This is a genomic window from Nonomuraea sp. NPDC052116, from assembly GCF_040680035.1.
GTDB lineage: Bacteria > Actinomycetota > Actinomycetes > Streptosporangiales > Streptosporangiaceae > Nonomuraea > Nonomuraea angiospora_A.
Map to the genome: position 1 here is coordinate 1 of NZ_JBFAWA010000053.1, position 57,671 is coordinate 57,671.

The window sequence follows — 57,671 nt, forward strand, 5'->3', positions numbered from 1 at the left end:
ACGCCCGTGCCCAACCGAAAACCGGCTTCGCCGCCACTTCGCCCATCCGAAGCTGGACCAGTTACCCGGCCAAGGTTGCGTGACGGGCCACTAGCCCTGCACACGCCGTGATCGACACCGCGCTGCGGGGGTGGGGGATTCGGCGTGGACGGTCGGCCATGCCTCCTGGCTCAAGGCCGCGATCGTGTTCTTCGACTGGGCCGGCTCCAAGAACATCCTGGCGATCGACCATGTCGACATCGTGGAGGCGATCCGCTCGAACGACACAGTAGTGACGATCGAGGGCAACACTGCCGACCAGGTCAAGCGCCGCGAACGCTTCCTGAGCGTGATCGCGGGCTTCGGCTATCCGGCCTACTCCAGCAAGCCCGGACCCAATCCTGAGATGTCCTGGATGGAGGAAATCGTGAAGACCTTGCCGGCGCTGAAGCGCGGCTCACGTGGCTACGACGTGAAGACGCTGTTCTATCTGCTGCATGCCCGCGGCATGGGCGTGAACGGCGGTATCGACGACACCGTGTTCGGTGCACCACTGGACGAGGTGCTGCGACGCTTTCGGAAGGAGGCCGGGCTGAAGGTGGACGGCGAATGCGGCCCGAGGATCTGGCCCGCGCTGCTGCGCGTGGACTGAACCCCGCGTGGCCACCTCCTGTACCAATCCCGATTCCCGTCGTATCCCGGGCCCGCGGAGGAGTAAGAGTCCAGTGAACGAATCACTGGACTGATCGAGGAGTGCGGCTGACGGTCAGGCGGGTCCCTCGCAGTCTGGTTCGGAGTCAGGCTTGGCTGGCGGTCGGAGGATTGTGCGCGGGGATGTCTGCCAGGTGAAGCCATGCCGGAGAAGGAGTTCGGCGTGGCGGTTGTCGCTCCGATGCATGGCGATGACCATGAAGACGGCGATCCCTACCGGCATCCCGGCCAGGAGGAGATCCGGGTAGGCATCAAGATCTAGGTCAAACAGGAAGCCGATTGCAGCGCACACGATCGCAGCGCTGACGGCCTGCCGCACGACAGCGACTGACAAGGCAAGCAGGTTCTTCCACTTGGCCTCGCGGATCACGGCTTCAAGCTGCTGTTCATAGGTCTTCTCTACGGTCACAGCGGCGGATTCTGTCGCAGTGGGAGAGGGCGGCACCAGATGCTGCCGCTAACTGATTCATAACTGAGCGGCGGCCCGAGCGGCCGTCCGCCTCAGTCCCCCCGGGACGGACTGCCCGATGGGGCATGGCCCATCGCACGTAACCGATCCCTTCGAGGATCATCCTCATGCGCCCATCCCCCGTCGAACGTGTCGCCCGCGCCGGATGCGTCGACCGGGATGACCAGATGGGCCTTGACGTGGGTGACCTCGCCGCCGTCGGCCACCAGAGCCTCTAGCATCGGCGGCCGCGGACCTCTGGATCTCACGGCAGTGACGCGAGCATTCGCTCTCCCGCCGATCGCAGATGGGCGGTCATCGCGGCCGCCGCAGCCGGGCTGTCGCCCGCCACGACTGCTCGTACGATGGCTTCGTGCTCGTCCCGGGTGAGCTCGGCGGCGCCTTCCCGGGCGTAGAAGATCCGGAAAGCGCGCGAACGGACGAACAGCCGCTCCAGCGTCTCGGCCACGACCAGGTTCCCGGACATCTCGGCGAGTTTGCCGTGCAGTAGTTCGTCGGCCTTGGCCAGCATGGTGAGGTCGCCGCCGGGAACGTCGACCTGTCGGCGCAGGAACGCCCCGTCCTCCGCGCGGAACTCCCGGGCGGCACGGGCGGCCGTGGGAGGTTCGAGCAGCAGCCTGCACTCGTACAGGTCGGAGATCGTCTTGTGGTCGGGCAGGTCGGCGGCGACGAAGCCGCGGTAGGGGTGCTTGCTGACCAGGCCGTCGGCCTCCAGGCGGCCCAGGGCCTGGCGGATCGGCGTGTTGGAGATCTTCAGCTGGGCCGCCAGGGCGTCGATCTTGACCCGGCTGCCATGTGGGATATGGCCACTGAGCAGCATTTCTCGCAACACGTCGTACACGTCGTCGGCCAGCACTTGCCGCCGGGGGAGCGCCGGTGACGGCGCGGGTGAGTCGGTCATCCAAGCCTCCTGACGTTCACAACATAGCGACAAATGGGGGTTGACGCCGCCGTAACATGCATGCAACATCTGACTTCAGACATCGTACACGATTTTGTCGAGGCAGCTGTGATCAGATTTCGCATCCCCCTAACGGCGTGCCTCGCAGGCGCCCTGCTCGCCGCCTGTTCGTCCAACACGCCCGCAGCCGTCAGCGGTGCCATCACCGAGGATCGTGACGCGACATTGCTGGTGTGGAGTGACCCCACCCGGCTGGCCGGATTCGAACAGTTCAAGAAGACGCACCCGAACCTGAAGATGAAGGTCGAGACCTACGACGGGCAGAGCCTGCTGACGAAGATCCAGCTGTTCAACCGCACCGGCAAGGGCTGGCCGGATGTCATCTTCGCCGGGCAGCCCAACGTGGTCTCCCAGTTCGCCGGGAAGCTCGACTATGCCCAGCCCCTCGACTCGCTGGTGCAGGAGCAGATCCGGAAGGACTTCGGCACGGCCAACGCGCCCTGCGAGGTGGGGGGCAAGCTGTACTGCCTGCGCAACGACCTGGCCCAGACCGTGCTGTGGTACAACAAGCCGCTCATGGAGCGCTTCGGCTACCAGCTACCCAAGACCTGGAACGACTACCGGGCGCTGGGCGAGCGGGTGGCCAAGGAGCACCCCGGCTACGTCATCGGCAGCGCGGGCAGCTTCTTCACCTATTACGACTACTTCTGGTCCAGCGGCTGCCCGATCCAGCAGGTGACCGGGCCGGACAAGGTGCACATCGACCTGAAGGACCCCAAGTGCACCCGGGTCGCGGACGTGCTCGACCCGCTGGTCAAGAACGGCTCGGTCACCAAGGCGGGGCTCTTCGACCCGGAGATGGCCAAGCTGGGCAAGGAGGGCAAAGTCCTCATGCTGCCCGGGGCCTCCTGGCTCGGCGACTACCTGTTCAAGCCCAAGGACCTGTTCGCCACCCCCAACGGGCAGATCGCCGCGGCGCCGTACCCGTCCTGGGACGGCGAGACGACCAACTGGTCCGGCAGCGCGGGTGGCGGCGTCTACCTGGTCTCGCGCCACTCCAAGAACATGAAGGGGGCCGCCGAGATCATCCAGTGGATGACCACCGACGCCGACTACCAGAAGGGCGCGCCGACCTACCCTGCCTACGGCCCCTCGGCCGACGCATGGGCCAAGCGGCTGGCCGGTGACCCGTTCTACGCGTCCGACCCGTTCCCGGTGATGCGGGAGCAGGCGGCCAAGGTCAACCCGGTGCAGCAGCCCACCCGCTACGACGTCGAGGGCGCGTTCACCCAGACGGTGGTCCCCGCGATCCGCTCCGGCGGCAGTGTCCGGGCCGGCCTGGACGCGTTGCAGGCCGAGCTGGTGAATTTGGCGAAGGCACAGGGCTATGACGTCGGGTAAGTTGTTCGGCTGGCTGTGCGTGACCCCGTACCTGGTGCTGCTCGCGGTCTTCGGGATCGGCCCCGTGATGTACGCCCTCTACGAGTCCCTGAGCGACCCGCGGGCCTACGGCAACGCGATCGCCGACTTCCGCTTCCTGCCCGCGCTGGGCAACGTGTCGCTGTTCATGGCGCTGTACCTGCCGGCAATGGTGATCGGCGTGCTGCTGCTGGCGCTGTTCGTCCAGGACCAGCGTCCCCTGTACGGCACGGCGCTGCGCCTGGTCTACATGCTGCCGGGTGCGGTCACCGGCTCGGCCAGCGTGCTCCTCTGGTACGTCATGCTCCAGCCCGCGCTCAGCCCCTTCGCCCCGCTGCTGCACGGCCTGGGCATGCGGACCGGCAACGACGTGCTGAAACCGTCGTACCTGGTGATGATCTTCGCGTTGATGGCCTTCGCCACCGGCTTCGGTCAGTGGGTGGTCATCATGTACGGCGCCCTGCAGGGAGTGCCGCGCGAGGTGCTGGAGGCCGCCAAGGTGGACGGCTGCACCTGGTGGCAGACGGCCCTGCGGATCAAGCTGCCGCTCATCTCCAAGTATGTGGTCTACATGGTCATCCTGGCCTTCACCGCCGGACTGCAGATCTTCATCGAGCCGCAACTGCTGTACGGCGTGGCCTTCACCGGCTCCAAGTCGTGGTCGCTGAACCAGCTCGGCCTGCTGTTCGCCTTCGACAACGGCGACTTCGCCGCGGCCGCCGCGCTGTGCCTGATGCTCCTGGCCGTCTGCACCGTGGCCGCCTGCTTCCTGGTGTTCAAGGCCAAGTTCTTCGAGACGGAGGTCGACCGATGACCGAGCGGCTCGGCGGGCCGTGGGTGTGGCGGACGTCCGTGTCCGTCGTGCTCGGCCTGGTGGCCCTGGCCTGCGCACTGCCGCTGGTGTGGCTGGTGCTGGCGCCGACCAAGTCCGACGCCCAGATCACCGGCGGGCATCCGCTGTCCTTCGGCTCGCTCGACGGCTACCTGACCGCCTGGCGGAACCTGACCACCTTCAACGACGGCGTCATCTATCAGTGGATCGTCAACTCGGCGGTCTACACCGGCGGCGCGGTGCTGCTGTCGGTGACCACGTCCCTGCTGGCCGGGTACGCGCTGGCGGCGACGAGGATCGCCGGCCGGCGGGTCATCCTCATCGCCACGCTGCTGGCGATGATCGTGCCACCCGCCGCGCTCGTGCTCCCGCTCTTCCTCGAGGTGAACGCGGTCCAGCTCACCGGCACCGCCTGGTCGGTGATCCTGCCCGCCAGCCTCTACCCGTTCGGGGTCTACCTCGCCTTCATCTACTTCTCCACCCTGCTGCCGCGCGAGGTGCTGGAGGCCGCCAGGATCGACGGCTGCTCGGAGGCCGCCCTGTTCGCCAGGGTCGCGCTGCCGCTGGGCAAGCCGCTGATCGCGCTGCTGACCTTCTTCGCCTTCATCGGCAACTGGAACAACTACTTCCTCCCGTTCGTGATGCTCGGCGACGACGAGACCTTCAACCTCCCGGTCGGGCTCGGCGTGCTGATCTCCGGCTCACCGGCACTCAACCCGGCACTGGGAGGCAGCGATCTCCCCATCCACCGACCAGAAGCCGCGATAACGGGCGTGCTCACCGTGGTGCCCGTGGCGCTCGTCTTCCTGTTCGCCCAGCGCCACCTCGTGCGCGGACTGCTCGACGGCGCCGTCAAGAACTGAACCGCAACGGAGTGAATGTGAAGATCACCGCTGTCGACGTCGTCCTGTGCGCGCAGCCCGCCGTCACACCCGCCTTCCGCTGGCGCGACGGCCTGCCGGCGTCCGAGCCCGCGCACACCGGCGGCTGGCTCGTGCTGTCCACCGACGACGGGCACACCGGCTACGCCTACAGCCAACGCGGCGCCATCCTGGCCGACATCGCCGACCGGCGGCTGCGCTCCGAACTGCTCGGCGCCGACCCGCTGCAGCGTGAGTGGTTGTGGCACCGCGTCTGGGAGCTGGACCGCATCGAGGAGATGCCGCTCTACATCCACGGCCTGGTCGACGTGGCGCTGTGGGACATCGCGGGGAAGGCCGCCGGGCTGCCGGTGCACCAACTGCTCGGCGGGTACCGCACCGCCATCCCCGCGTACGCCTCCACCTCGACCTTCGCCACCGTCAGCGAGTACCTCGACGTCGCCGACCAGTGCCTGGAACTGGGCTACCCGGCCATCAAGCTGCACGCCTGGGGGAACGTCGACCGCGACATCGCCCTGTGCGCGGCACTGCGCGAGCACGTCGGCGACTCGGTGCCGCTGATGTACGACGGATCCGCAGGGTTCGACCTGCTCGACGCGATCAAGCTGGGCAGAGTCCTGTCCGAGGCCGGATACCTCTGGTACGAGGAGCCGATGCGCGAGTTCAGCGCGACCGCCTACCAGCGCCTAGCCGAGAAAGTGAACGTACCTCTGATCGTCGCCGAGACCAGCGACGGCGCCCACATGAACACCGCCGACTTCATCGCCAACGGCTCCGCCACCGCGGTGCGCACCAGCGCGGGCCTGCGCGGCGGCATCACCGGGGCGATGCGGATCGCCCACCTGGCCGACGCCTACCGGATGCGCGCCGAGGTCCACGGCGGCGGCATCGTGCACACCCACCTGTGCATGGCCATCCCCAACACCACCTACTACGAGTCGTTCGTCCCCGCCAACCCCGTGACCAGGGAAGAGGCGGTCGACGCCAACGGGCTCGTCCACGCGGGAACCGCGCCCGGCATCGGATACGAGGCCGAATGGGAGCGCACTGCCGTACCGGCCGGGCTGGAGCCCTACACCTCCTGAATTCCCCCCAACAAAGGAGAACACCAACATGAGCGACAAACGGAGCACCGGCCTGAGCAGGCGTGCCGTTCTGGCGACCGCCGCGACGCTACCCCTGATCGCGGCGACGCCCGCCGCGGCGGCCGCCAAGGGCTGGACGTGGAAGCTGCTCACCGAGGGCACGGACGTGTGGCAGCGCAACTCCTGGAAAGGCAGGGAGCAGTTCGACTTCCGGCTCGGCGGTGGCGGCTGCATCCCGCAGATGCGGCACTGCCCGACCGGCTACCGGCCACTGCTCTCACCCACCTACGAGGGCGAGGAGACCGACCGGGTCATGCAGGCCGTCCTGTGGGGCCTGAACGTCGAAGCCGCGACCAACGTCCTCGACCGGCGCTGGAACGTCAACCAGGCGGGCACCCGCCCCGGCGCCTACCAGCGCACGGTCCGCGTCGAGCGGACCACCCCGACCGCGACCGACGTGTGGACCATCGCCGACCGGCAGTGGTATGCAGAACTCGTCGCCGACTTCGCGGGATCGGACGCCGTCCCGCAGCTCACCCGCTACACCAGACTGTCCAACGGCACGCTGGAGATCCGCCGCGTCATCCGGCTGCCCAAGGTCGTCAACGCCGGAACGACAGTCGCGAACGTCGAGTTCTACCTGGAGAACTGGCTGCCGTTCCTGCGCTCCGCCGACGCCTTCACCGCCCTGGCGCTGCGACTCGACGCCAACGGCGACCCGAGCGAGTGGTACCGGGCGGGCCAGAACATCCCCTACTACCCGTGGACGCCGACCAGCACCACCAGCGGCTACGCCATGGTCTACCAGGAAGGCACGCACCGGACCACCCCCAACGTGGCCGTGGTCTTCTCCAAGAACCCGGGCACGAAGCACGCCACCTCGGCCGTGTTCGAGAATGTGCGCAACTCGATGGACTGGGACACCGGCATCGGCATCCTGCCCGGCGCCCACATCATCGGCGGGGAAGCCGACAGCATCCTGGACTACACGATCCGCATCGTGCCCAACGGCGGCACCAGCGCCGGCCTGGTCACCGACCTCAACGCACAGGTCGCCGCGATCCGGCCACCCGCTCTGTACGGCCTGTCGTACGCGCTGTCCGGCGAACTGGGCAGCATCGCGGGGCGGCTGCGCGGTTACCTGACCTCCGCCGATGGAACGCGAACCAACCACCTCGCCCCGCTCCTGGTCTGAGTCCGGCGATCCCGGGCGCCGAGCAGGGATCGTGGGTATCGGCACCAACCGGCTCCGGCTCGTCCTCCTCTCCAACCGACGGTGCCGTCGGTTCCGACGTAGGTGACCGAGACCAGGCCGGCACTGTCGATGATCGCGGTGGCGGCCTGAGCGATCAGGGCGTCGATCAACCGGTCGTTGTGCACGTAGCGGGCCAGGACGGCCTTCTTCTTGCCCGAGGCGCGGGTGATCGGGCTGGTACCGGCGTAGTTCTTGCGGGCCTTGGCCGAGGCGTAGCGGTGCTGATCCTGGGCGGCAAAGGAAGAAAGCCGCACGACCTGCACGGATGGCATTATCGGCAGGCACGGCTGCGCTGCCCCCAGCTACTTCGCCAGGCGGAGTCTCGTGCGTGGAGTGATCGTCCAGTCGGGCTGTCAGGATGGTGCTCTGCTCGGGTGCTCGCCGTTCAAGTCATACAGGAGGGCGGGGATCAGGCGTTCCTCCATCACCGTCCAGCCTCGGCTCGCCATGAGTTGTGCGAGCTCCACGTCCCATGGGCTCGGCGCGGCCGTCCCGCTCAGCGGGGTGGACTCGCTCTCGGCCAGTCCCGCGGCGTAGTCGGCCGCCGACATGCGCCACGGAGCTGCCCGGTGGCGGGAGATCGCGCGTTCCATGATCCGCAGGCCGGTCCAATCGAAGTCGGCTCGCCACCGCAGCTCGCCCTTGGCCGTCTCCAGGAGGCGGTGGCAGGCCGCCGAAGGTATCCCTTCGGTGCAGATGAGCGGCGCGGATCGGGCGCCGAGTTCGGTGGCCGCCGCGCGGAGCACGGCCGGGTTCTCGCAGATGAAGATCGGGTCGTTGTCGAGGGCGACCGGGAAGGTAGTGAGCTGGTGCAACGTCAGCCGGTATGGAACGCCATACCTGGCCGCCTCCGCCAGCCAGCCTGCGACCGGGCCCTGGCCGAGTACGGGGAGGTTGAGCACCAGGACCTGGCTGGCCAGGTCGTCCACGATCACCCCGGCCGACTCCCACAGCGTGCGCTGCCCCACCCGGTCGCCTGGAACAGACGGCAGGCCGGCGCGGAGCGCCAGGGCCCGCAGCACCAGCAAGGTCAGCGGTGAGCCGGCGGACAGGGCCTTGGTGTCGCCGGTGGCACGCTCGGCCAGCACGGGGAGCGGCATGGCCTGGGCGGGCAACTGGTCGAGAACCTGGGCCGCCGTGGTGACCAGCCGCCCTTCGCCGCGCCTGATGAGCCTGGTCGCCGTGCCGTCGACGGCGATGGCCTCCAGCCAGGCGGCGTGCCAGGCGTCGCCGGAGTGCCTGCCGTGCGAGGCGCCGGCGAGGAGCCGATCGCGTTCCTCATCGAGCGCCCGGCGCTCCCCGGCCCGGTCCCGTAACGGACCACCCAGCTCGGCCAGCACATCACGCAGGCCGTGGGTGTACCGGTTGGTGAGGAAGACGTCCAGGTCGGTCAGGGGCACGGTGAGACGCTTGACGTCCTCCGGCCGGTAGCGGCCGGTCAGCCCGATGATCACCCGGCGCTCCTCCTCGGAGGGCGCGCCGATGCTGACCGAGCCCGACAGAGCGCCGTCCCGCTCCAGCTTGCGTCTGGCGGCGGCAAGCAGACGGGCCCAGCCCTCCGAACGCAGCTCATCCAGGGAGTTCAAGCGGGATGACCTCCTCCGGGGTCAGAGTCACCTTGCGGGTGTCCGGTGAGCCGAGGGCGGCGGTCAGATCGCCGGTGTCATCGGCCAGCAGCTGCCCGCCGTCCCATACCAGCAGCAGAGGGCTGACGGTGTGGTCGATGGGAGAGTGCGCCAGGTCGTAATGGGCCGCGGCGGAGACCGAGGCGTGGGTGGCCCACAGGTCGTAGCCGGTCATGAACAGGTCGAGGTCGAACTGCGCCGCCAGCGACATCAACTCGCCGCGCCCGGTGTCGTCCACCCCGGCGAACGCCTCGTCCAGCGCCAGCAGCCGGGGCGCGTCGGGCCGGGCCGAGTTGAGCATGGCATGTGCGGCGGCGAACAGCGGCAGGTGCAGGGAGACCGACTGCTCACCGCCCGACAGGCGGCTGTGCCTGGACCTGGTCAGCCGCTCTTCCGTACCGTCCGATCGTACGAGCTGGAAGGCGAACTGCCGCCACCTGCGGTAATCGAGCACGTCGGCCAGCAACTCACGGTAGGGCCTGTCGCGGTGGCGCGCCCGCGCGTTCTTGATCTGGGCGGCGAAGTGGCCACGCATCCTTGTCAGGTCGTCAGGGCGCAGCCGGGCCGCGTCACCGTCGAGCAGGCCGCAGATCGCGCGCTGCTCGTCGTCCAGCGCGTCGGCCAGCAGCCACCCCACCCCGACGGTGGTGCCCGAGGACATCCGGCGTGAGCGCATCTCGGTGTTCATCCTGCGGATCAGGTCGCGGGCGTCCACGGTGCGGTCGTGGATCTGCTGGGCCAGCCTGGTCAGCAGGGCGTCCTCCAGGATGCGCTGCTCGGAGTCGCTGAGCAACTGCTGCTGGTCGTTCCTGCTGGCGCTGATCTTCGTGGCGAACGCGCCGACCGGCAGCAGGCCTTCCTCATCGGTGACGCGTACGACGATCACGCCGTCGGCGCCGTCCCACTCGGGCCGGTAGTTCTGGTCGGCGGCGGTCAGCTGTGCCTGCAGGTCCTCCAGGGCCTTGGTCAGCCGGGTGGTGGACTGCTTGAGCGAGATCTCGGTCGGGGTCAGGTCACGGGTGACGGCGAGGATGGCCTCGTGCACCTCGCGAACGCCGGCGGGCAGCTCCTCGGCCTGCCAGTCGGCCTCCTGGGCGGGCCAGGCCAGGCCGGGCGGGCACTTGAGCACGTCGAGCAGCTCGCGGCGGGCGTAGGGGGCCAGCTCGCGCGCGGTCTCGCGCTCTTCGCGCCGCGCCACCGCCAGCGCCTCGGCGGACGTCTCCACTCGGGTGCGCGCGCTCACCTCGGCGGTCAGCGCGTCCCGCTCGGCGGACCTGGCGGACTGCGTCTCCCGCTCGGCGTCGGCGATGTTCCGCTCGGTCCGCTCGACCTCCGCCAGCATCTGCCGGGCCTCCGCGCCGACCGTTGCCTGCAACGCCTCCAGCTTGGCGGCCTCCTCGGTATGCCGCCGGCGCGCGGTCTGCTCGGTCTTGGCGGCGTTCGCCTCGTCTTCGGCGGCCTCCATCAGCCGGTCGGCCGCCGCCTGCACGGTGGAGAGCTGGCGGGCCGCCTCCCGCCGCCGCCCGGCCAGGGTCCCGGCGGCGCGTTCGAATCGTTGTACGGCCCCCGCCACCTCGTCGACGGTGTCCGGCGCCAGAGCGCGTTCGGCACCGGTGCGGCGCAGCGTCCGCTCGGCAGCGCCATGCGCGGCGACAGCCTCGTCGAAGCCCCGCTGGGCCTCGTCCGCGCCTTCCCTGGCGCCGCGTAGCCGTCCGGCCGCCTGTTCGCGGGCACGCAGGGCCGTCACGATGGGACCGGTCCTGGGCAACGCGGATCTGGCCTCCGCCACGGCCTCCAGCCTCGCCTCGGCCGCCGCGTCCTGCCGGCCGAGGCTCGCGAGAGCGTCGTCGAGAGCGGCGAGCCGGGTGTCGCACTCGGCCAGCCGGGCAGCGCGGCGCCGGGCCCTGGCCGTGGCGCCGATGTACTCGGCGTGCACCTTGTGATGGGCGCCGACCTGGATGCCCTGGAAGAAGCGGCCACCGGGCGTGATGACAGGGCGGAATAGTGGGTCGTCGACTACCGGCTCGGCGGAGAACACTCCGCCCTGCTCACCGTTGACCACCAAGTGGTCGTCGTCTTGGAGTTCGACGGCGCGCAGGATCGCGGTGACCCGGTCTGCTGAGACGGGGCTGTCTTCCTCCGGCTCCAGTACGCGGAGCAGGTTGGGTCCGGTGAATGGATACGTCTCGAAAAGGTAGGCGTCGGAGTCGCCCACGCGCACCGGCTCAGGCGCCGGCGTGATCCAGGCGTCCAGCAAGCCGGCGGCCTCCATCGCCGCCTCGATCCCGGCCGCGTCCCGCTCATCGACGCCGTCTCTGAATCTGACGAGCCGCCACAGCGGCGCTCCCGCCCTGCCATCGCGCGGGGCGGCACGTGCCGGGTGGGGCGCGGGCGCGTCGTCATGTTCGGCGGCGATGCGCTGCCGCTCCTCCCGCATACTCTGGCGTTCCCGCTCGGTCTGCCGCCGAGTTTCGCGCAGCCGGGCCCGCTCGTCCCGCAGGTCCTGCACGGCCGGCGCCGTCAGCTCGGCGAAGACCGCTTCCAGGGTGGGCGCGTCGGGCTCACCCACCTGGTCGAGGGCCTCGGTCAGTGCGGTGGCGTCGGCCGCCACGACGCCGTGGCGTTCGGCCCACGCCGACAGCTCCTCGCGCGCCGTGCTCCTGGTCCGCGCTACCTCGGCTTCGGCGTCTGAGGCGGCCTCCTCGGCCTGAGCGAGGGCCGTCTGTGCCCGCTCCAGCGCGGCACGGGCCAGGTCGCGGGCCTGTTCGGCCTTGCTCAGGGCGGTCAGTGCGGCCCGGACCGCGCGCACGTCGTCGGCGCGGGCCGCGGCGCCGGCGCCGACCCGATCGGTGAAGCCGTCCTCATCGGTGTCGCCGGGGCTCCACGGGATGCCGGCGGCGTGCGCCTCGTCGGCCAGCTCACCCGCCGTCCTGGAGACGGCCGATTCCAGCTCGGCGAGGTTGCGCCGCGCGGTTTCCAGTTCCGCCGCGGCCCTGCTCTTGGCCGCGGTGCGCCGCTCCAGCTCGGCCCGCGCGCCAGCGGCGGCGTCCGCGCAGGTGCGCACCAGCCGTTCGAGGTCGGCGAGCTGTTGCAGCGCCTCGTACGCGGCGCTCGACTTGAGCTGGTCCAGCCTGGCGCGCAACCCTGCCAGAGTGTTCTCGGCGGTGGCCGTCCGGGCCTCCGCCCGCGACCGCTCCTGCTCGGCGACGGTCAGTTTCTCCCTCGCTGTCCGGCGGGACTCGACGGCGGCGGCCACTTCGCCGCGGCGGCGGGTCAGCGCGCCGGCCGCCCAGCGGGCGTGGGTCCGCAGGTAGGTGCTGTAGCTGGAGAGGAACGCGGCCGTGGCCTCGTCCGCGGCGACCAACCCCTCCAGGGTGCGCTGCACCGACTCCATGTCGTCGAAGGAACGGGCCGCTTCGGCGATCAGTTCGTCGTCGATCGGGCGCAGGCCGTCGGTCAGCGTGTCGGACAGCTTGGCCGGGTCGAGGTTCTTGGCCAGCTGCGGCCTGCGCAGGGTGAGGATCAGCGTGATGAGCTGTTCGTAGCGCTCCCTGCCCAGCCCGAACAGCCGCCGGTCGATGGCCGCCCGGTAGTCGGAGGCCGAGCCGATCAGCGCCTGCTCGCCCAGCTCCGCCGCGAGCTGCTTGCGGGTCATCGGCCGGTCGTCGGGCGTGAGCAGGGAGAAGTCCTCGCCGACGCGGCCGTCGCAGACGAAATGCCAGCGTACGGGGGTGTCGCGGTGTCGCTGGGCGTGCAGCCCGACGCCGGCCGTGACCGACCGGCCGGTGCCGGGATCGCGGAACTCCATCCAGACGTAGCCGAGCGCGGAGTCCTGCCCGCGGAAGAGCAGGTTGGACTTCATCGTCCGGTCTTCGGAGGCGAACGGGTTGAGCCGCTTGGGATCGATCCGCCCGTCGAGCACGAACGGGAACAAGACCTCCAGCGCCTTGGTCTTGCCCGACCCGTTGGGCCCGCGCAGGATCAGCCAGCCGCCCGCGAAGGCGAACTCCTCATCCCGGTAGTCCCACAGGTTGATGATCCCTGCCCGAGAGGGGACGAACCTGGTCACTTCACATCCTCGAAGAGAGTGGATTGTTCGGGGCGCTGTTTCACCTCCGCGGTGACGCCGCGGTATCGGGCCAGCAGCGGCAACGCCAGCACGCCGCCCTCGACGACCGCCACCAGGCGCAGCTTGGCCAGCAGCGCGACTGCCTCGCCGAGCAGCCGGTCGGGATCGGCCCGCCAGGCGGCGCCGAAGGCGACGCCGAAGTGGCCGACGAGCTCGCGCATGGCGCGCCGCAGCCAGGTATCGGGCAGGAAGGGATAGACGGCCTCGCCCGTCGGCGCCGTCCCGGTCCTGTCCTGCCCGGCCAGCACGGTCAGCACGTTGCCGCGCGGCAGTGCTGCGTCGATGCGCGCGGCCGCCTCGGCCAGGCGTTCCGCGGCGGTGGGCGCAGGCAGCGGCGTGGGAGGATTGCGCCGGTTGCCGGGCCCGCAGTAGGTGGCGATACGCGCGGCCAGGAGCAGCGCCGCCTGGGGGATCGTCCCGCCGCCTGGGAAGCGGACGTCCGACAGGCGTCCCGAGGTGTCGATGACGGCGACGCCCTCCGCCCGGCGTTCCACGGTCAGCCCGGTCAGCCGCTCCAGGTCCTCGGCCAGGTTGGGCGAGCGGAGCTGGCCGTGCAACGACTCGTCGACCTCCGCGTAGTAGACGACCGGCTGTTCGAGAACCAGGCGGCGCGCCTTGCGCGCCGCCGCCCTGCGCGTCGTGGCCTGTCCCTGCGCCAGGCCCTGGCCGGTGTCGAGCAACGCGGTGACCGAGCCGACGTGCTGCAGGACCCTGCTGGGGCGGTAGACGGCGCCGACGATCTCCCTGTCGATGTCGTAGAGCGCCTCGGCCCTGTCGGGGTCGTTGACCCAGGCGGACGCCGAGCCGTCGGCCAGGGCGAGCGCGCCACGCCGCTCCAGCCAGGCCACCGCGTCCACGAACGCGTCGCGGTCGGGCTTGCGCTCGGTGTCCATGCCCAGCCCGTCGATCCTGGCTGCGTCGGCCGCGACCGCGTCGGCCAGCTCGCTCAGCGCGATCTGCGTGCCCGAGCGGCCAAGAGCGGCCAGCGTCAGCATCAGGTACGCGTACCGTCTGCGGTTGAAAGGCCGGTCGGTCCTGGTCAGCGCGGGAGTGGTGGCGTCGAGCCGGTCGTGCACGCGCAGCAGCCTGGCGGTGTCCGCGGTGGTGAGCAGCCGGTAGCCGAGCACCTCGGGCAGATCCGCGCGCAGCTGCGTCGTCCACCGCCTGACCAGTGGGAGCGCGCCCCTGTCCGGGTAGGTGGGAGTGATCAGCGGGTGGCGCAGCAGCAGTCGCACGGCCCGTTGGTAGTCGGCCAGCTCCAGCGGCGACACGTCGGCGGCGACCCTCATATCGAGGACACCTCCAGGCGCAGGCCGTCGAGGTGGAGGCGGCCCCGGATGGTCGCTACCGTGGTCGAGCCCTCGCACGGGCGCAGGGTGAGCCGCACGCCGTGCGCCGACCCGCTGGCGGTGACACTCCTGCTCGCCGGGACGCGGGCCGACAGCGCCAGATCGAGCAGGCCCAGCAAGGCCTGCGTCTCCGGCTCGTCCAGCACCCGGTCGTACACGCCGTCGCCGGCCAGCGCGCCGGCGGCGGAGCGGCGCTGCGCCTGAGCCTTGAGCTGCTCGGCCCGCAGCCGCTGGCGCTGGGCGTGGTTGCGCTCGATGCGGCCCACCCCGTGCAGGCCCGGCGTCCGGCCTGACTGCACGAGCGTGCGCGCCACCCGAACCGGCTCGGCGTCCCACCACGACAGCCTGCTGGGGATCAGCTCCGGCTCGTCGTACGGCACCGCCACGTGACGAGGCGAACCCAGATCGAAGGTGACCTGGAACAGCGCGTGCGCGTCGTCGTCGCTCGGGCAGGAGACGAACCACTGGGCCAGATGGCGCAACTGGCTCTCCCTGCTCACTCCGCCCCGTCTGGCCTCGGTCACCCGGCGCAGCAGTGCCAGAACCCCGGCGATGGCGGTGATGGTCGCGCCCTGCAACCGCTCGGCCTCGCTCGCGGTGCCGTCGGCGAACCAGTGGGTCAGGCCCGACCAGCGCTGCCGCCAGTCCTCCTCCCGCTCGGCCGGTGTGCGGAACAGCCGCTCGTCCGCCCCGGCCGCGAGAGCGATCAGCCGCTCGACGCCGGTCGCGGCGACCTTCTGGACGGCGGCGGCCAGCAGCGGCTGGTAGCGGGCCAGTTCGGCGGTGAACTCGCGCATGTGGGTCAGCAGCCCGTCCTTGTGCGCCAGGAACACCTCGGGGCTGGTGTCATTGGTGCGGGCCAGGTCACCGAGCATGAGGTAGAAACGGGCGGCCCGCATCGCCATGTCGGACAGTACCCCGTCCAGGCGGCCCAGCTTTCGGTAGATCTCGTCGCCGTCGCCGGTGCGGTTGGCCTCGGCCAGGGCCTTCAGGTCGGCCAGGATGTCGGGGAAGACCAGCCTGGACAGCTGCGCATCCTCCAATCCCGCGCCCAGCACGTCCTCCACCGCGTGGTAGGCCCGGTATCCCGCCTGGGTGAACTGGTAGACGTAGTGACGGTTGCGGTATTCGGCCAGGTTGGCCGCGCGGGTGCCGTCATAGCTGCGGTCGAGCAGCCGCCAGTCGGCCAGCGAGTCGAGCAGCGGCTGCACGTCCTCGATCGCGGGGCAGGACGGATGCTCCTCGCGCAGGGCCTGGAGCAGCTCGCGGGCCTGCGAGGCGTGCAGCAGCACCTGATAGTTGGCGCGGCCGCGGTCGAAGGCGCGCAGCACCCACAGGTATTCGTGCCGCTTCTCTGCTGCCGCGAAATGGAACAGCCGCATCCGGTCGTCGAGCGTGAACGCGTCGATCCCGAACGCCGCACCCTGGCCGGTGTTCTCGTCCATCACGTCTAGCATGCCGTACGTCACCGATGGTTCTCTCCGGAAAGTCCGGAAAGGCGGCGCAGGACGGCCAGGGCGGCGGCCCGGCTGAGCTGGTCGTGATGCGACTCGTTGCGACGGGTGCGCAGACAGCCGTAGCAGGAGGTCTCCTCGCCGCAGTCGCACGAGCCGACCCGGCGCACGGCCGCGTCCACGACGGCGTCCAGCCGGTCGGCGACGCGCAGCACGCTGCCGGCCCCACCCGGCACGGTGTCGAACAGCACGAGCGTGCCGCCGGTCATCGTGCCGTCGATGTCGTCCCTGTTGATCTCCAGCCCGTCGGCGGCGCCCTCCAGCAGCGCGTACAGCACGGACCGGGACAGGTTCGGCACGTCGAAACGCAGCTCCAGGATGTCGGTCTCGTAGCCGTGCGCCAGCGAGCGCCAGCGCAACGGGCCTTCGCACGAGTTGCGCCGCAGCGGGTGGGTGTGCGTCTTCGGCGTCCTGCCCAGGTTGGACGCGCCCCAGCCGCACCAGTCGCAGATGAGGAAGCCACTGCTGGCGGGCCCCTCCGAGATCGCCACCAGCCTGCCTCGCGAGCCCGACCGGCACCAGGCCACCGCCTCCGAGGAGGACCGCCAGCGGCGCTCGGCCAGCTCGATCCCGAGCGAGACCACGTGCGTGGCGCCGCCCCAGACGGTCTTCGGCGGGGCCACGGCGGGTTTGGCCGTGCGGTGGTCGGCGACGAAGCCGAACTCCGGCACGTAGTACTGCCTCAGCGGTCCCTGGACGGCTGCGCCGCAGGCCGGGCAGGCGGCCTCGAGCGACTCGTCGCCCTCCCTGTAGTGGTGGCAGGCGCGGCAGACGGTGTAGTGGCGGCTGATCAGCTCACGTCCGGGCAGGCGGTAGAGGCCCGCGGAACGCCATAGCACGCCGCCCGCGACCACCTCTGCGCCTGGCGCGTACTCGTAGATCGCGGTCGACAGGTCGCGCGACAATTCGAGACGCGCACCGACCTGGCTGTCGCAGTGCGCGGTACGTAGCTCGACGGTGTCCACAGGGAAGCCGTATTTGGGCAGCACGTTGCGGTTGGCCAGATGGCCGATCAGGGACCGTCTGGTCAGCGTGTTGACCGTGCGCTCGAAACGGGCGGCCAGATCGCTGCGGCGTTGCTCGAAAGCGGCCGTCCTGCGCTCCTCGAACGTCGCCACGTCCTGAGCGAGCTCCAGTCGTACCTTTTCCAGGTGGTCGCAGAGCACCTGAGCCCAGGCACCGGACCCCACACCGAGCTCAGCCTGGGCCTGCGGCGGCAGCACCGCCCGCAGCGAGGCCGTGACCTGCGGCGGGACCGGGGAGAGGAAGCGCCGCACCCGCTCGGTACCATCGCCCAGGAAGAAGTCGCCGGCCGTTTTCCACACCGTGCCGGACGCCTCCTTCGCCTGGCGGAAGAAGGCGGCCAGCGCCACCGAGTGCACGTGCCTGCGATCGATCCGCGCGTTGCCCAGCGGCACGTACGGCGCGCGCACCCGGCCCGCGATCATGGTCTCCGGCTCGGCGTAGCGGGACAGATCGTGGGAGCGGCGCTGGGCGTAGGTGACCACCAGAGCGGCGGAGTCGGCACGCCGCCCCGCCCGCCCGGCCCGCTGGATGTAGTTGGCGGTGGTGGGCGGCATGTTGCGCAGCAACACGGCGCACAGCTCGCCGACGTCCACGCCGAGCTCGAACGTGGTCGAGCAGGACAGCACGTTCACCTCGCCCCTGACGAAGCGTTGCTGGATGTCGGCCGCCTCAAGGCTCGTCCACTGCGCCGTATGCTCTCTGGCAAGCAACGGAACGGGCGATATTTCCTGATAAAGCCGCCGATAGTGATCGTCTTCCTCGCGTATGGCCGGCTGCAGCCGCCCTGTACACCCCATGGTCGGGCACACCCCGCGCACCGAAGCGGTGGCCACCCGGCGGCACAGCTCACACCTCAGCAGCGGCGCGTCGGCGGAAAGCGCCAGCCAGGTGTGATCGACCTGGTACACCTGCCCTACCCGGGGCAGCGCCATGGCGGTCAGCCAGCCGTCGGGCAGGGCGGTCAGGAACCGCCAGCACCCGTCCAGCACCGCCCTGGCGTCGGCGTCCGGCCCCAGAACCCTGGCCAGGTAGTCCAGCCGGCGGTTGGACCCCCGCGTGGGCAGCCAGCTGAGCACCTTCAGCTTGGCCTCGGAGCCGTCCCTCCGCACGTGAATGGGCCCGCGCCGGGGATCGAAGATCTCGTCGCGCGGATCCACCTCCTCCGGCATGCTGAGCGTCCCCTGATGCCGGAGCGTGGTGACCAGCTCGCCGAGCAACTGCCAGCACTCCTCGGCCGACAGCCCCAGCTCCAGCAGCGGCGCTGGAGGCCGCCACGCCGGGTCGACGTCAAGGTGTACGCCTAACAGGCCGACGCCCTCCAGCGAGTGCCGGTCATCCAGCGCGACCAGCTCGCGCATCAACCACCGGGCCACCTCCCGCCGGCGTTGCTGCCGCGAGTCGCGCCGCTGGAAGACCCCGGCCTCGGCGGCGGTCCTGACCGTCTCCTCGATCAGGTCGTCGACCGTCGCCGTCGCATCCCTGGCCGTGGCCCTGCGCAGCCCCTCCAGCATCAGCCCGCGCCGCTGGACGGTGGCATGACTGGACTCCAGGTACGGGGCGAAGAACGCGGCGGCCTGCCGGGAGTCACTGAACGCCAGCAGCTTCCTGCCCCCGCCAGGACGCCCTGCCTGCGCCTCGTCGGCCGGCAGCGCCTGGTAGAGCGTGGTCGCCAGCACGGCGGCGGCGGCCTCGTTGCCGCTCTCGAACTGCCGGATCATCCCCGCGCCCCGTGCGCCGCAGGCGGCGCAGCCGGACGGGACGATCGCCTTGGTCCGCAGGCGGAGCACCGGGCGGCGGGCGGTCACGCTGCATTCGCACCGGCCGAGCGCGCCGCACCGCCCGCACAGCAGCGCCCGCTCGGCCGTCGCCTCGGGAACGTCGCCCAGCACCACGTCGTCCTCGTCGCTCGCCTGGTCGGGATCGCCCAGCAGCAGCCACACCCGCGACTGCGCCGCGGTCACCCGGGGTGAGAACACCTCCTCGCCACCTGCTCCCGACACGGCGCCGACCAGGTGCACCGCGCCGCATCGCTTGCAGGCGCCGAACTCGAACATCGCCCCGGGACACTCCTGGCACCGCTCCCGGCGGCCAAGAGACACGTGCGGGCCGAGCAGGCATACGAAGGCGCCCTCGGTAGCGCGTACGAACAGGTGATAGCGGGCTGACAGCACTGGCCGGTCGTCGTCGCGTAGGCGTGCGCCCAGATCGACCAGCGCGGCCAGCGCCCGCTCGTCTCCCTCGAAGAGCATCGCGGCCAGCTCGGAGAACGCGCGTGGGCCCGCCGACAGCAGCCCGCGCAGCCTGGCCATCGTGTGCTCGCGCGCCAGCGCGGCCCCGGCGGAGGCGAACTCGCCGCCCGCGCGGGCCAGCAGCTCCTTCTCCGGATCCGCGCAGGAGGTCAGCTCGGCGTAGTCGGGCCAAGGTCCCCAGAACGGGCCTTCCGGCACGGCGACCCGGCTGGCCGTGACCAGGTCCTGGCGAGCCGGATCACCCTCCACCCACTCGAACGTCGCGTCGAACAGTTTGCTCGCGAACTCCATCACCGCCTGCGGCCGGTCGCCCACGGTGGCGCTGGTGGCCATGTACCGCAGCGGTCGCCCGTGCGCTACCCGCTCGCGCAGCCGTCGCAGCAGCATGCCAAGTTCCTCGGCCTTGGCCCCGTCGTAGACATGCACCTCGTCCAGCGCCACGAACCGCCAGGTCTCGCCCTCGAACAGCTCCAGGTCCGTCGGGCGCAGGAGAAGGTACTCCAGCATCGCGTAATTGGTGATCAGCAGGTGCGGCGGGGTGCGGCGCATCTCCTCGCGACTGAGCAGTTCGCCGGGCAACCGCCCGGCCCCGGGATGGAGCTCCTCGAACAGGGCCAGGCCCTGTGCCTCTCGTTCGGGCGTGTCTCCGGTGTAGCGGCCGAAGGTGAGGTACGGCGCCGCCGCCAGCAACTCGCGTAGCCGTTTGAGCTGGTCGTTGGCCAGCGCGTTCATCGGATAGAGCAACAGTGCCCGCACGCCGGGCCCCAGCGTCCCCGCCGTTCGCTCGGCGGCCAGGTCGTTCAGTATCGGCAGCAGGAAGCTCTCGGTCTTGCCCGACCCGGTGCCCGTCGCCACGACCAGGTTGCGCCCGGCCGCGCTCTTGCGCAGCGCCTGCTCCTGATGGGCGTAGAGCGGCCGGTCCAGGGGCAGCGCCGGACCGGCGAGCCGGGCGAAGGCCGGATCGAGCACGCCTTCCGCCAGCAGATCGCGCAGCGTCGCGCCGCTGTGGTACGGCGGCGCCGCCTCCAGCAGCGGACCCTTGCTGAGCAGCGGGCTGGTGGCGATCTGCGCTGCCAGCGCGGCGGCGATCGCCGGGTCACGCACCGGCAGCAGCGAGGCCAGGTAGCGCCGGTATGCGCCAGTGATGAGTGCGCTGGTGGCAAGGGGGTCCACAGGGCTCCGTCTCTTTTTCAGCGAAAGGGTCGCTCGCCGGCCAGCACGCCGTCCGGCCAGCGCGTTCCGGTCCAGGGATCTGGCAGGGCCAGCCGTACCAGCACTCGATCCGCCTCGGCCAGTGGTGGCGGCAGGGCCAGCACTCCCTGCTCAGGCACGGGCAGCACCTCCGTTCGGTCTCCAGCCCGGACCTCGGCGACCAGGCCGTCCAGCCAGACCAGCTCCCGCAGGACGAGCCGGTCCCCGAGGTGCTCGACGGCCGAGGCGGTGCCCGCCGGGCGGACGAAGGCGACCGGCACGTCAGGTGGATACACCAGGTCGGCTCCGGCATGGGCGGCGATGGTGTCGAGCAGGCGGCGCGGGCTGAACAGCCCTCGCGCGGAAGGTGGCAACTCCTGGACGGCCTGGCCGCCCGCCCGCACCTCCAGCGGCCGAGGCGACAGGCCGTCGATTCGCAACCAGTCCATCGTGCCCAACTCCTCGACCGCCAGCCGCAACGGGCGGGCCCGCGGCGCGTGCCGGTCGGTACTCACCCGCATGTGCGGCGGGCTAAGGGTCAGCCGTGCGCCGCGGTGCTCGAAAACTCGTTCGGTCTCCTCGGCCGTGAAGACCGGCAGCCGGTCCTCGCCCACATGTACCGTCGCCCGCTGGAGCCCGTCCGCGGTGAGCAGCCGCAACTCCGGTTCGTGCGAGACACTCAGTCCCGAGGCCACGAAGACGGTCCTGCGCGCACCCTTGCCGATGGGGCCGCGCACCACCACCGTCACCGCGCCCACGCCCTGCCAGACCTGAGGGATCGTGACGGGCTCGCTGGGCGTGCGGCTCTCGCGCAGCACGGACCTGCCGGCTTGCCGTACCTCCACCGACCAGGTGAAACCGTCTCCAGGCAGCCAGACTGACACGCTTGCGGTCACAGGCATGCCGCTCGGGGCGATGACGCCCGGGAGCGGCGGTCCCGTAAGCACCTGGGCGCGGTCTTTGCCGCGGATCTGGCGTCGGCTGCTGCCGACGAGGCCGACCCAGGTGGCCTGGCCTGGCGAGAGCTGTGCCAGCCGCCAGCCGGGCCAACAGGCGGACTCGGCGACCACTCGCGGCGGGGGGTCGCCGGTGAGTTCGCGATCGGCAGGAAAGACGGCCCAGAAGCCGTCCGAGGGTAGGGCGCGCTCGGTGGGCAGCCGGTGGCCGTCCTCCTTGAAGATCAGCAAGGGATCCGCCGGATCGATCAGGCGGACCGCGTGGCCGTTCACCGAGAGGGATTGGTCCGGGGCCGTGATGGGGACGTGGCCGTCGGGGTCGACCTGCGCGTGCTTCCCGTCGACCAGGACGTCCGCCGAGCCGGGCGGGCGCAGCCGAACGCCCCCGCCGAACGGTTCGAGGGTGACCTCCGGGCGCTCGGCGACGGGTATGGGGTCGATGACACCCGCGCGGACTAGGGCGATGGTCTGGTCGACGATCCTGCGAGGCAGGCCGAGATCGTCGGTCTCCTGGTCGGGAGCGCGTAGGCGCTCCAACAAGTCGAGGCACCGCTCGGCCAGCTCGCCCGCGAGGTCGTCGCCGTGCTCGACCAGCCGGCGCATCGGCTCGTCCAACTCCTCGGCGCGGCCCTCCAGCAGGTAGCGCAGGAACCCCTCCAGGCAGGAGTCCGGCACGCCCGCGTGCAGCAAAATCGGGCCGAGATGCCGGTTCGGGGCGTCCTGCCCGGGCAGGCCCAGGCGGTCGAGCGCCGCGGCAAACGCCTCGCCGTACTGCTGGGCGTCCGCCGCGCGGCCCCGGCGTCCTGTCGCCGCCCACCAGGCCGGCCAGAACGAGCCTGAGCGGTAGCCCTCCGCCGCTACGGCGGACAGGGCGATGACCACGCAGGCGGGCCAGCGCTCGGCCAGCTCCAGGTGGCCGCCACGGCGTAACCCACGATGCACCTCGCCCAGCGCGGCGGCGGCCGCGCGCACCATGGTGGGCTCCGCGTCCGCCTCCGCGGCCAGCGACACGCGGCGCAGCCGGTGGGCCCACGTGCGTTCGAGGAGATCCAGGAGGGAAACGGCGTGACGGGTGAGCATGGGGTGTTTCTCTGGAGAATCGGACGGGGCCAAGGACACAGGCAACAACGAGCTGTGCGTACTCCCTACGGTCTCATAAGGGCAGGTATGACCGTGGAGGGATTCGTGACGGTCTACGGGGGCGGCAAGCCGAACGGAGGCAGGCCGCGACCCCTGTGGCGCTGAGGCATCGCAATTTCGATCACATGGCGCAGATCCTGATCACCGCACCTCGCAGGTAGCCTGCTGCTCGTCATGATGGGTTCGCGGGACGTCCCCGTGCTCCGTACGTGCTCGTACGCCCCGTCACGCGTCGTCAGGGCCCGGCACCGCCTGACACGCAAAACGCGCTGAGATGGCACGAACCATCACGCAACGGCACGGGGTGGCACTAAAGGATCTTGCTTCTAATCCGATGGTCGCAGTGCTCGCAACTCCGATGTCTGCGCTTTTGAGACGAGTCGAGACGAAGCTTGATCTAGTCTTTACGTTCGATCGCGTTTGCGGCCAACGCTTGATTTATCGAAAGCAGCGCGTTGCCAATGATTTGCTGAACATGTACAGAATGCCTTGTCTCGAACTTCGGTAGGGCTCGCGCACGAGTTCTGGGGACTTCGACTGCCTAATCCGACGGTCGCAGGTTCGAATCCTGCAGGGCGCGCTTTGATCATGGTTTGACCTGCGATTATGCGGGATCCGATGCGTTCTAGAATTTTCGTCTAGCGCTTGCGTGCTCCATGCGTGCTCGCGCGCACCAAACCCGCACACACCATGATCAACATCATCGCTCTGGGACTACCTCGGCAAAGGAAACGGCCCCGTCCCGCCGTGCAAGCGCGGCGATCACGAGGCCGGTCTCCTGATGTAGCGGGTTAGGCCCGTAGCGGGATCACCTCTCCGGGCTCCTCCTGGTACTCCTCCTCGGCGAGGAGCAGGGCTGCGGTCTTCTCCGCGGCCGCCATCGCCACCTCGGGGAAGACCGAGGTGTAGGTGTCGGCGGTGAAGGAGTTGGAGGTGTGCCCCAGGGTCTCCTGCACGACCTTCATCTCTACCCCGGCGGCCGGCATCAGTGAGGCGGCGCCGTGGCGGAGATCGTGGAGGCAGGTGGGTGGCAAGATCCGCCGCGGCAAGCCTCGCTGGGAGCAGAATCCCGACACCGGAAATATCGGCAGGCCGTCGACCGGTGGCACGTCGGCTTCACCGACCTGACCGGCGGCCAGGGGCTGCTGGGCCAGGTTGAAGGCCGCGTCTCGACCGTGGTGGCCGCCTGGCTGACGGCCCAGCCCGCCACCTGGCGTGGCGCCATCACTCATGTGGCCATCGACATGTGTGCCATATTCCGCTCGGCGCTCCGTGCTGCGCTGCCGCACGCGAGGATCGTCGTCGATCATTTCCACGTGGTGCAGCCGGCCGATGCCAAGCTCGCCGAGCTGCGCAGGCGGCTGACCTGGAAGATGCGCGGGCGCCGGGGCCGCAAGGGCGATCCCGAATACGATCATCGCAGGCTATTGCGCTCGGCCGCCGAAGAGCTCACCGATCAGCAGCGCACCGTCCTGGAACGGGACCTGACCAGGATCGGCACCTACCGGCGGCACATCCTGGCCGGCTGGCACGCCAAGGAGAAACTGCGCGATCTGCTCGCCCTGGCCCGCACCCACCCTGCCCGCTCGCAGATCAGCCACCGCCTGCACGCCTTCTACGCCTGGTGCGCCGACCACGCCTACCTGCCCGAGTTCGTGACGCTCGCCGCGACCGTCGAGGCCTGGCAGAGCGAGATCGAGGCGTTCCTTCCCGCCGGAATCACCAACGCCAAGAGCGAGGGGGACCAGCCGAGTCATCAAGCTCGAAGTCCGCTGCGCGTACGGCTTTCGCAACCCCGTCAACCACGACGCACCTCCCAATAGCTTCAGGTCACCATGTGAATCGAGTATTCGAGCCCCACAACATAGCGGGCAGGCCACGGCGCCACTCACACAACCCAGCCAGCTGGAGAATCGAGGTTAATCGAGGTCATCGGCCGGCACGAGGTACGTGGTGTGAGTGGCTTCCAGCCAGTCCCTGTCAATCTGGTGGCCGACCATTCGGCCGATCGCGGTCAGCGCTGAGGTGAAACTCTCTCGAGGCTCGGTAGCGGGTTCGCCGGGGTCGTCATCGTCGATGTTGAATCGCAGGCTAGATATGTACGGGTCGAGAGCGTTCGGATCGCTCCCGGACCGGTCGCTTGTGTCGAGAATGTCGAGCACCGTGACCAGCTCGCCGTCTCTCGCGTATTTGAGCACGGTCTCACCGTGGAAATCCCAGCTTACGGCCAGAGTCCGCCGCCCGCATCGCGACAAAGTGAGCAGCGCTTCGTCCTCCGTGGAACGGTAGTCGCTAATGATCAGCGTCCAGTTGCCGATCAGACCGGCCAGCAGGCCCGCCGCTTCGCTGCCACTCCCGTCGGAGCCCGAGCCCCACCCGGAGAAGCTGTCCGGCGCACCGGAAGCCGGATCGCCATTCAGTATGACGACTGCTTCTTCGACCGGGATGTCTTCCACCCACACGGCGTAGAACTGCTGCATCGAGACATCGCTGGGATCGTACGAGCGGAGCAGTTGATACAGGTCGTCTGTCGACACGAATTCAGCCTCCTGACAGAGGGGTCGCCCGCCCGGCCACTCCGGGCCGGGCGGGCGATCGCGTTACGGTGCGGGTGTGCCCTTGACGCTCACCCAGAACCGGTCACCATTGGGTCGCTTGGGCGCGTCCGGCAGGAGGACTCGGTAGCGTGCGTAGAACACTCCCAAGTACCAGCCATCACTTCTGTTGTTCTTCAACGGGACGCCTCGGACGGAGAAGTTTTGGTCGCCCCATCCTGGACCCTCCTTGACGGAGTTGAAGGGGAACTCGTCGCAGTCACCGACCACCTTCGCATCCTTGCACGCCTTCCTGCGTGCCGAGACCTGGACCGATCCCCACGTACGTCCCTTGGGGTCGCCAGGGCGCAGTTCGCTCTCGTTGATTCGCGTCAGCGGGGCGCGGGTGCCGGTCGTCGTTCCGTTCCAGTTTCCAGGAATCACCTTCTGCCCTGGATCCTTTTCGGGTTTGGTGGCGTCGGGGGTGTTGAACGCGGCCCAGATGTGCGCTGCCACCGGCCCTCGTTTGGCGTGGTTCACGTCCGTTTGGTAAATGCGGCTCACGTCAGGGAAGATGCAAGCACCCGTGTAGCGGACCCGCTTTTCCTCCGGCCAGTTGCCTGGGGAGCCTGGGCCCAGTGGCTCGTCGTCACAGCGAACGGTCGCCGGGGTCCAGGTTCCGTTCTCTGAATCTTGGTCGATCTTGCCCCAGAGCGGCCAGTTGTCCCGCTCGGTGTCAGGGGAAAGACGGTCGAACGTCACCCAGGGGAAGAAGCTGCACCTGCGTATCGCTCCTGCGGAACTCTCGGACTTGAAGCGGTAGTACCGAATCGTCGACGGGTTCCAGTCCTTGACGAGAGTTTGCCGATCGCCGTTGACCGTCTTGGTACAGTTCGATGCCTCGCCATCGGATTTCACCGTCGTGGTCAGCTGTATGACTGAGTTTCCCCAGGCAGCCCAGTCGTAATCGATGGTGTCGAACTGGACCCACATGGATATTTCCTTGGGCGTCAAAGGCCCCGTGACGCCGTCACTGCCCGCATTCCGGATGCTGGTGCCGTCTCTCGTACCGAGATAGGTGTTGGCCACGACCGTCGATCGGATCACCAGATCTTCCAGGTCCTCCCCATCGTCCATCTTCGCTCGCTTCTTGTGGGGGAGGGGGTTACCGGCGCTGTCGAAATCGGGAACCCACATGCTGACGCCGAACCATCTGACCGCGCAGCCGCTGAAGACGGTCGCATCGGTCCAGATGCCATGTTTGTGCCACGGTACCTGTGCGGGCGCCTCCGTTCTGCAGGAGTTGAGAGTGAAGTGCCGATAGTTGACTTCGTACGGATCCGGCTCGTCCAGAACGGCAGGCGTGCTTGCCGTCGCCGACGGCGTGGTCGCCGGGGTGACTGACGGCGTGGCCGGATCCGCGGAGAGGGAGCCGACCTCGTCCGCGCTGAGTGCCCGCTTGTAGGCGCGTGCCTCATCCAGGTCGCCCAGCATGCTGGTCCCCAGGGTCAGGTCCTGCTCGGCATGCCATCCGGCGAAGCTCAACGTCTGGGTTCCAATAAGCTGCCCATCGAGGTACAGCGAGGCCGTATTGGCGGTGGCGTCATAGACGCCCGCCAGATGGAACCAGGTACCCACGGGCGGTTCGACGTCGGACCGCACTCCCTCGGAGGTGGCAGTCGTACTGTCGGCGCTGGTAAGCGTGAACTCCAAGCCATGCTCGGCGGTGTTCCCCAGACGGAAGGGGGCCTGGTGAGTGCCTCGCTGCTCGGCGGCGCGGTAGTCGCCGTCCTTGTCAGCCCAGCGGAGCCACGCGGTGACGGTGAAGCTCTCGTCCGTGCGGATCACCGGCCCGGCCGTCTGCGCCAAGGGCTCCTCTCCTGGCTGGGTGACGTCGACGGTGACCTGCTGCCAGTCCGACCAGGCTGAGGCCGCTTGCCCGGTGACTGCGCGCACGCGCCAGCGCAGCTTCCATCCATCGTTCAGTTCTCCCGCGGGGACGGCGATGTTCGCCTGGGTGCCGGAGGCGACGTTGTCCGCGCTGCCGGTCCAGATCTGGCCGGTGCCCTGGCTTTGGGGTGCGGCCGGGTCGTGCTCGATCTGGGCCTCGGCACGCAGTACCTGGCCGGTGGGGTGGGTGAGGGTGGCCTGCAGCGTAGGGGTGAGCGTGGTGCTCACCGTCACCCCGTCTACCACCTTCGACGGGGTGATGGTCAGGCCGGTGACGGTGGGTTTGGGCAGGCTGACGGTGAAGGACTGCCAGTCCGACCAGGCGGAGGTGGCGGTGGCGGAGACCGCGCGGGCCCGCCAGCGTACCTTCCACCCGTCGGTCAGCGTGTCCGCCGGCACCGTAATGCTCGCCTGGGTGCCAGCCGGAACATTGTCGGCGCTGCCGGTCCAGATCTGGCCGGTGCCCTGACCGCTGGGCGCGGCTGGGTCGTGCTCGATCTCGGCCTCGGCGTGCAGCGGTTTGCCGGCCGGGTCGCTGACCTGGGTGAGCAGCGAGGGGGTGCGGGTGGGGGTGATGGTGGTGCCGTCCACCTGCTCGGACGGGGTGACCTGCAGTGCGCCGACGGCCGGTTCGGAGACCGGGTCGGGCACGTCGACGGTCAGGTTCTGCCAGTCCGACCACGGTGAGCCGACGGTCGTGGCGGTGTTGATCGCCCGGGCCCGCCAGCGCACCTTCCACCCGTCGGTCAGCTTGTCCGTAGGGACGGTCACGGAGGCTTGGGTACCGGAGGCGACGTTGTCCACGGCGCCAGCCCAGATCTGGCCGGTGCCCTGCCCGGTGGCGGCCGGGTCGTGCTCGACCTCGAACTCGGCCCGTACCGGCTGGGCGGCCGGGTCGGTGACCGTGGTGCGCAGGGCCGGGGTCAGGCTCGTGGCGACGGTGACGCCGTTCACCACCTGGGAGGGGGTGACCTGGAAGGCGCCGACCGTCGGGTTGGGCACGTCGACCGTGGCCGTCTGCCAGTCCGACCACGCCGAGGTGGTGGCGGCGGTGGCGTTGGCCGCGCGGGCCCGCCAGCGGATCTTCCAGCTGTCGGTCAGCTTGCCCGCGGGGATGCCCACCGTGGCTTGGCCGCCGGAGGCGACCACCGCGGAGGCTCCGGTCCAGATCTGGCCGGTGCCCTGCCCGGTCGCGGCCGGGTCATGCTCGACCTCGAACTGGCCGGTGAGGCTGCCCTGAGCGCTATCGGCGACGGTCGCTGCCAGTTGCGGAGTGAGCGAGCTGGTCACGGTGACACCGTTCACGGTCTGCGCCGGTGTGATGGCCGGTGCGGAGACGGTCGGCGCGGAGACGGGGCCGCTGGTGGTGATGGTCAGCTTGGGCGGCAGGTTGAATTCGGTGTCTTCGGAGGAGGTGAACACCCGGTAGTTGTCGATGTTCGCCTCGCCGGGCGACTTGAGCACCAGACCGTGGTTGGCGGCGCCGGCGGCCCAGTCCTGGGCGATGCCGGTGACGTTCCAGTCCATGCTGTCCGGGTATGTGGGGCAGTCGGAGTTGACGCCCTTGAAGTTGGTAGAGGCGTCCTCGGTGGTGTGGGTGGGCTTGCCGGCCCAGTACAGGTTGTCCGGGTCCCAAGCGCTGGTCAGCCGGGCGACCTGGATGCCGTTGGCGAGCGCGGCGCCGCAGTTGTGGCTGTGGACGGTGTTCATCGACAGCGTGGCGTCGGTCACCGTGCTGCCCTGCAGGCCCGTGGTGTCGAACTGCAGGTGCGTTCGGCTCTTTATCCCGCCGGTCATGGTGCCGGCCATGAGGTTCCCGCTGTCCGGCCAGGCAGGCGAGTCGACGGTGTCGTTGGTGCCGACTTCCACGTCGGCGCCGAGCGGCAGCGTGATCGCAGAAGCCACGCGCACCGGGTAGGTGGTGCCGGCGTCCGCCAGGAACGCCTGGTCCGGCTTGACCACCAGCTCCGTACGGCCGTCCTTGGTGATGAGGTCCGTGTCGGCCTTACCACGCTTGGCCAGGAGGCTCTTGCCGCTTCCGTCCGACATGGCCGGTCGCGCCGCGGCGGCGACCAGCTTCTTGTCCTTGCCCTTCAGCAGCAGCCGGCCGCCCTTCCCCTCGGTCAGGGTCAGGCCCTCGTCGTCTACGCCGATCCGCAGCTCCAGCGGCTTCGAGGGCCGCTGGCGCAGCACCACCTCATGCCGGAACCCGGCTGGCAACGCTGTCACCACCAGGTCGGCACCCACGCCCGCGGCGTCGGTGTAGGTGGCGACACTGCCCTTGACCGTCGGCTTGGGCAGAGGCGTCGGCCAGCGCAGCGCGTACGACTTAGCGTCGGCGGACATCTTCACGAACGGATCCGTGCCACCTGCGGAGAGCTCCAGGAGAGCACCCTCGGCGAGGGCCTTAGGTCGCAGCTTGCCACCCTGCTCGGTCAGGGTGGTGTCGATCGGCACCCATCCGTCGCCCTGCCTGGCCCGCACCGGACCGGCCGTGACCTCGGTCTTGAACGTCTTCCCGTCCAGCTGCGCGTACGTGATGCTGGTCGCCGTCGTCTCATCGGCTACCGTAACTGGCCGGCCCGTTTGAAGGGCCGTTCGCGAGGCGACCGTGCGCGCCGGACTGAGTGCCGCGTTCGAGACCGCGTTGCCGTGCTTTCCGGCAACCCACGAAGCCGTGTCGCTGAGCGTGGCCGGATGTCTGTCGAAAGAATCAGCAGCGGTCTTCCCCGTGCCCTCATCGAACGACCAGTGAGCACTGCCCACATCCCGCGTCTGGAAAGACCATTGGAAGGCGGTCATGGGATTTGCGGAGGCGTCGATCGCTTCCGAGATTTCCGCGATGTAGATAGTGCCAGCCTTCAGTTGCTGCGCCGGCGTGAACGTGAACACCTTGTTGGAGGAGTCGTTGGACACCGTCCCGTCGATGACCGTCCCGGACGTGTCCTTCAACGAGAACGTCGGCTCCCATACGGGCTCGGCGAATGTGGCCTTGACGAGGGTGTCCACCGGCACGTTCCGGGCATCAGCGGCGGGATCGGTGCTCGTCACCGTGGGGGAGACTGTGTCGGCCGGACTGCCTTCCTCGATGGTCCCGCCATTCCATGACTCCTCGCCTGATTCACCGGTGAAAGGCTCCAGCTCGGCCGGCGTGATTTCGGCCGTGTGGTTGGGGAGAGCAGCGAGAGCCTGCTCGTCGGCGGCGCTCATTGGGGGGAGGTCCGGAATTTCTCCCGGCGTGTCGACCCGCATTGCCAGGGCCTCTTCGTATGTGGGCGGCGTTGTCCTTCTCGGCCCCTCATAGGAGTAGACGATCACCTCCGGAGGAGGCGCCGGTATGTATTCGACTATGAGGGTGGGTGGGTGTCGGTAGCCCGGGTAGTCCGCGCCGCTGTAGTCGCTGGAGTAGTACTGGCGCCAGTTGATCGTGGCGGTCTCGCTGACGGCCTGGAGCACCACCCCGTGGTTGGGCTCGTCCCGCTCGATCCAGTCGCGGGCCATGTTGGTGATCCGGTGCACCAGCTGCTCTTCCTTGGTGCACCAGGTGGGAGAGGGGGGAACGGCGTCGTAGTTGTAGCCGGCCTTGTTGCCGCTTTCGCCCTCCACGTTGGCGAGCGTGGGCTGGCGGGACCAGCTCAAGGTGGAGGTGTCCCAGGAGGAGGTGATGCGGCGCGCTCCGATGCCAGACCCGCCCATCGGATCGCCGCAATTCACGTTGTTGGGGCCGCCGGACTTGTAGTTCCATACCCACAGGTCCGCATCCACCACGGTGGCGCCCTCGAGTACGGGGTCCTCGGTGTTGAACTTGAGGTATACGCGGGCGATGTCGGCGGTGGTGGAGGTGGTGCCGGCGCGCAGATACCCGGCCGCGGCGTTGTTGCCGCCCGCGTTCTTGCTGACCCAGGCGTCGGTGGGTTTTCCGCCGCCGAACCAGTCGTCGGCGGCGGCGATCGTCACCGGGTAGGTCACCGCCGGGTCGGCCAGGAACTTCTCGTCCGGGGTGAACACCAGCTCCGGCGTGCTGCCGGAGGTCTCCACGCGGGCCTCGACCGGGGCGGACCTGCCTTCGTCGGGGGAGGCCTCGACCTTGGCGTCCATCGCGGTCAGCACGACCGGCGCCGCCGCGGCCTTGCCCTTGGCGTCCTTGAGCTGTGGTAGCCCGTCAGAGGTCGTGCCGAATGTGGTGCCCTTGGGCAGGGTGAGCGGCAGCCGTACGGTCACCGGGCCGGTCGGCTTGTGCCGGAAGACCACCTGGGAGATGAACCCGTCGGCTTGGGCGTGGACCACCAGGTCGGCTCCCGGCGCGATGGCGTCAGGGTAGGTGACTGTGCTGCCGGAGACCTTCGGCTCCGGCAGCGCCCGGGTCACGCCCAGCCCGGTCGTGCCACGCTCGCCGTCCGCGGACACCAGGTGCTTGGCGTCGCGCCCGCCGAAGGTCAGCGGGCTCTTAACCCGCGCGGCCTGGAGCTTGCCGTCGCGGGTGACGATGCGGGTGTCGATGGGCTCCCAGGCGCCGCTGGCCGGGTTCTTCAGCTGGACGGGCCGGGTGTACAGCTCGGCCCGCATGTTCTTGCCGTCGGGGTTGGCCCAGACCTTCATGGTCTCGGTGAACCGGGCGGGAACCTCGACGGACTGACCGGACTTGGCCGCCTTTTCCCAGGCGGTCTTGAGGGTTGGATCCGAGGTCGCGCCTGGTGGTTTCGTCGATGAGGAGGTCGGGGTGGGGGATGGCGCGGGGCTCTGGGCGATCGCGGGTGCACTCATGAGCGAGAGCGGCAGCGTTAGAGCCGCAATCAGGGCAGCGCGATGGCGCGCCCGGCTGGATAAGCCGGACGCTGATTGGCGTGTGTTCACTCACAACCTTTCGAACATATGTATCAAATCGACTGATCGTTACATAAGGCGCAACGAAAGTAAAGATCGTTTCCAGTAACGGGAAGGATGCCGTCCGCTAGGTGAGGCCGTCGCCCGTCTGGCGCGGTACTAGGACATGTCTGTGCCTGTCGAAAACTCCATCCATACAGTTCAAGCCGCCTGTCAGTACTCGTGGAGGTCGGGCATCGGGATACCGGTGAGGACGGTCTGGATGCCAGCATCGGTGAGGATCTCGTCCATCCGCATGAGGGGGAACTTCCCGTCCCGGTCTCGGACTTCTAATCCGACGGTCGCAGGTTCGAATCCTGCAGGGCGCGCTTCTCCACCTGCGAAAACTCCAGCCGCGCCCGTGCGGCTGGCGCGGCATGGGGCAAATATGAGGCAAAGCTGAGTCAGCCGCCGAGCGTCCGCTCTAGCGCGGACGCGGCTCTGAGTACCAGCCGGGCCGTTTCCCGGGCGGCTTGGTGAGCCACCTCGGGCAGCACCGAGACGTAGGTGTCGGCGGTCAGCACGATGCTGGCGTGCCCCAGCATCGCCTGCACCACCTTCAGGTCGGTGCGTGCGGCCAGCGCCAGCGTGGCGGCGCCATGGCGTAGATCGTGCAGCCGGATGGGCGGTTGTCCGGAGGCGGCTACCAGCCGGCGGAACCGGCCGGTGAGGTAGTCCGGCCGCAGCGGCGCACCGTCCGCGGTGGTGAACACGTAGCCCGAGTCCCGCCAGCGTGTGCCCGCCCTCGCGCTCAGTTCCTCTTGCCGCTCGCGGTGCCGTCTCAGCACCCGCACGGTCTCCGCGTCCAGGGCGACCACCCGGCAGCTGGCGGCGCTCTTCGGCGGGCCGACCACGACCTGGCCGTCGGCGTGCACCCGCTGCTTCGCCACCGTCAGCTCCGCGGCTTGTAGGTCGACGTCGGTCCAGCGTAGCCCGGCCAACTCGCCGCGGCGCAGTCCGCGCAGCGCGGCGAGCCACCAGGCGGCGTACAGGCGGTCCTGCGCGACGTCGGCCAGGAAGGCCGCGAGCTGTTGTTCGGTCCAGACTGCCACCGCCGGACGTTCTCCCGCTTGCTGCCACCGGGCCGTCCGCCCGACGGTCCAGACCACCGGATGCGGTCGCCGAGGACGAGGCAGCTCGGCGCCGTTGGCCGGGTTGAGGGGGATCAGCCGGGTACGCACCGCCGCGTTCAGCGCGGTGCGCAAGGTGGCGTGGATCCGCACCACGGTAGCCGGCGACAGTCGGCGGCCGGTCGCCGAGGGACGGGACGCCAGCGTCGCGAGCAGTCCGTTGACGTCGCGCGAGGTGAGCTGGTGGAGCAGGATCCGTCCCAACTGCGGGATGAGATAGAGGCGGATGTGTGCGGCGTAGCCTTGCCGGGTCGACGGACGCAGGGCGTCCTTGGTGGCCAGCCAGCGTGCCAGCCACTGTCCCAGCGTGCATCCGGCCCCCGCGCCGTCGCGGTCGGCGGCGGCCAGAGCGCGGCCCGCCTCCTGTGCTTCCTCGGGGTCGGCGTATCCACCCTGGCGGACGCGCTGCCGCTGCCCGTCCAGGCCGCGTACCTGCACCGCGAAATACCAGCTGCCGTGATCGTCATCCACCGGCAGACGCGGACACGCCACCCCTCGCTGACGTCCCGTTTCCGCATCCACACAGCCGCATCGCCTGCTGACCTGCACACGAGTCTTTGCCATCTGTCCCACCTCCACCACCACGGTGTGCCACGACAGACGCGCCAGCCAGGGCTCGCACGCGATCAGGGAGCCTCAGGTCAAGTGTCCGGAGAACGGGGGAAGCTCAAGCCGAGAAGGAATCGATCAGTCGGCGTGAACGTGGGCTTGGTCACCTGCCGCTGCTGTACGGTCAACTGGCGCCGTAACACCAGGATTTCGATCTCCTTGTCACGATCGGTTCGGGGAGCAATTTCAGGCGCGAGGAGGTGGTCGTCGCCGTGAGGTAGGCCAAGCGGAATAACACGATTGACCATCGTGCCGCTCGAAGTGCGCGACAGGAGAGCAAGAGAGCGCATCGCCTCCATGACCTGCACGGATGAATACTCGGCGCCCGAACCCTCATCGCCACCACCCCAAAGGCGACTGAAGAGCCACCTCATACCGACCCACCACCAAGATCTTCAGGACACTCCTAAATCCTGTCGAGCACGTCCGGGCGAGTCGACAGCAGCTCGTACCCAACCGCTTCCTGCGGAAGCCGGATGCCACTGACCAGCACGTTGCTGGCTCGTCCGGCGAGCGGGCCGAGCCACGCCGACACGCGCGCAGCGGAATCCGCTGGTACGGGTACGGCAGGCCGTTCGTGGCCTGCCTCGAAGAGCAGTTCGTAGAGCGGAAGCGCCGGCACAACCGCGGGGAGGCTGGCGAGGACGGCGCTGGCGCTTGCCGCTGCGGGGATCTGCAGTCCTTGCAGATCCACGTCGCCGAAGTAGACGATCCGGTCAGGTCTCGGGGACAGCAGCGGTACCGACAACACCGCCGACGGGAACTGGTTACCGGTACCGTAACCCACATGCCGTCCCGCACCTGCGGCAGCGTGGCGCCGCGTGGCCTCCAGAAGCGAGGTGTAGGTGTGGTGGTTTTCCGCGATCAGCAGTGCCGTACCACGAGTGTCGGGGCGCCCCGGAACCCATTGCGAGACGAACGGAATGGGCACCGGGTGACAACGCAGCAGTTCGAGCGTCAGCGCCCCTGAGACGAACAGCCGGTTCGTCACAAGGCCGTCAAGCCGTTTCTCATCGCCGAACAGCTCCAAGGAGCGTTCTCTCATCGGCACGCTCGGCCGTGTCGCGCCTCCGTCGCGAAGAAAGGCGGCCACCATCTCGAGCACGCTGAGCTCGTCGTCCCTGGTCGCGATTCGTCCGGCGGATTCAAGCGCGGGCGGCCACACCCGTACGGTCCTCGCCTCGCGCACGACCCGTTCGCGAGGAGGGCGGCGTACCCAGAGCGGCATGGGAGGCGTGTCTCGTGCGTCGAAATGTCGGGAGGTGCTCGGGAATATCACCGACTCGGCGACGGCCAGCTCGTTCAGCGCGTCGCGGATCTCTGCACGCGCGGTCGGCGCCGTCGCCAGGCGTCGATCGAACGCGACCGCCGCGTTGTACAGCGTCTCGATCTCGATCTTCTGTCGCGGCGATGCCGCGACCTGTTCTGCGAGATGTCGGGCCAGGGAGCTCAGCTTCACGACTCAGCGCCGTCTCTCGTCTCATCACGTGTCAGGCGGACGCCGGTGATGCCCTCCACCGCGGAGCCGAAGCGTTCCTCCAGGACGACGTACCTCCGCGTACGGAGCGCTCCTGGCGCGTTGCGCATTCGCAGCACGTTTGGGAACTGGCCGACGGCGCCGAGGTCTTCCACCCCGGTGGTGTAGACGAGTTGCACGCCGTGAGCGGTCGCCACCTCGCGCTGCAACCGCAGGAGCGCCACGTGGCTCGCGGTGCCCAGCGGATTGTCCAGCACAAGGGTGCCGCCGAGCGCTGCCCTGCCCCTGCCCCGGTTGACGGCGCGCAGCCGGGCGAGTGTGCAGTAGAGCGCGACGCACACGGTCAGCTTCTCGCCGCCGGAGAACTTGCCGAGGCGGGTCACGTCCACCGGTTCGACCGCCAGATCGCTGTTGGGTTTGAGTACCTTGACGGTGAACCCGCGCGGTGCCACAGCTTCGTGGACACATCGCTTGAGGAGGGAGAAACCCTCGGGTTTCGACTTCTCGACCACGATCCGGTCGACGACCGCGTCAATTCGCGCGTGCAGGTCCTCCTCGCTGCTGGGGCGGGCGAACCGGATGCGGAGGAAGTGCTGATCGGCCCATCCGCCCAGGGTTCCGGGCAGTTTCGAGTGCCGATGTGCGGACTCCAGGTTCGCGAGCACGTCTTGAACCAGTGCGGCGATCTCCACCACGACGAGCCGCTGGTCGCGTCCGATGTCGGCGAGCTGGCCGTCTATGGTGGTGCGACGCACCCGCATCTCTTCGGCGCGGGCGCCGGCACGCTCGCCGAGCACGGCGGGATCGTCACTGGTGAATCGATCTCTGATCGCATCGGGGATTCCGGAGAACCTGCCCTCCGACGCCAGCCTGCGCACAGCGTCGATGGCTCCGTTCGTCCTGTTTTTCGCTGCGGTGAGAGTCTCCATGGTCGAGGCCAGACGATCAAGTACCGCTCGTGTCTCCGACTCGGCCTGCGCATCGTCGCCGTCGAAGGCCGCCACTCCGTCCGCCACGTCGGCCGGCGCGGCAGCGTCGGTGAGACGGTGTGCGCGCTGTGCGAGCACCCGTGCCGTGGTGTCCGCCTCGCTCGCGACTGAGGCTGCGTCGTCGGCCTCCCTGCTCAGGGTGGTCACCTGTCCACTCATGTCGGTCGCAGTCGCGGCCTGTATCGCGGCGAGCTCGCGCGCCTCGGCTTCTCCCGCGGGTTCGACGTCGAGCTGGGCGTGCCGCAGCCTGTCGCGCGGCGTCCGGTCAGTGACCTCTTTACGCGCCTGTTCGAGCTGGAGCCTGGCACTGCTCAGCCCCTGCTGGGCCTGGTCGGCCTGCGCCCGGGATCGGCGTCGCGCGACGGCACGTCGTTCAGGGTCCTGCCCATCGCCCGTTTCGAGCAATGACGCCGCACGTTCGCGGATGGCCTCCGGATATCCCGCGAGCGCATGTTCGGCGCGTCTGCCACGCTCGACGAGCCCCGCGAGCCGTTCTGCGAGCACGGAATGCGCCGCCACCGTATGCCATTGCGTGTCGAGATCGTGGAAACGGCTCGTCAACATGGACAGAGGGTCGTCCACCTGAGTGGTGGCGTCCTCGCGGTCCACGTCGAGCATGGAGATCGCGCGGCCTTCGCGTTCGTACCGTTCCTTGTTGGATCTGTGCTCAGCGGCTTCTCGCTCGGCCGCGCGCTCGGTCTTGCGCCACTCGCTCGCGCGAGTGGCGGCTTCGTCGGCGACTAGCGTGTACGCCCGGACGTCCCGGTCTCGTTGTTCGATGTCTAGCTTGAGCTGCGGCAGCGTCGAGACCTTGGCGACGAGGGCTGCAAGGCGCTCGATTCTGCCCGCGAGAAGGTTGAGCTTGTCGGACAACTGTTGCTCCGTGGCCGCGTCCGTGAGGTCATGAGCTTCGAGTTCGTCGATCTGAGAACCAAGTGTCGCGTCGGTGGCGTCAATCAGGTCGATGGCCTGCCGGCATTCCTCGGCCTTGATCTCCAAGGTGTGCAGGTAACCGGTTGGGCAGTCGCGCAGCAGGGATTCCAGCACCTCCAGCAGCGTTCGGTCCGCCTGCGTCTGCCGGTGGAGCTCGGCGATCCGCCCTTTCTGCTCATGGCGCCGCCGTTCACGTTCTGCCCGCGCGTGCTCTGCCGCGGCCGGATCATACAACGCCGGGTCGCTGGGAACCGCCAACCATTCAGGGGCGGCCGCATCCAACGCCTGCTGCATCTGGGTCGCGGTGCACACGGTGACGTGGGCGATCGACCGGCAGTTGTGTTTTTCCAGGGCGAGGCGGGCGTCGCCGAGGTCGGCGTCCGCGACAACCACGCCCGCGGCGAGTTCCGCAACGATGGAGTTCCGCAACGCGTCGGCGCGTGCGGGTTCGGTCACCAGGTCACGCAGCAGCTCCCACCCTGGCCGCGCCGCGACATCGCCGGCGATGGCCTCGGCAACGCGCTGGGCGTCACGTGTGGTCGGGAGGAACGCGTCGGTGCGCAACCCGTCTAGCGCACGATCGTCGTCGGCCGCATCGACACGGGTTGCCACGATGACCGATTCGGCCGTCGAGACCGCATGCGTCAGCGCCGCTCGAAGGTTGGCCGCTTCGGCCCACAGATCGAGCCGTCCATCTTCGCCGAGCTCCATGAGTTCGGCGAACCTGGCGTCGGTCGCGAGCAGGTCGGCGCGAGCGAAGAGCTTCTCGTGGTCGGCGACGAGTTGATCCCGTTCGGCGCTCCTGGCGGCCCGCTCGGTCGCCAGGGCCCTCCGCTGCTCACTCAGTGTTCTGCGCAGCGCGGGCCGGTTCGCGCGCCGCTCGCGTACCCCTTCCAGCAACTGGTCCGCCTCGTTCCTGGCTGCCCGTGAGCTGGCGAGGACCTCAGCGGGAACGGCTTCTCGATCGGGAAGGTCGCCCTGGTTGGTAGCGGTTTCGATGGCTTCGTCGATGTCTGCCAACCGCCGGCGGAGGTTGTCCGCGCGTTCCTCCGCTTTGGCGGAGAGTTCCCGGTTGGCGCGTACGCTCTCCTCGTCGGTCGCGGCATTGGACCCCGCGGTATCTGCCGCTGAGGTTTTCTGCCCCTCGGCGGTACGTTCGTCAGCCGCGAGAGCGGCGTAGCGGGCCTTAAGAACGGCCGCGGCATCATCCCGTGCCTTACGCAGCGGAGCGGTCTCTCGCTCCGCCTCGGTCATCTGCTGGCGCACCGACCGCGCTTTGTCCTCTGCCTCTGCCCGCTCGGCCAGGGGGCCGACCGCTTCCCAGGCCAGATCGTCATTCTTTGTGGCGGTGGCTGCCGACTCCGCCTCATCGGCTGCCTCGGTCACGGCGGCGAGCCGATATGTGGCCGCGATCCTGAGCAATTCATTCGCAACGTCGTTGACTCGGCCGCGTTCGCTGTCCAGCCTGTGAGCCTCGCCGCGAAGCCGCTTCGCCTCCGCGGCGAACCATTCCCCGTCGGTTTTCTGCGTCGAGGCTGCGCTCTGGAACGCGGCTGCCAGAAGCGCGGCCGCCTGTCTCGCCTCGCCTGCTTCTCGGTCCGCTTCTCTGGTGAGAGCGTGTCTTTCGGCCAGCGTGTCGAGTTTGCCGGACATCTCAGCGCAGAAGTCACGATCCACAAGCAGATCTGGTTTCCGGCCGAGGACGTCGATGACCTTCCGCAGATTGGCCGCGACGAGCTCAGGCTGAGCGCTGTCCACGGTCAAATCGATCAGGAAGTCGATGAACTTGTCCGTGGACGGGAAATTGAACAGCTCGGCGACTCCGCCCTCCGAGTGGTTCATCTCCTTCTGATAGCCGAACAGGGTCGGATCGAGATTTCGCGAGATGAGTGTTTCCGCCCACAGGCCGCGCTGATCGGTGATCGCGAACGAGAACTGCTGCGGCCGGGACGCCGCGGCCTCCCGCAACAGGCGAACAAACTCGGACATCGGCCGGGTGCGGCCCGCTTCATCGTGAACGGGAAGTCGATCGAGATCGAGCACACCAGGCACTTCGAAGAACGAGTAGTACCACCCTCTGAGCTTTTCACGATCACGATCGGGGTCGACAGGTTTGCGACGGTCGATCCATTCGTATACGGCTCCGGTGATGAGTCGCGGCGGGGGCAACAAGCTGTCGTCGGACTGCGCGACCCATTCAGCGACCGTGTGGCTCGTGTCGCCGGAGGCGATGTAGTCCTCCAGATACCGCTTGACGGACCTGCCCATGAAGTCTTTCCGCAAAGGCAGGAGCAGGGCGAAGAAGAGCGACAGCAGACTCGACTTGCCGCCTCCGTTACGGAGCCAGAGGATCGAGTCAACGGGCTCACTCGAACCGCTTGCGCCTGACGACACGTCCAGCGTGAGATCCGTGAATCGGGCAGCCCTGTCGCCGACGTTCGCCAGCCGTAGACGAGACAGCTGATAGGTCACGGTGCGGCCCTCCGGTCGTGGTCGCCACGTCTGATGGCGGCCAATACGTCGTATGCGGCGTTGCCGGCGAGTTCAGCGGCCTGGATCCGGAAGCGTTCGAGCAGTTGGAAGACCTCGGGACCGCGAGAGGGCGCCGATCGGGCGAGCGCCTGGTCGACCATCCAGGTGAGCACGTGCGCTATCCAGTAGGTGGAGGACGCGGGGGACCGGCGCGCCTTGCCCTTCCCTCTGTCTGCCTTGTAGCCGGGCGACAGACGGTCATAGGTACGCCATGCCTCGTCAAGCGATCCCTCTGCCTGCTCGGGCGTGCGCTTGAACCGTTCGCACATCTCACGGAGGAAGCGTTCGAGCTCGTCGACCGACACCCACCGAACGCGGTCGTCGTCGAAATCGGCCGGTGCCGGGAACGCGTAGGCGGCGATCGCGACGCTGACGAGTCCCACCAGCAACCGTTCGGTCACACCACCGACGTTCGGCAGGTCCGAGATGCGATAGGCGAAGACAGACTCGCGGCGCACACCGAGCACCAGGCCCAGATCCGAATCGGACAGCACCTGAGCGTCGAGTCCGTCGAGGACGCTGTCCACGGCGTTGCGGAACTCCACGTCGGCGCGGTAGCGACCCAGCAGCGTGCGGTAGTCGGAGTCCGCGGCGGGCCGCACCTTCGGGCGCAGGGCGCAGCCGATGAGCACACCCACATCGGCGAGATCGCGCTGGCTGAGGGTCATGAGGCCTCCCGGTCCGCCACCGCCGCCCACCGGCTGAGCGCCTCCTCGTCCTGCGCGACGATCAGATCATCGCCCGACCAGCCGGGCAGGGTGATCCGCGTGCCATCGGCGTCGACCGCCGCCGCGGCGCCGAGGACACGGGCGGCCGTGTCCACCGCCGTGGACACGTCCTGTGCCGTCTCGGGCGCGTACTTCCACAGCGCTGCGAGAACGATGACCTGCTCGACCTCCTCGGGCAGGTCCGCCGCCCGGGCCGAGAGCAGGAGATCTGACAGGCGAGCGGGCAGCTCGACCTCGTCCACCAGGCGCGCGGCGGCCCCCAACACCTCCGGAGGTATGGCGGGAGGATCGGGATCACCGAGCTCCTCGTCGGGAACCGGCGGATCTTCCGGTGCAGGCGCGCGTCGTGGCGCGAGAAGGTCATCGACCAGGTCGGCAACGCGCACGACCCTCGGTACCTGGCCGCCTGACACCAGGATGGCGAAGGCCTCGGCAGGCTCCACCGCCACGTCGGCGCTCAGGACAAGCAACGGGAGGAACAGGCTGTCCATGATGTCGGGGTTCCGCAGCCCGCCGACCGGCCGGAACGACTGGCGGGCCTGCTCATCAAGAAAGATCGTCCGTGCGTTGACCAGTTTCCCGTGGAGCTCAGTGTGCCGTTGACGGCACTTCTCCAGCAGTGCTGCGATGCGCGCCGAGGCCTTGGCGACCTCCGGTTTGGTGTCAGGCGCGTCCAGCGCTCCTCGGAGATGGCCGAGCAACCTGGACTCTGTTGCGAGCCGTTCCTCCAGGTGCGTACGGTTGCGCTCCAACCGTTCCGGCACCTCCATGACCCATTGGGGAAGCACGGTCCGAATGTCCCGCACTGTGTCTGCCAGCAGCGTCCGCAGCTCATCGGCATAGCGGATGGACAGGAGCAGCGATCGTTCGGCCGCCTTCTCCGCCTGTCCGAACGCTCCGCGTTCGAGTTGCCGCGCGAGCATGAGCTCCATCGCAGCCTGCTCGTCCTCGACGTCGAACTCCAGCCCGCCCACCAGGGCGTTGATGGCGTCCGTCGAAGCCCGCAGGACGTTGACGCCTCTGCGGTGATCCTCATGCTCGGTCAGTAGCCGGAACTCGGCCGTCCCGACCCGATGGCGGACCGAGCCGTCGTCATCACGTCCGAAGATCGAGACCTGGTAGCTGAACGGCGCCTCGCGTTCCTTGCGGTTGAGCAGTGCGTCCACCACATACCGCGCCACCGCGTCATGTTCATCGATGGAACGTTCCGGGTGGGCGCCGGCGGCCAGCACGGCCAGCCCCGCAACCGCTTCGTCGTAGGTGACCTCGTGATCGAATCCCTGCTTGGCGATCACAGCATCGATGGCGGCCAAGGCGAGCGTCACGACGTCGTACTCGCATCCGCCCCACATTTGCCGTGCGGCGTTGTCCGCGGCGTCGGCCACCGGCCTCGCCCTCAGGAGCGCTCGCACGCGATCCCCGAACGACTCCTCGAACACCGCCCCGCCCACAGTCGGGAGATCGCTCACTGAGGCGCACCCCCTTGGTGTGCCGACATCTCGCCGCAACAATGTGATGGTCGGGTTGCGCCAGCATCACAAGTCACATCTTTTGATCGCGGAAAAGCCGCCAACGGTTACATGTGGCGAGTTACGGGAGCGTTATCTCAAGAGTGGTCCTCGTTTCGACCATGAAAGAGATGTAGCCCGCCGGGGCGGACCGTCGGTGGGCTACATCTGCCAAAGCTACATCCATGCAGGTCAAGCAGCATGTGAGTACTCATGGAGAACTCCGCCGAGCTGTGGATGATTCGCTCGGAATCTGTGAACCTTTGGTCGGATCCGGGATGCGACGCAGCGGGGCGGCTTGAGCCAGGGCTTGGCGGGCGCGGTGAGGCGGTCGTACTCCTCCAGAATCCGGGCCTCGTAGGCGGAGTAGGAACGCGGACGTCCACGCTCACGCACCTGAGGATCGGGGATCTCCGGATCCGGCTTGGTTGCTCCCACGAAGGATGTCTCCTTCCCCACCCTCGGCACAGAGTTTCATGCCTATTTGTTGCTTCTATCCATTTTGGCAGGGGAGGGTGCCTCGAGAGCTTGTACTTTACGCTCATGAATTATCTCCGGAGCGCGCTCTACCTGGATTTCGACAATGTCTTCGGCGGGCTCTTCAAGCTGGACCCGCAGGTTGCGTGCAGCTGGGCACGGACTGGCTGCCCTTCTATCGCTATCGGGAACGGTTCGTACGGGCGGGGTTCGAGGTGATTGACTGCCCGCCGTACACCGCGATGAAGAACGGCGCCGACATCAGGATCGTCGTCGACGCGCTGGATACCCTCTCGGCCGACCCTTTCTGCCAGGAGTTCATGATCGCCTCCGGCGACTCCGACATGACGCCGCTTCTGCACCGGCTCCGCCGCGCCGACCGGCGCACCCTGATCATCGCACCGCCGGACGCCGCCGCGGCCCTGACGTCTAGCGCCGACCAAGTGCTCGACAGCCACCAGCTGCTGGCGGACATCGACAGGGCGGTGGACGAGCTGACGGGGCGAGGGGTGCGCTTCGAGCGCTACGAGGGCTTCGCCCAGGACGCGAAGGGCGTTCTGCGCGGCGAGGCCGGCCCGCCCATCGCCTGGTTCACGGACACGGCGGGCAACGTCCTGTCGGTCATCCAGCAATAGCGAACGGCTCGGAGCCACGCCCGCCGTAGCATGCCGAGGATGAGGATCATTGGCTCGTTACTCGTCGTGCTCGCCGTCGCCGTGGCGGCGTGCACGACGCCGAGCGGAAGCGTGAGCGGCAGCGAGAGTGCCACGCCGACGAGTGGCCGCAGCACGCCCACGGTGCCCGTGCTCGAAGAAGACGAAGACGATGAGACGCCCACGCCGGGGCCGCTCGTGACACCCACCGCCGGCGGCTCCGGCTGGCGGTACGCCTACATCAGCGAGCACGAGCACGCGGACTCCAACCTGACGGACGTCATCGCGACAGGACGGAAGGATGCCTGGGCCGTCGGGGTCGACGACGGGTCGCTCCTGGTGTTGCGTTACGACGGCAGCCGCTGGCGCCAGGTCGATCCGCCTCGGGGCCTGGGCGAGCTACCGTCAGATGCCCGGGTGCTCGCGGCCGCCTCGGCGCCGGACAACGTCTGGCTGCTCGTCCCGACGATAAGCTCGGCCGATGGGATGGACACCGACACGACGGCCGTCCGCTGGGACGGTTCCCGCTGGCGGAAGATCCCCGGAAAGCTCGAAACGGTCGCCGATCTCGAGGTGTTCGCTCCTGACGACGTCTGGACCGTCTACGGCGTCGAGAGGCGGCACGCCAGACGATGGGACGGAAGGGTCTGGCGCAAGGTGCGGCTGCCCGCGGAGGCCGAGTCGATCAGCGGGACCGGCCCGTCGGATCTGTGGGCAGTCGGCGCGCGGTACTCAGGGCCGGGGATCACGAGAGACGAGGGGAGCCAGCCCGCCGCGATGCACTGGGACGGTCGTTCCTGGCGCCTGGTCTCCACGCCGACCTACGCGTTCGCCGCGCCGAAGCCCCCGGAAGGAGGCGCGGGGCTGTATTCGGTGCTGGCGCTGGCCGCAGGCGACGTGTGGGCCGTCGGCGAGCACACCTTCAACCATGGCGAGGTGGACACCGAGCCGGATGATCCGCCTCCGGTCCTCCTGCACTGGGACGGCCGCCAGTGGACCCGGCGCAAGGCGCCCACCTTCGGCTACTGCTGCCCACTCCCGGCTCCGGACAGATCCGGTGGGATCCTTCTCGCGGTGGGGAGTCCTGGTCTGGGGGACTCCTGGCGCCTGAGCCCTGACGGCCGCCGCACCGGCGTGCGGCGCCTGCCTTTCATCCCAGGGCAGAAACGCGACCGCAGGATGTTCGCGCTGGAGGCACTGGCTGGCATGCCCGGCCCGAGGACCGTGTGGGCGGTCGGCAGCGTGGCCGTGGGGGACGACGGCCGGGCTGTCATCGCCCGCTACCGCTGACTGCCCAGGGACCCCTCGACGAGCGCGTCACCCGGTACGGCAGGCGGGAACTCAGGGTCGGGTCAGGGGCGGGTCGGGGATGGAGCCGGATGTGAGCGGGGGCTTCCGGGCGGGAAAGTGGGCTCATGTCCGCAGTGAAGAGGCTCTACCCCTGATCGCCTGCGCCTCCATCCTGTTCTCGGTGGTCGCCGTGGTGGTCGGGCAGTTCGGGCCCGATCCCTACCTGGACCCGCTCAACGTGACCGTCAGCGAATACGCCGTGTCCAACCATGGGGGCGAGGCGTCCACGCTTCAGAGGGTGTTTGAATCTGACGGCGTAACGGCGCGCTTCGCAGCTCAGGGCCCGGCCAGCGATCCGGCAGCCGGGCCCTGACAGACCCATTACTACCTGGATCTCCAGTTGATGGCGCGGGCCGCGGCGGTGGCGAGCACGTCACTTTCCGGCTTTTCCATCCACCGGAAGTTGAACCGTTCCTCGCCAAGGCTGATAGCGAAGTCGAGGGCAGCACGGAGATTCTTGACGGTGACTGAGAAATCTTGGGAGTTGTACCACTCTCGTGCGCGGTCCCAGTCGATCGTAGCGCTGGTGCCGTCGTCCACGACACAAGAGTTGGTGAAATCCTCGTCGGAGACCCAAGTCCAACTGCCGCCAGGCTCGTGGAAGTCGAGGAGGAGTTCGACGGCGGCTTGCTCGTGTGGGTACCGTTGGGCTGCTCCGGCGCGGAGGCGCTCAGCGAGAGTGCTCATGCGAAGATTGTTTCATCGCACTCGGGGCCGGGGTAGATCTCCGCCGCGCCATCCCTCGTGCGGCCCCCGCGATCGTAGGGGCCGCGGCTCGATGGCGCGATCTGCGGGGGCCGACGCCAGACCACGCGCAGGCGCCGAGGGAGGTACACCCCCAAAATCCGGAACGTCGGCTTGCCGCATCAGGTCTCGTGATCAGGGCACGAGCAAGTTGATCACGACGCCGATCGGGATCGACACTGCGACGCTGCGCCTGCCGAAAATTCCATCCATGCAGGTCAAGCGGCGTGTGAGTACTCATGGAGGATGTCGGCGAGCCGGTCTCGTCGGCGTATGTTCAGGCCGGTGATTCGCTCTGGATCCGTGATCGGATCGGGGACGGTGCGCAGCGGAGCCGCTTAACCCAGGGCTTGATGGGCTCGGTGCTGGTTGTAGAACCGTTCGTACTCGCGCAGAGCGTGCCGCAGGTGACGTTCGTTCCATACCAGGCAGCGGTCGAGGAGTTCGCGGCGGCACGATTGCACCCACCGCTCCATGACCGAGTTCATCCGCGGCATCCGGACACCGGTGAGCACCGTCTTGATGCCGGCCTCGGTAAGGACCTCGTCCATGAGGGCCGGGAACTTCCCGTCCCTGTCTCGGAGCAGAAAGCGCGCCCGGCAGCCCGCATCGTTCAGATCCATCAGCAGATTCCTGATCGCCTGGGCGACCCAGGTCGCGCTCGGGTGCGCGGTGGTGCCGAGCACACGGACGCGCCTGGTGGCGTGTTCGATGACGGCCAGGACGTACTGGCGCTGCCCGTTCAAGGTGATGGTCTCGATGAAATCACAGGCCAGCAGGGCGTCGGCTTGCGAGCGCAGGAAGTCGGCCCAGCTGGTGGACGCCCGGTCGGGCGCCGGATCAAGACCTGTCTGCTTGAGGATCTCCCACACCATGGAGGGTGCCACCTTGATGCCCAGCGTGGTGAGCTCTCCGTGGACCCGCCGGTAGCCCCAGGTCGGGTTCTCCCGAACCAGGCGCAGGACGAGAGTGCGGATGGAGCGGACCGTGGGCGGGCGCCTACGTCGCTTCGGCCGGCAGGTAGGGGCATGACGACGTCTCATCAGATTGCGGTGCCGGCGCAGGACGGTGTCCGGTTGGACGAGAAGCCGTAGCCGACGTAGGACCTCGCGGGGCAGCGAGGTCAGGAGCGCGGCAAGAAAGGCTCGGTCCTCGGGTGCGAATCTCACTCTGGTGTTGTCAGCGCCGAGTAGGCGTTCAAGGACGGTGATCTGGTGACGCAGAGCAAGTATCTCGACGTCCTTGTCCCGATCACCCATGGGCAGTAACCGCAGTGCGGCGAAGGTGTTCGTGACGGTGAGGTAGGCCAGGCGAAGGAGCACGGCCGATTATCGCGCCGCACTTGGTTCGTCTCCTGGATGGCTGGAGTTCGCGCCGCTACCGGATACGACCGGGCCGCGTTCGCCATCGACTGGAACGCCAAGCAGGCCACCTGCCCCCAAGGACAGACCAGCAGTTCCTGGACCCCCACCATTCAACGCGGCCTGGACACCATCGTGGTCAGATTCTCCGCGAAGACCTGCGTGCCCTGCCCTGCCCTGCCAGGACCGCATGCACCCGCAGTAGCAGCGGCCGACGCCAGATCACCCTGCGCCGCACCCAAGCCCAGCAACAAGCTCTCGACGCCGCCCGCACCCAGCAGACCAGCCAAGACTGGCAGCGCAAGTACAAGATCCGCGCCGGAGTCGAAGGCACCATCCGGCAAGCCATCGCCATCACCGGCATCCGCCGAGCCCGTTACCGCGGACTCCGCAAAGTCCATCTCGAACACGTCATCGCAGCCACCGCGCTCAACCTCACCCGACTCGACGCCTGGTGGAACGGCCACCCTCTCGATCGCACTCGAATCAGCCACCTCGCCCGCCTCGACCACGCTCTCACCGCCTGATTCCGAGTTAGCCAGCAGGGTCACGGGCCGTAACAAGCCCCTCTCTCAGAAGGCGGCCAACCGCTCCCACGCCCGGCTACGCGGCACCTGGATGTGGTGAAGCGTTTCCAGCGACCGGGCAGGCTTGGTTCAGACCAGGGTCCTGGCGAAGGTGGTGCGATTGGTCGACTCCCGCTCCACCAGCGTGGGTGCGATCAACTGCTTCAGCGGGCGGTCGCTCCGGCCTCCGGATATCTCCTCGAGCAGCAGGTCGACCGCGATGTCGCCGACTTCCTCTGCGGGCAGCCGGACAGTGGTCAGCGGTGGTGACAGGAACGCGGAGAAGGGGTAATCGCCGAAACCGATCACCATCATGTCGTCCGGCACCTTGAGCCCGTGCTCCTCCAGGGCGCGGTACAGGCCGAGCGCGAAGTAGTCGTTGCCGACCACGACCGCGTCCGGCAGCCTGGTGCGGCGCAACAGCCGGTGCGCCACCTGGTAGGCCTGCTGTGGCTGCCAGGGCAGGGCGGCCTGCTCGTGTCGGCGGGTGGGCACCCGCATGATGCTGCCGCGCGGCACGGACAGGCCTGCCTCGGCCATGGCCCGGCGGAAGCCGGCGATCCGGTCGGCGATGGTGGTGATCGGCAGGTCCTCCTCCAGCACCACGATCGAGCGGGCGCCACGGGAGATCGCGTGCGCGGTGGCGCGGTAGCCGCCGAGCTCGTTGTCGGTGCCGACGGAGCGGTAACCCAGATCAGGCAGGTCCCGGTTGAGCAGCACGGTGGGCACACCGACCGTGCCGAGCCGCCGCCACGGATCGGAACTCGCCTGAACCGGGACGACTATCGATCCGCTCACCGAGGATCGCAGCAGCGACTCCACGGCGCGCGTCTCGTACTCCTCCGATTCGCCGGTCACCGTCAGCAACAGTGAATAACCATGGTTCCGGGCGCGCAACTCAATGCTGGAGATCAGCTGCGCGTAGAACGGGTTGGACGGGTTGGTGATGACCAAGCCGAAGGTCATCGCGGAGCCCAGGACAAGCGACCTGGCCACCGAATTCGGCACGTAGCCGACCCGCTCCGCCTCGGCGCGGACCAGCGCCCTGGTCCTCTCGCCGATGCCGTCCTTTCCAGAGAGGGCACGCGAGACAGTGTTGACCGACAGGTTCAACGTCGCGGCGATGTCCCGCAAGGTATGGCGCCGAGGCCCAGCCATCCGAGTGCTCCTCTCTCGCTCGCTCCCGGTAACACCTTGTGGCCGCTCCTCAGCTCTTGACAGTGAGATAGATACGCAGTTTCGCTGACGGACTATTGCCCGCCACTGTGCCACGCAACCGCAGCCATTGGCCGAACTGGCCGACCGGCCAGGTCACCAGACCGGGGCCTGTGACGACATGCTCGTGGCCGTCGAGATCGCACCAGGTCAGGCCGTCCGGCGAGATCTGCGTGACCAGCCGTACCGCGAGGTCGTCGCCGGACGCCGCAAGGGTGTGCACGAAGAAGCGCGCCTCGCCGGCCCACGCCACCTCGTACGGTTCCGTAGCGAAGTCGGAAACGAACGTCGTGTCCCGTTCGAGGACCGCCGTCTGCACCTGTCGCATAACGTCACCACTCCGTGGAAATGAGAACCGAATCGAGGAACAGGAAGTTACGGACCGTCGAGTGGGTCCGCACCGAGAAGTAGAAGTTCAGCAGATTCTCCAGCGAGTCGTAGCGCTCCTTGTACGGCGGGACCGGTACCGCGGACATGTCCATGATCCGATCGTTGACCTGTAGCTCGACGTTACGCCTGGCGCCCGTGTCGATGACCCAGCGCAGGTAGTGCCAGTTGACCTTCGTGGGCACCTCGTTGTAGCAGAGTTCCTGGGGCTCGCCGAACGGATGCCAGTCCTTCGGGTCGGGTGCGGTGAAGTCGGCCCCGTAGGCCAGCTTGACCTTGCCCTCGAGGTGCTCACGCGGCGTCGGTTCCGGCACGATCGGGTACACCCACTGCCGGGACAGCTTGTTGTCCAGCGTGGTGTTCAGGTAGCGGGCCACCGTGTGGTAACGCAGACCGCCGTCGCCGCAGAGGTCGGTCGCCACGGTGAAGCAGCCGAACTGCGCCTCTGACGGGTGCAGGTTGCCGTCCCAGGTGACGTCTCCGAACTGGTCACCCGCGCTGCCGTCGATGGTCGCCTCGGCCTTGAAGGTGAAGTAGGCCTCGATCTGCAGCAGGCCGCGCCCGCTCATGGTGAGCCGCCGGATGGCGGTGGCGGTGTGCCCCTGGTAGGCCCGGGTGGCCAGCTTGAGCGCATACGACCCGGTCATGGCGCCATGGGAACCGATATCGAAGAACGAGCAGTTCGAGAGCTGCGGCGGGCGGAAGTCACGCATGTGATCATCAACCGTGGAGAGATCGCCATTGCCGTTGTAATTGCCCAGCAGCTCGGTCCAGCCGTGGGTGCCGGAGTTGAAGTCGTCGTAGGTCAGAATACGCCGAAGCGGCGAAAATTTCGACAACCTCGGGTCTGCCGACAAAATGGCAGAGCGAATTTCGGCGGCCAGGTCGGGCCGCTCCATCGTGGTCATGCCGAATGCTCCTGAAAAGGGTTTAGGCAATGCCGATTGGCGAATGTCTACGCCGGGCTGATTGGCCGGAGTATGTCATACGATCGCGACCGAACATTAACGTTAATGTTCAGCGACTGTCAACCCTCGGGTAGCTGCCACCGTCGGGCCCGGGCGTCGAGGCGTACCGTTCCGGCATGCTGTTTTCACTGGTCAGGCGCACTGAAGTCACATCGGCCCGGCAGGAGATGTCGGCCAGACCCTTGACGATCAGGGCCCGCCGACCTAGCATCAGCCGGGCAATCGAATTAACGTTAATGTTCCAGGCAGTTAACACGTCGCTCCGTCAACGGCCGACGGCTCGCCTTCGCCTGCGGATCACCTCCAAGACCGGCCGGCTCGGATGCCGGCCCGTCTCAACCCCAATCCCCCAGAACCAAGCCGTCACCGCCAGACGCTTACGGCGTCATGGCTCAACCTGGAGTTGCCTGTCGATGCTGAAACGGGCTGCCGACCGACAGCGATCGGACCGGCCATGACCGCGTATCTCTTCCGCCGCACGCTGTTCGCCGTCTTCGTGTTGTGGGGCGCCGTAACCGTTGTGTTCCTGGTGCTCCGATTGGTTCCCGGCGATCCGGCCCAGCTCATTCTCGGCTCCGATGCCACCCAGGATGAGATCGCGCGGCTGCGCGAGCAGATGGGCCTGAACCGCCCGCTGGTGGTGCAGTACGGGATCTATCTCGGCGATGTGGTCCGGTTTGATTTCGGCGATTCCTACCGCTACCACAGTGACGCCATGGGCCTGGTGATGGGCAGGTTCCCGCTCACCCTTCAGCTCGCCGTCGTGGCGATGGTCATCGGCCTGGTGCTCGGGATCTCACTCGGCGTGGTCGGCGCGCTGCGGGTGAACCGCCTGGCCGACCGCGTGGTCTCGGTGTTCGCGCTGCTCTCGCAGTCCATGCCGTCGTTCTGGATCGGGATCATGTTCATCCTGGTGTTCGCCAGGCAACTGCACTGGCTGGCCAGTGGAGGCCATGGTGGATTCGACCGGCTGGTCCTGCCGGGGATCACCCTCGCCCTGCCGCTGATCGCGATCCTGATCCGGCTGACCCGTAGCGGCCTGCTCGACGTCGTGCATGAGAACTACATCCAGACTGCGCGGGCCAAGGGCCTGTCCGAGCGGTTGGTCATCTTCCTGCACGCCATCCGCAACGCGCTCATCCCGATCGTGACGGTGGCCGGTCTCGAGTTCGGCAAGCTGCTCGGCGGCGCGGTCATCGTCGAGACGGTCTTCTCCTGGCCCGGCGTCGGGCGGCTGCTCATCGACTCCATCTCGGCCCGTGACTACAACGTGGTGCAGGCCGCGATCCTGCTGATCGCCTGCGGTTTCGTCCTGATCAACCTGGTCGTGGACGTCCTGTACGGCTACCTCGACCCGCGCATTCGGCTGGGACGGTGACCATGGACAGGCCAACTGAGCAAGTGCTGCCACGGAACGACAGCAAAGCGGCCGACAACCCGACGCCCAGCGACCCCCCAGTGGCAGCCAGGACACGGGTCAAGATCGGGCGGCTGCGCATCATCGCCTCGTTGTCGGTGATCGCCCTTTACGTGGTCGCCGCGGTGATCGGGCCGATCCTGCTGAAGTACGACCCGGTCGCCACCGACCTCGGCTCCCGGCTGAAGCCGCCCGGCACCTTGTTGCCGAGCGGGCACACCGCCATCTTCGGTACCGACCAGGTCGGTCAGGACGTGCTCGCCCAGATGCTGCAGGGCGCGCGGGTGTCGATAACGGTCGGTTTGGCGACCCTGGTGCTGGCCGGTGTCATCGGCGTCGCCGCCGGCATCGCCGCCGGGTACTTCGGCGGCTGGCTGGACACGGTGCTCATGCGGCTGGCGGACGTCCAGCTCACCTTCCCATCGATCCTGCTGGCCATCTTCATCGCGTCGATCCTCGGGCCCAGCGTGGTGAACGTCGTCATCGTCCTTTCCATCTCCAACTGGGTGACGTTCGCCCGGGTCACCCGCAGCCAGGTGCTCGGGCTCAAGAACCGGGACTTCGTCGACGCCACCCGTACCCTCGGCGCGCGGACCTGGCACCTGGTGACCCGCAGCATCCTGCCATCCGTGATCGCGCCGATCCTGGTGGTCGCGACCGTGGAGCTGGGGCACGTGATCCTGGCCGAGGCGTCCTTGAGCTTCCTCGGCCTCGGCACCCCGGCCAGCACGCCGAGCTGGGGCATGACCATCGCCAACGGCCGGGACTACCTGTCCAACGCGTGGTGGATCTCCACGATCCCCGGCATCGGCCTGGCCATCCTGGTGATCGGCTTCGGCGTGCTGGGTGACGCGCTGCGCGACCGGTTCGATCCGCGGCTGAGGAGCATGTGATGGCCGACCCACTGTTGTCGGTGCAGGACCTGACGGTACGGTTCCGCACCCGGGCGGGGACCGTCACCGCCGTCGACCGGGTGAGCTTCGACCTGGCCGAAGGGGAGACCCTGGCCATATTGGGCGAGACCGGCAGTGGCAAGAGCGTCACCGCCCAGGCCCTGATGGGGCTGCTTCCGCGACCGGCGGGACAGGTGGCCGGCGGCCGGATCGTCTATGACGGCACGGATCTGCTGGCCCGCCCGCGGTCCGACACCCGCCGGCTCAACGGGACCGACCTGGCCATGGTGTTCCAGGACCCGCTCAGCTCCCTCAACCCAGTGTTCCGGGTCGGCGCGCAAATCGGCGAATTGTTCCGGCGCCGTCGTGGCGCCTCCCGCTCCGAGGCGCGACGTAAGGCGATCGAGCTGATGGACCGGGTGGGTATCCCGGCGGCCGCGCGCAGGGTCGACGACTATCCCCACCAGTTCTCCGGCGGCATGCGGCAGCGGGTGATGATCGCGATGGCGATCGCCCTTCAGCCCCGTGTGCTCATCGCCGACGAACCCACCACCGCCCTGGACGTCACGGTCCAGGCACAGGTCATGGCGTTGCTCGCCGAACTCAAGGCGGAACACCGCATGGCGATGATCCTCATCAGCCACGACCTCGGTGTGGTGGCCGGCGTCGCCGACCGGGTCATGCTCATGTATGCCGGCCGGGTGGTGGAGACCGGCGGGCTGCGCGAGGTCTACGAAACGACCGGGCATCCGTACACCCGCGGCCTGATGGCCTCGATCCCGGCGCTGGACGGCCCGCGCGAACGGCTGGTGCCCATCAAGGGTTCGCCGCCGGACCTCATGCGGCTGCTCGCGAGTTGCCCGTTCCAGCCCCGGTGCGAGTTCGCCACCGACATCTGCGGCACCGAGCGGCCGGAGCTCATGCCGGTACCCGCCCGGCCCGAGTCGCATCGCGCCGCCTGCCACCACGCGAAGGAGGTCGCCACCGATGTCGTCCCCGGCTGACCCGCTGCTGTCGGTAAGAGACCTGCACACCAGCTTCCCGATCCGCTCCACCCTGCTGCGGCGCAAGGCGGGCGCCGTCCAGGCCGTCTCGGGCGTCTCGTTCGACCTGCCCGCGGGCCGGACGCTGGGCCTGGTCGGCGAGTCGGGCTCGGGCAAGACGACGCTGGCGCGAACCGTCATCGGCCTGGCACCGCCGGAGTCCGGCCAAGTGCTCTTCGACGGCCAGGACCTGCTGACCCTGCCGGGCGCCGACCTGCGGCAGGCGCGCCGGCAGATCCAGATGGTCTTCCAGGATCCGTACGCGTCGCTGAATCCCCGGCTCACCGTCGAACAGATCATCAGCGAGGCCTGGCTCATCAACCCCGGTGTGGTGCCCCGCGACCGGTGGGCCACCGAGGTGAGGGACCTGCTGGCCAGGGTCGGGCTGAACCCGGATCATGCCGACCGGTACCCGCACCAGTTCTCCGGCGGACAGCGCCAGCGCGTCGGCATCGCCCGGGCCCTGGCGCTCCGGCCGCGGCTGGTGATCTGCGACGAGGCGGTGTCGGCACTGGACGTCTCGGTGCAGGCTCAGGTCCTGAACCTGCTCGCCGACCTGCAGGTGGAACTGGGCCTCAGCTTCCTGTTCATCGCCCACGACCTGTCCGTGGTGCGGCACATCAGTGACGAGGTGGCGGTGATGTACCTCGGGAAGGTCGTGGAGATGGGGACGACGGAGCAGATATTCACCGCGCCGGTGCACCCGTACACGCAGGCGTTGTTGTCCGCGGTGCCGGTGCCCCGCCCCTGGGCCTCGCCACAACGGCGGCAGATCATCCTCGCCGGCGACATTCCGTCGCCCATGTCGCCGCCGTCCGGCTGCCGGTTCCGTACCCGGTGCTGGAAGGCACAGGATCGGTGCGCCACGGAGGAGCCTGCGCTCGCCGATCGGCTGGGCGATCACTCTTCCGCATGTCACTTCCCCGAGTTGCCGGCCACTCCGGCAGGTTCGAAATGAGCGGCCGGACCCGCCTGGTCCTCGTCCGCCACGGCGAATCGGTGTGGAACGTCGAGGAGCGCTACCAGGGACAGGCCGACTCAGGGCTCACCGCCGCCGGTCTCGAGCAGGCCGAGGTGGCCGCGGCCGAGCTCCTGGCCCGCTTCGGAACGCCCGATCTGGTCGTCTCGAGCGATCTGCCGCGGGCCAGGGATACGGCGAACGCGTACCTGCGCCACCTTGACCTCGATGCCAGGCTGGATGCCCGGTTACGCGAGGCCGACATCGGCACCTGGGTCGGCCGGACCTTCACCGAGATCGCCGAGGAGCACCCGGATGATCTCGCGGCGGTCGGTCGCGGGGTCGATGTGCGGCGCGGCGGGGGCGAGACGTTCGCCGAGATGCGCCGGCGGGTATGGGCGGCGCTCGTCGATGCCGGGAACATGGCGGCCGGCGGCGCGACCGTCGTCGTGTTCACCCACGGTGGCCCGATCCGGGTGGCCGCCGCCGCCGCGCTGCGCCTGCCGTCGCCCGGTCACCTCAGCTTCGCCCCGCCGGTGAACGCCTCGTTGACGGTCATCGGCTACGCGGGCGGACAGCAGAACAACTCGGTGGTCGAGTACAACTCGCCGACCGCACGGGCCGCGGACGCCGCGCGCACCGACTGAATCGAGAGGACCAGCATGCTGACCGGATCGTTCACTTTCGTGGTGATGACCTACAACCTGTGGGGTGACTGGCATCTGGAGCAGCGAGAGCCGGCGATCCGTGACCTGTTCTCCACCCGGCCACCCGATCTCCTGGCGACCCAGGAACTTCGTCCCCGCTCGCGCGCGGTGGTGGACGAGGCGCTGCCCGGACACGCACGGGTGCACGACGACTTCCTCGGATGGGGAGCGCAGAGCAATCTGTGGTGGCGGCGGGAACTGTTCGATCTCGTGGAGTACGGGACACGAGACGTCGGCATCCTCGATGCCAACGCCAGGTTGTTCTGGGTGCGGCTGCAGCCCAGGGCCGGCGAGGCACGGCCGCTGGTGTTCTCCACCGCACACCTGACGTGGCCCGGCCACGCACAGGAGCGGGAGGATGGCCGCAATCTGCGAACCGGACAGGCGGAGCGGGTGGTCACGGCGCTGGATGAAATCGCCGGCGACGCGGCCTGCCTGTTCACGGTGGACATCAACGACATCGGGCAGCCGTTGTGGGCGCTCGGCAACGGCGGCTTTCTCGATTCGTTCACCGCGTTGGGACGCACGTCGCCGGTCACCCACCCCGTGGAGCCACTGCCGTTCGTCGCCGACCGCGGAACGCGCCTCTCTCCGCTGGGGTCCCCGTCCAAGGCCATCGACTGGATCTTCTCCCGAGGCCCGATCGCCACCCGGGCCAGCGAGGTCGTCGAGTTCTTCTCGGCAGGGAACGCCCCGTCGGACCACAAGCCCGTCGCGGCGACCTTCACCCTGCCATCGGCCGCGGCATCAGCTAAAACCAATCAAGGAGAGAGGCAATGATCGCACGATCCCGGGCCATAGGCGGCCTCGCCGCAGTCGCCCTTGTGATGGGCCTCGCGGCCTGCGGCGGCTCCGGCGGCTCGGCCGGCTCCGATACCGAGGGCCAGGTGCTGCGCTACGCGCCACAGCTGTTCCCCGTATCGCTTGATGTCCAGCAGTTCCCTGCGGAAGAGGCCGTCCAGACCACCGTCCAGCAGGGGCTTGAGACGCTCACTGTCATGAAGGACGGCCAGGCGGCCCCGAAGCTGGCCACGTCATGGGAGAGCACCGACGAGAAGACGTGGGTGTTCCACCTCCGCGACGGGGTGACCTTCAGCGATGGGAGCGCTTTCACCGCCAAGGACGTCAAGGGGTCCGTGGAGCGGCTGAAGAGTCTCAAGGGGGCGCTGGACCCGTTGCTCGCCTCCGTCACCGGCATTGACGCCACCGACGACCACACGGTGACGTTCCACACCTCGGCGCCGCTGGGCACCCTGCCCAGCACCCTGTCCCTGGTGTTCATCGGCCAGGGCGACAAGGTCACCAGCGATGCGTACTGGCAGAAGCCGATCGGCACCGGACCGTTCAAGTTCGACTCGTTCAGCCCCGACGACAGAGTGGTGCTCAGCCGCAACGACAAATACTGGGGCACCAAGGCCAAGGTGGCGAAGCTCGAGGTCCTCAACATGCCGGAGATCTCCGCCCGGATCACCGCGCTGAACAACGACGAGGTGGACGTGCTCGCGTCGATCCCGCCGGACCAGGTGGCCGAGGTGTCCGGCGTGGATGGAATCAAGTACGGGGTCGGCCCGAGCTTCAACTACTACTTCATCTGGTTCAACCAGAACAACAAGCCGTTCGACAATGTCAAGGTACGCCAGGCCATGTTGCATGCGATCGACATCAAGAGCGTCGTCGGCGACCTGTTCGGAGACCTCGGTACAGCGGCCCAGTCGCCGGTCACCCAGGCGGTCTTCGGGTCGACCCAGCTGGAGCCGTACTCCTACGATCCGGCTCTGGCAAAGCAACTGCTCACCGAGGCCGGATATCCCAACGGCATCGACACCACGATCCAGTGGCCGCTGGCAGGTGGGCCGAACATCAAGGCCATGGCGCAGGCGTTCATCTCGTCCTGGGAAAAGGTCGGCATCAAGGTGGCGCCGCAGGAGAAGGAGCGGGCGACCTGGCTCAAGGACTTCGGCGCGCTGAACTGGGACATGAACCTGCAGACCAACACCACCGGCACCGGCGACGCCGACTTCACTCTGAACCGGCTCTACACCTGTGCAGCGAAGCGGATGGGCTACTGCAACAAGGATCTGGACTCGATCCTGGCCAAGGCGCGCGGGTCGCTGGACCAGAACGAGCGCAAGACGCTGTACGCGCAGGCCGACAAGATCATCTGGGATGACGCGGTCGGCATCTTCCCGGTGGATCTGAAGAACAACTACGCCGTCCGTGACAACGTCAAGGGATTGGAGATGCCGGTCAACGGGCGGCCGGACTTCTGGCAAGTGTCCGTCGGATAGCTGCTGGAGCCGTTCATCCAACCCCCTTTTTTTTTGCAGGAGACACTCCATTGCCTCGAATCCGTTCCCTCCGCCCTGTCGTACTTGTCGGTCTTGCCGCCTTGGCCACCTTGTATGGGACGCCCACTGCTCAGGCCGCCCTCACGGAGCCCGCCCGCAGCGCCTGCCGTAACGCCACCAAGGTGCCGGTCGAGACCGGCGCCACCTTCAACGACCCTGTCGCCGGCGCCCCGACCACGGTCGTGGAACGGATCTGCTCGCTGATCAAGCAGGCCCCGGCCGGGTCGTCGATCGAGATCGCCGAGTTCGTCGTCTCAGGCGATGCCGGCGCCGATTACGCGGCGGTGCTGCTCGACGCGTACCACCGTGGCGTCCGGATACGCATGGTCATGGACGGCTATCAGATCGACAACCCAGCTGCCGAGGGGCTGATCCGCACCCTCGGCACCGACAAGTCGGCCCCCTCATGGGTGCACGTTTGCAGCCACATGAGCCCGGAAGGGAACACCACCTCCTGCCAGGGCACCAAGGGCATGCACAACAAGTTCTCGCTCTACTCGGAGACCGGCGGTCAGCACGACGTCGTCGTACAGGCCTCGAACAACATCACCGACGTCAACTCCACCAGCTACTGGAACAACCTGGTCGTGCTGCCCGGCAACCGTAAGCTCTTCGAGGGA

The 57,671-nt window shown here is 68.4% G+C and carries 43 protein-coding genes (1 of these 43 running past the window's edge); 20 read left to right on the forward strand and 23 right to left on the reverse strand.

Translation table 11 applies throughout. The features are described 5' to 3' along the window. Nucleotides 1-130: 130 nt before the first annotated feature. Nucleotides 131-631: a peptidoglycan-binding protein gene (locus tag AB0L65_RS57120; protein ID WP_364265099.1), complete on the forward strand. Its 501-nt coding sequence runs from the start codon at nt 131-133 to the stop codon at nt 629-631. Nucleotides 632-745: 114 nt separating this feature from the next. Here the strand turns inward: AB0L65_RS57120 and AB0L65_RS57125 are convergent, their stop codons facing one another. Together AB0L65_RS57125 and AB0L65_RS57130 are read right to left on the reverse strand one after the other, a co-directional pair. Beyond that, nucleotides 746-1,099, reverse strand: a complete 354-nt coding sequence (locus AB0L65_RS57125) for a hypothetical protein (RefSeq protein WP_364265100.1) — start codon at nt 1,097-1,099, stop codon at nt 746-748. Between the two features lie 304 nt (nt 1,100-1,403). Next, entirely contained in the window at nt 1,404-2,060 is a 657-nt protein-coding gene (locus AB0L65_RS57130) for a GntR family transcriptional regulator (protein ID WP_364265102.1), read from the reverse strand. A gap of 108 nt (nt 2,061-2,168) precedes the next feature. Between AB0L65_RS57130 and AB0L65_RS57135 the strand changes: the two genes are divergently transcribed. The 5 genes from AB0L65_RS57135 to AB0L65_RS57155 are packed head-to-tail and all read left to right on the forward strand — an operon-like array spanning nt 2,169 to nt 7,472. After that, on the forward strand, nt 2,169-3,461 hold the full coding sequence (locus AB0L65_RS57135; RefSeq protein ID WP_364265104.1) for an extracellular solute-binding protein: 1,293 nt from the start codon (nt 2,169-2,171) through the stop codon (nt 3,459-3,461). Beyond that, nucleotides 3,448-4,293: a sugar ABC transporter permease gene (locus tag AB0L65_RS57140; protein WP_364265106.1), complete on the forward strand. Its 846-nt coding sequence runs from the start codon at nt 3,448-3,450 to the stop codon at nt 4,291-4,293. The genes AB0L65_RS57135 and AB0L65_RS57140 overlap by 14 nt, the downstream gene beginning before the upstream one ends. After that, entirely contained in the window at nt 4,290-5,174 is an 885-nt protein-coding gene (locus tag AB0L65_RS57145; protein ID WP_350727272.1) for a carbohydrate ABC transporter permease, read from the forward strand. The genes AB0L65_RS57140 and AB0L65_RS57145 overlap by 4 nt, the downstream gene beginning before the upstream one ends. A 17-nt stretch (nt 5,175-5,191) precedes the next feature. Next, nucleotides 5,192-6,277 (forward strand): enolase C-terminal domain-like protein, encoded by a 1,086-nt coding sequence (locus AB0L65_RS57150; RefSeq protein ID WP_364265108.1) that lies wholly within the window; start codon nt 5,192-5,194, stop codon nt 6,275-6,277. 28 nt (nt 6,278-6,305) lie between these two features. After that, a complete protein-coding gene (locus AB0L65_RS57155) occupies nt 6,306-7,472 on the forward strand; it encodes a hypothetical protein (RefSeq protein ID WP_364265110.1) in 1,167 nt (388 codons plus the stop codon). On the opposite strand, the gene AB0L65_RS57160 is transcribed toward AB0L65_RS57155, so the two are convergent. From AB0L65_RS57160 to AB0L65_RS57195, 8 genes are all read right to left on the reverse strand, one after another. Continuing rightward, nucleotides 7,415-7,795 carry a transposase gene (locus tag AB0L65_RS57160; protein ID WP_364265112.1) on the reverse strand — a complete coding sequence of 127 codons (381 nt, stop codon included), beginning with the start codon at nt 7,793-7,795 and terminating at the stop codon, nt 7,415-7,417. The two genes, AB0L65_RS57155 and AB0L65_RS57160, sit on opposite strands and share 58 nt — an antisense overlap. 90 nt (nt 7,796-7,885) lie before the next feature. After that, complete coding sequence (locus tag AB0L65_RS57165) at nt 7,886-9,118, reverse strand: TIGR02679 family protein (RefSeq protein ID WP_364265114.1); 1,233 nt, start codon at nt 9,116-9,118, stop codon at nt 7,886-7,888. After that, complete coding sequence (locus AB0L65_RS57170; RefSeq protein WP_364265116.1) at nt 9,102-13,226, reverse strand: TIGR02680 family protein; 4,125 nt, start codon at nt 13,224-13,226, stop codon at nt 9,102-9,104. The genes AB0L65_RS57165 and AB0L65_RS57170 overlap by 17 nt, the downstream gene beginning before the upstream one ends. Continuing rightward, nucleotides 13,223-14,575 carry a TIGR02678 family protein gene (locus AB0L65_RS57175; protein ID WP_364265118.1) on the reverse strand — a complete coding sequence of 451 codons (1,353 nt, stop codon included), beginning with the start codon at nt 14,573-14,575 and terminating at the stop codon, nt 13,223-13,225. The genes AB0L65_RS57170 and AB0L65_RS57175 overlap by 4 nt, the downstream gene beginning before the upstream one ends. After that, on the reverse strand, nt 14,572-16,080 hold the full coding sequence (locus AB0L65_RS57180) for a TIGR02677 family protein (protein ID WP_364265120.1): 1,509 nt from the start codon (nt 16,078-16,080) through the stop codon (nt 14,572-14,574). The genes AB0L65_RS57175 and AB0L65_RS57180 overlap by 4 nt, the downstream gene beginning before the upstream one ends. Nucleotides 16,081-16,100: 20 nt before the next feature. Then, nucleotides 16,101-20,597 (reverse strand): DEAD/DEAH box helicase, encoded by a 4,497-nt coding sequence (locus AB0L65_RS57185; RefSeq protein WP_364265122.1) that lies wholly within the window; start codon nt 20,595-20,597, stop codon nt 16,101-16,103. 17 nt (nt 20,598-20,614) lie between these two features. Further along, complete coding sequence (locus AB0L65_RS57190) at nt 20,615-22,651, reverse strand: hypothetical protein (protein WP_364265124.1); 2,037 nt, start codon at nt 22,649-22,651, stop codon at nt 20,615-20,617. Between the two features lie 851 nt (nt 22,652-23,502). Further along, nucleotides 23,503-23,697 carry a hypothetical protein gene (locus AB0L65_RS57195; protein ID WP_364265126.1) on the reverse strand — a complete coding sequence of 65 codons (195 nt, stop codon included), beginning with the start codon at nt 23,695-23,697 and terminating at the stop codon, nt 23,503-23,505. 15 nt (nt 23,698-23,712) lie between these two features. On the opposite strand from AB0L65_RS57195, the gene AB0L65_RS57200 reads away from it, so the two are divergent. Next, a complete protein-coding gene (locus tag AB0L65_RS57200) occupies nt 23,713-24,534 on the forward strand; it encodes a transposase (protein WP_364265128.1) in 822 nt (273 codons plus the stop codon). 96 nt (nt 24,535-24,630) lie between these two features. Here AB0L65_RS57200 and AB0L65_RS57205 read toward each other — a convergent pair whose 3' ends face one another. After that, nucleotides 24,631-25,248, reverse strand: a complete 618-nt coding sequence (locus tag AB0L65_RS57205; protein WP_364265130.1) for a DUF6461 domain-containing protein — start codon at nt 25,246-25,248, stop codon at nt 24,631-24,633. A 63-nt stretch (nt 25,249-25,311) separates the two neighbouring features. After that, the gene (locus AB0L65_RS57210) at nt 25,312-31,233 is read right to left on the reverse strand and encodes a DNRLRE domain-containing protein (RefSeq protein ID WP_364265132.1); all 5,922 of its coding nucleotides are present in this window, start codon (nt 31,231-31,233) and stop codon (nt 25,312-25,314) included. 283 nt (nt 31,234-31,516) lie between these two features. Between AB0L65_RS57210 and AB0L65_RS57215 the strand changes: the two genes are divergently transcribed. Next, complete coding sequence (locus AB0L65_RS57215; protein WP_364265134.1) at nt 31,517-31,831, forward strand: hypothetical protein; 315 nt, start codon at nt 31,517-31,519, stop codon at nt 31,829-31,831. Between the two features lie 631 nt (nt 31,832-32,462). Here the strand turns inward: AB0L65_RS57215 and AB0L65_RS57220 are convergent. From AB0L65_RS57220 to AB0L65_RS57245, 6 genes are all read right to left on the reverse strand, one after another. Next, nucleotides 32,463-33,659, reverse strand: coding sequence for a site-specific integrase (locus tag AB0L65_RS57220; RefSeq protein ID WP_364265136.1), 1,197 nt, complete (start codon nt 33,657-33,659; stop codon nt 32,463-32,465). A 170-nt stretch (nt 33,660-33,829) separates the two neighbouring features. Further along, nucleotides 33,830-34,105 (reverse strand): hypothetical protein, encoded by a 276-nt coding sequence (locus AB0L65_RS57225; protein WP_364265138.1) that lies wholly within the window; start codon nt 34,103-34,105, stop codon nt 33,830-33,832. Between the two features lie 98 nt (nt 34,106-34,203). Next, nucleotides 34,204-35,256 carry a hypothetical protein gene (locus AB0L65_RS57230; protein WP_364265140.1) on the reverse strand — a complete coding sequence of 351 codons (1,053 nt, stop codon included), beginning with the start codon at nt 35,254-35,256 and terminating at the stop codon, nt 34,204-34,206. Further along, complete coding sequence (locus tag AB0L65_RS57235; RefSeq protein ID WP_364265142.1) at nt 35,253-39,668, reverse strand: hypothetical protein; 4,416 nt, start codon at nt 39,666-39,668, stop codon at nt 35,253-35,255. Before AB0L65_RS57235 ends, AB0L65_RS57230 begins: the two co-directional genes overlap by 4 nt. After that, entirely contained in the window at nt 39,665-40,396 is a 732-nt protein-coding gene (locus tag AB0L65_RS57240) for a hypothetical protein (RefSeq protein ID WP_364265144.1), read from the reverse strand. Before AB0L65_RS57240 ends, AB0L65_RS57235 begins: the two co-directional genes overlap by 4 nt. Next, nucleotides 40,393-41,925: a hypothetical protein gene (locus AB0L65_RS57245; RefSeq protein WP_364265146.1), complete on the reverse strand. Its 1,533-nt coding sequence runs from the start codon at nt 41,923-41,925 to the stop codon at nt 40,393-40,395. Before AB0L65_RS57245 ends, AB0L65_RS57240 begins: the two co-directional genes overlap by 4 nt. Nucleotides 41,926-42,587: 662 nt before the next feature. Here AB0L65_RS57245 and AB0L65_RS57250 point away from each other — a divergent pair. The 3 genes from AB0L65_RS57250 to AB0L65_RS57260 all read left to right on the forward strand — a co-directional run bounded on the left by AB0L65_RS57250 (nt 42,588) and on the right by AB0L65_RS57260 (nt 44,757). After that, the gene (locus AB0L65_RS57250; protein ID WP_364265148.1) at nt 42,588-43,076 is read left to right on the forward strand and encodes an NYN domain-containing protein; all 489 of its coding nucleotides are present in this window, start codon (nt 42,588-42,590) and stop codon (nt 43,074-43,076) included. Nucleotides 43,077-43,115: 39 nt separating this feature from the next. Continuing rightward, complete coding sequence (locus AB0L65_RS57255) at nt 43,116-44,384, forward strand: hypothetical protein (RefSeq protein WP_364265150.1); 1,269 nt, start codon at nt 43,116-43,118, stop codon at nt 44,382-44,384. 91 nt (nt 44,385-44,475) lie between these two features. Beyond that, the gene (locus AB0L65_RS57260; RefSeq protein WP_364265152.1) at nt 44,476-44,757 is read left to right on the forward strand and encodes a hypothetical protein; all 282 of its coding nucleotides are present in this window, start codon (nt 44,476-44,478) and stop codon (nt 44,755-44,757) included. 11 nt (nt 44,758-44,768) lie between these two features. Here the strand turns inward: AB0L65_RS57260 and AB0L65_RS57265 are convergent, their stop codons facing one another. Together AB0L65_RS57265 and AB0L65_RS57270 are read right to left on the reverse strand one after the other, a co-directional pair. After that, nucleotides 44,769-45,131 (reverse strand): hypothetical protein, encoded by a 363-nt coding sequence (locus AB0L65_RS57265; RefSeq protein WP_364265154.1) that lies wholly within the window; start codon nt 45,129-45,131, stop codon nt 44,769-44,771. Between the two features lie 395 nt (nt 45,132-45,526). After that, nucleotides 45,527-46,231 carry an integrase core domain-containing protein gene (locus AB0L65_RS57270; protein WP_364265156.1) on the reverse strand — a complete coding sequence of 235 codons (705 nt, stop codon included), beginning with the start codon at nt 46,229-46,231 and terminating at the stop codon, nt 45,527-45,529. A 299-nt stretch (nt 46,232-46,530) separates the two neighbouring features. Between AB0L65_RS57270 and AB0L65_RS57275 the strand changes: the two genes are divergently transcribed. Then, the gene (locus AB0L65_RS57275; RefSeq protein ID WP_364265158.1) at nt 46,531-47,076 is read left to right on the forward strand and encodes a transposase; all 546 of its coding nucleotides are present in this window, start codon (nt 46,531-46,533) and stop codon (nt 47,074-47,076) included. A gap of 129 nt (nt 47,077-47,205) precedes the next feature. On the opposite strand, the gene AB0L65_RS57280 is transcribed toward AB0L65_RS57275, so the two are convergent. Genes AB0L65_RS57280 through AB0L65_RS57290 form a run of 3 tightly spaced genes read right to left on the reverse strand, consistent with a single transcriptional unit; the run spans nt 47,206 to nt 49,625 of the window. Next, on the reverse strand, nt 47,206-48,273 hold the full coding sequence (locus AB0L65_RS57280; RefSeq protein WP_364265160.1) for a LacI family DNA-binding transcriptional regulator: 1,068 nt from the start codon (nt 48,271-48,273) through the stop codon (nt 47,206-47,208). Nucleotides 48,274-48,322: 49 nt separating this feature from the next. Then, nucleotides 48,323-48,658, reverse strand: coding sequence for a hypothetical protein (locus tag AB0L65_RS57285; RefSeq protein ID WP_357753017.1), 336 nt, complete (start codon nt 48,656-48,658; stop codon nt 48,323-48,325). A gap of 4 nt (nt 48,659-48,662) precedes the next feature. Next, on the reverse strand, nt 48,663-49,625 hold the full coding sequence (locus AB0L65_RS57290) for a DUF6772 family protein (protein WP_364265162.1): 963 nt from the start codon (nt 49,623-49,625) through the stop codon (nt 48,663-48,665). Nucleotides 49,626-50,139: 514 nt separating this feature from the next. On the opposite strand from AB0L65_RS57290, the gene nikB reads away from it, so the two are divergent. The 8 genes from nikB to AB0L65_RS57330 all read left to right on the forward strand — a co-directional run. Beyond that, nucleotides 50,140-51,063 (forward strand): nickel ABC transporter permease, encoded by a 924-nt coding sequence (nikB, locus tag AB0L65_RS57295; protein ID WP_364265164.1) that lies wholly within the window; start codon nt 50,140-50,142, stop codon nt 51,061-51,063. Between the two features lie 80 nt (nt 51,064-51,143). Next, nucleotides 51,144-51,995: an ABC transporter permease gene (locus tag AB0L65_RS57300; protein WP_364265166.1), complete on the forward strand. Its 852-nt coding sequence runs from the start codon at nt 51,144-51,146 to the stop codon at nt 51,993-51,995. Continuing rightward, nucleotides 51,995-52,999, forward strand: coding sequence for an ABC transporter ATP-binding protein (locus AB0L65_RS57305; RefSeq protein WP_364265168.1), 1,005 nt, complete (start codon nt 51,995-51,997; stop codon nt 52,997-52,999). Before AB0L65_RS57300 ends, AB0L65_RS57305 begins: the two co-directional genes overlap by 1 nt. Next, nucleotides 52,983-53,996, forward strand: a complete 1,014-nt coding sequence (locus tag AB0L65_RS57310; protein WP_364265170.1) for a dipeptide ABC transporter ATP-binding protein — start codon at nt 52,983-52,985, stop codon at nt 53,994-53,996. Before AB0L65_RS57305 ends, AB0L65_RS57310 begins: the two co-directional genes overlap by 17 nt. Further along, nucleotides 53,993-54,643, forward strand: a complete 651-nt coding sequence (locus AB0L65_RS57315; RefSeq protein WP_364265172.1) for a histidine phosphatase family protein — start codon at nt 53,993-53,995, stop codon at nt 54,641-54,643. The genes AB0L65_RS57310 and AB0L65_RS57315 overlap by 4 nt, the downstream gene beginning before the upstream one ends. A gap of 15 nt (nt 54,644-54,658) precedes the next feature. Next, the gene (locus AB0L65_RS57320) at nt 54,659-55,483 is read left to right on the forward strand and encodes a hypothetical protein (protein ID WP_364265174.1); all 825 of its coding nucleotides are present in this window, start codon (nt 54,659-54,661) and stop codon (nt 55,481-55,483) included. Further along, nucleotides 55,480-56,991, forward strand: a complete 1,512-nt coding sequence (locus AB0L65_RS57325; RefSeq protein WP_364265176.1) for an ABC transporter substrate-binding protein — start codon at nt 55,480-55,482, stop codon at nt 56,989-56,991. Before AB0L65_RS57320 ends, AB0L65_RS57325 begins: the two co-directional genes overlap by 4 nt. A 101-nt stretch (nt 56,992-57,092) precedes the next feature. Further along, a protein-coding gene (locus tag AB0L65_RS57330; protein ID WP_364265178.1) for a phospholipase D-like domain-containing protein crosses the window boundary here: on the forward strand, nt 57,093-57,671 show its 5' portion. The gene runs 585 nt beyond the window's last position; the window shows 579 of its 1,164 coding nt (coding positions 1-579); its start codon is at nt 57,093-57,095; its stop codon lies off the right edge, out of view.

What these genes read in the sequence shown, in the direction of transcription:
- AB0L65_RS57130 (WP_364265102.1), bottom strand. Translation starts at nt 2,060, where the DNA reads ATGACCGACTCACCCGCGCCGTCACCGGCGCTCCCCCGGCGGCAAGTG.
- AB0L65_RS57140 (WP_364265106.1), top strand. Translation starts at nt 3,448, where the DNA reads ATGACGTCGGGTAAGTTGTTCGGCTGGCTGTGCGTGACCCCGTACCTG.
- AB0L65_RS57145 (WP_350727272.1), top strand. Translation starts at nt 4,290, where the DNA reads ATGACCGAGCGGCTCGGCGGGCCGTGGGTGTGGCGGACGTCCGTGTCC.
- AB0L65_RS57155 (WP_364265110.1), top strand. Translation starts at nt 6,306, where the DNA reads ATGAGCGACAAACGGAGCACCGGCCTGAGCAGGCGTGCCGTTCTGGCG.
- AB0L65_RS57175 (WP_364265118.1), bottom strand. Translation starts at nt 14,575, where the DNA reads ATGAGGGTCGCCGCCGACGTGTCGCCGCTGGAGCTGGCCGACTACCAA.
- AB0L65_RS57180 (WP_364265120.1), bottom strand. Translation starts at nt 16,080, where the DNA reads ATGGACGAGAACACCGGCCAGGGTGCGGCGTTCGGGATCGACGCGTTC.
- AB0L65_RS57190 (WP_364265124.1), bottom strand. Translation starts at nt 22,651, where the DNA reads ATGCTCACCCGTCACGCCGTTTCCCTCCTGGATCTCCTCGAACGCACG.
- AB0L65_RS57195 (WP_364265126.1), bottom strand. Translation starts at nt 23,697, where the DNA reads ATGCCGGCCGCCGGGGTAGAGATGAAGGTCGTGCAGGAGACCCTGGGG.
- AB0L65_RS57240 (WP_364265144.1), bottom strand. Translation starts at nt 40,396, where the DNA reads ATGACCCTCAGCCAGCGCGATCTCGCCGATGTGGGTGTGCTCATCGGC.
- AB0L65_RS57255 (WP_364265150.1), top strand. Translation starts at nt 43,116, where the DNA reads ATGAGGATCATTGGCTCGTTACTCGTCGTGCTCGCCGTCGCCGTGGCG.
- AB0L65_RS57265 (WP_364265154.1), bottom strand. Translation starts at nt 45,131, where the DNA reads ATGAGCACTCTCGCTGAGCGCCTCCGCGCCGGAGCAGCCCAACGGTAC.
- AB0L65_RS57270 (WP_364265156.1), bottom strand. Translation starts at nt 46,231, where the DNA reads ATGAGACGTCGTCATGCCCCTACCTGCCGGCCGAAGCGACGTAGGCGC.
- AB0L65_RS57280 (WP_364265160.1), bottom strand. Translation starts at nt 48,273, where the DNA reads ATGGCTGGGCCTCGGCGCCATACCTTGCGGGACATCGCCGCGACGTTG.
- AB0L65_RS57285 (WP_357753017.1), bottom strand. Translation starts at nt 48,658, where the DNA reads ATGCGACAGGTGCAGACGGCGGTCCTCGAACGGGACACGACGTTCGTT.
- AB0L65_RS57290 (WP_364265162.1), bottom strand. Translation starts at nt 49,625, where the DNA reads ATGACCACGATGGAGCGGCCCGACCTGGCCGCCGAAATTCGCTCTGCC.
- nikB (WP_364265164.1), top strand. Translation starts at nt 50,140, where the DNA reads ATGACCGCGTATCTCTTCCGCCGCACGCTGTTCGCCGTCTTCGTGTTG.
- AB0L65_RS57305 (WP_364265168.1), top strand. Translation starts at nt 51,995, where the DNA reads ATGGCCGACCCACTGTTGTCGGTGCAGGACCTGACGGTACGGTTCCGC.
- AB0L65_RS57310 (WP_364265170.1), top strand. Translation starts at nt 52,983, where the DNA reads ATGTCGTCCCCGGCTGACCCGCTGCTGTCGGTAAGAGACCTGCACACC.
- AB0L65_RS57315 (WP_364265172.1), top strand. Translation starts at nt 53,993, where the DNA reads ATGAGCGGCCGGACCCGCCTGGTCCTCGTCCGCCACGGCGAATCGGTG.
- AB0L65_RS57320 (WP_364265174.1), top strand. Translation starts at nt 54,659, where the DNA reads ATGCTGACCGGATCGTTCACTTTCGTGGTGATGACCTACAACCTGTGG.
- AB0L65_RS57325 (WP_364265176.1), top strand. Translation starts at nt 55,480, where the DNA reads ATGATCGCACGATCCCGGGCCATAGGCGGCCTCGCCGCAGTCGCCCTT.